Annotated in this window: 52 protein-coding genes (1 of these 52 running past the window's edge); 35 read left to right on the top strand and 17 right to left on the bottom strand. The window is 56.7% G+C overall.

Features of this window, described 5'->3' with window-relative positions; all coding sequences use genetic code 11:
• Window positions 1–351 precede the first annotated feature (351 nt).
• Entirely contained in the window at window positions 352–1200 is an 849-nt protein-coding gene (locus tag GAL01_RS10730; RefSeq protein ID WP_082790623.1) for an MOSC domain-containing protein, read from the top strand.
• Window positions 1201–1209: 9 nt separating this feature from the next.
• Window positions 1210–1512: a ferredoxin reductase domain-containing protein gene (locus tag GAL01_RS15485; RefSeq protein ID WP_145995622.1), complete on the top strand. Its 303-nt coding sequence runs from the start codon at window positions 1210–1212 to the stop codon at window positions 1510–1512.
• 294 nt (window positions 1513–1806) lie between these two features.
• Here GAL01_RS15485 and GAL01_RS10735 read toward each other — a convergent pair whose 3' ends face one another.
• Genes GAL01_RS10735 through folE form a run of 5 tightly spaced genes read right to left on the bottom strand, consistent with a single transcriptional unit; the run spans window position 1807 to window position 5934 of the window.
• Window positions 1807–2334: an LbetaH domain-containing protein gene (locus GAL01_RS10735; RefSeq protein ID WP_231865229.1), complete on the bottom strand. Its 528-nt coding sequence runs from the start codon at window positions 2332–2334 to the stop codon at window positions 1807–1809.
• 51 nt (window positions 2335–2385) lie between these two features.
• Window positions 2386–3549: an S-(hydroxymethyl)glutathione dehydrogenase/class III alcohol dehydrogenase gene (locus GAL01_RS10740; RefSeq protein WP_062027817.1), complete on the bottom strand. Its 1164-nt coding sequence runs from the start codon at window positions 3547–3549 to the stop codon at window positions 2386–2388.
• 36 nt (window positions 3550–3585) lie between these two features.
• Window positions 3586–4815: a zinc metallochaperone GTPase ZigA gene (gene zigA, locus GAL01_RS10745; RefSeq protein WP_062027815.1), complete on the bottom strand. Its 1230-nt coding sequence runs from the start codon at window positions 4813–4815 to the stop codon at window positions 3586–3588.
• Window positions 4816–4828: 13 nt separating this feature from the next.
• Complete coding sequence (gene hisI, locus GAL01_RS10750) at window positions 4829–5335, bottom strand: phosphoribosyl-AMP cyclohydrolase (RefSeq protein ID WP_099253251.1); 507 nt, start codon at window positions 5333–5335, stop codon at window positions 4829–4831.
• Window positions 5335–5934, bottom strand: coding sequence for a GTP cyclohydrolase I FolE (gene folE / locus GAL01_RS10755; RefSeq protein ID WP_231865228.1), 600 nt, complete (start codon window positions 5932–5934; stop codon window positions 5335–5337). The genes hisI and folE overlap by 1 nt, the downstream gene beginning before the upstream one ends.
• A 93-nt stretch (window positions 5935–6027) precedes the next feature.
• On the opposite strand from folE, the gene GAL01_RS10760 reads away from it, so the two are divergent.
• The 14 genes from GAL01_RS10760 to GAL01_RS10825 all read left to right on the top strand — a co-directional run bounded on the left by GAL01_RS10760 (window position 6028) and on the right by GAL01_RS10825 (window position 27911).
• Complete coding sequence (locus tag GAL01_RS10760; protein WP_082790622.1) at window positions 6028–6729, top strand: DUF1826 domain-containing protein; 702 nt, start codon at window positions 6028–6030, stop codon at window positions 6727–6729.
• 11 nt (window positions 6730–6740) lie between these two features.
• The gene (locus GAL01_RS10765) at window positions 6741–7223 is read left to right on the top strand and encodes a Fur family transcriptional regulator (protein WP_231865230.1); all 483 of its coding nucleotides are present in this window, start codon (window positions 6741–6743) and stop codon (window positions 7221–7223) included.
• Between the two features lie 91 nt (window positions 7224–7314).
• The gene (gene thrS, locus GAL01_RS10770; protein WP_231865227.1) at window positions 7315–9132 is read left to right on the top strand and encodes a threonine--tRNA ligase; all 1818 of its coding nucleotides are present in this window, start codon (window positions 7315–7317) and stop codon (window positions 9130–9132) included.
• A 362-nt stretch (window positions 9133–9494) separates the two neighbouring features.
• Window positions 9495–11594: a S46 family peptidase gene (locus tag GAL01_RS10775; protein ID WP_231865226.1), complete on the top strand. Its 2100-nt coding sequence runs from the start codon at window positions 9495–9497 to the stop codon at window positions 11592–11594.
• Window positions 11595–11612: 18 nt separating this feature from the next.
• Complete coding sequence (gene moaB, locus GAL01_RS10780) at window positions 11613–12116, top strand: molybdenum cofactor biosynthesis protein B (RefSeq protein ID WP_082790621.1); 504 nt, start codon at window positions 11613–11615, stop codon at window positions 12114–12116.
• Window positions 12117–12314: 198 nt separating this feature from the next.
• Complete coding sequence (locus GAL01_RS10785) at window positions 12315–13394, top strand: IS5 family transposase (RefSeq protein ID WP_062027803.1); 1080 nt, start codon at window positions 12315–12317, stop codon at window positions 13392–13394.
• Window positions 13395–13545: 151 nt separating this feature from the next.
• Window positions 13546–14298: a class I SAM-dependent methyltransferase gene (locus GAL01_RS10790; RefSeq protein ID WP_062027801.1), complete on the top strand. Its 753-nt coding sequence runs from the start codon at window positions 13546–13548 to the stop codon at window positions 14296–14298.
• A 283-nt stretch (window positions 14299–14581) separates the two neighbouring features.
• Window positions 14582–15634, top strand: a complete 1053-nt coding sequence (locus GAL01_RS10795; protein ID WP_062027799.1) for a hypothetical protein — start codon at window positions 14582–14584, stop codon at window positions 15632–15634.
• On the top strand, window positions 15634–15918 hold the full coding sequence (locus GAL01_RS10800; RefSeq protein WP_062027797.1) for a hypothetical protein: 285 nt from the start codon (window positions 15634–15636) through the stop codon (window positions 15916–15918). The genes GAL01_RS10795 and GAL01_RS10800 overlap by 1 nt, the downstream gene beginning before the upstream one ends.
• 473 nt (window positions 15919–16391) lie before the next feature.
• On the top strand, window positions 16392–18140 hold the full coding sequence (locus GAL01_RS10805) for an ATP-binding protein (protein ID WP_062027795.1): 1749 nt from the start codon (window positions 16392–16394) through the stop codon (window positions 18138–18140).
• Window positions 18134–18976: a hypothetical protein gene (locus GAL01_RS15490; protein WP_145995623.1), complete on the top strand. Its 843-nt coding sequence runs from the start codon at window positions 18134–18136 to the stop codon at window positions 18974–18976. The genes GAL01_RS10805 and GAL01_RS15490 overlap by 7 nt, the downstream gene beginning before the upstream one ends.
• A 283-nt stretch (window positions 18977–19259) precedes the next feature.
• Window positions 19260–21893 carry an AAA family ATPase gene (locus GAL01_RS15840; RefSeq protein WP_099253253.1) on the top strand — a complete coding sequence of 878 codons (2634 nt, stop codon included), beginning with the start codon at window positions 19260–19262 and terminating at the stop codon, window positions 21891–21893.
• Window positions 21894–21963: 70 nt separating this feature from the next.
• A complete protein-coding gene (locus GAL01_RS10820) occupies window positions 21964–23274 on the top strand; it encodes an McrC family protein (protein ID WP_099253255.1) in 1311 nt (436 codons plus the stop codon).
• 503 nt (window positions 23275–23777) lie between these two features.
• The gene (locus GAL01_RS10825) at window positions 23778–27911 is read left to right on the top strand and encodes a hypothetical protein (RefSeq protein ID WP_062027155.1); all 4134 of its coding nucleotides are present in this window, start codon (window positions 23778–23780) and stop codon (window positions 27909–27911) included.
• Window positions 27912–28016: 105 nt separating this feature from the next.
• Here the strand turns inward: GAL01_RS10825 and GAL01_RS10830 are convergent, their stop codons facing one another.
• The 4 genes from GAL01_RS10830 to GAL01_RS15705 all read right to left on the bottom strand — a co-directional run bounded on the left by GAL01_RS10830 (window position 28017) and on the right by GAL01_RS15705 (window position 35043).
• Window positions 28017–33125 (bottom strand): DEAD/DEAH box helicase family protein, encoded by a 5109-nt coding sequence (locus tag GAL01_RS10830; RefSeq protein ID WP_099253257.1) that lies wholly within the window; start codon window positions 33123–33125, stop codon window positions 28017–28019.
• A 114-nt stretch (window positions 33126–33239) separates the two neighbouring features.
• Window positions 33240–33500, bottom strand: coding sequence for a hypothetical protein (locus GAL01_RS10835; protein WP_062026935.1), 261 nt, complete (start codon window positions 33498–33500; stop codon window positions 33240–33242).
• Window positions 33501–33697: 197 nt separating this feature from the next.
• A complete protein-coding gene (locus GAL01_RS10840) occupies window positions 33698–34669 on the bottom strand; it encodes an adenine nucleotide alpha hydrolase family protein (RefSeq protein WP_174694483.1) in 972 nt (323 codons plus the stop codon).
• The gene (locus tag GAL01_RS15705) at window positions 34666–35043 is read right to left on the bottom strand and encodes a hypothetical protein (RefSeq protein WP_156476346.1); all 378 of its coding nucleotides are present in this window, start codon (window positions 35041–35043) and stop codon (window positions 34666–34668) included. Before GAL01_RS15705 ends, GAL01_RS10840 begins: the two co-directional genes overlap by 4 nt.
• Between GAL01_RS15705 and GAL01_RS15710 the strand changes: the two genes are divergently transcribed.
• From GAL01_RS15710 to GAL01_RS10880, 9 genes are all read left to right on the top strand, one after another.
• Window positions 35042–35461: a hypothetical protein gene (locus GAL01_RS15710; RefSeq protein WP_169926419.1), complete on the top strand. Its 420-nt coding sequence runs from the start codon at window positions 35042–35044 to the stop codon at window positions 35459–35461. The genes GAL01_RS15705 and GAL01_RS15710 overlap by 2 nt on opposite strands.
• Before the next feature lie 57 nt (window positions 35462–35518).
• A complete protein-coding gene (locus GAL01_RS10850; RefSeq protein WP_218017099.1) occupies window positions 35519–35689 on the top strand; it encodes a ParA family protein in 171 nt (56 codons plus the stop codon).
• On the top strand, window positions 35670–35957 hold the full coding sequence (locus tag GAL01_RS15495) for a hypothetical protein (RefSeq protein WP_145995624.1): 288 nt from the start codon (window positions 35670–35672) through the stop codon (window positions 35955–35957). Before GAL01_RS10850 ends, GAL01_RS15495 begins: the two co-directional genes overlap by 20 nt.
• A 57-nt stretch (window positions 35958–36014) precedes the next feature.
• A complete protein-coding gene (locus GAL01_RS10855) occupies window positions 36015–36677 on the top strand; it encodes a ParA family protein (RefSeq protein WP_061507245.1) in 663 nt (220 codons plus the stop codon).
• On the top strand, window positions 36674–36970 hold the full coding sequence (locus GAL01_RS10860; protein WP_082790563.1) for a chromosome partitioning protein ParB: 297 nt from the start codon (window positions 36674–36676) through the stop codon (window positions 36968–36970). Before GAL01_RS10855 ends, GAL01_RS10860 begins: the two co-directional genes overlap by 4 nt.
• A gap of 113 nt (window positions 36971–37083) precedes the next feature.
• Window positions 37084–37875, top strand: coding sequence for an ImuA family protein (locus GAL01_RS10865; protein ID WP_099253259.1), 792 nt, complete (start codon window positions 37084–37086; stop codon window positions 37873–37875).
• A complete protein-coding gene (locus GAL01_RS10870) occupies window positions 37760–39289 on the top strand; it encodes a Y-family DNA polymerase (protein ID WP_255308582.1) in 1530 nt (509 codons plus the stop codon). The genes GAL01_RS10865 and GAL01_RS10870 overlap by 116 nt, the downstream gene beginning before the upstream one ends.
• Window positions 39289–39522 (top strand): PDDEXK family nuclease, encoded by a 234-nt coding sequence (locus GAL01_RS10875; RefSeq protein WP_041240859.1) that lies wholly within the window; start codon window positions 39289–39291, stop codon window positions 39520–39522. The genes GAL01_RS10870 and GAL01_RS10875 overlap by 1 nt, the downstream gene beginning before the upstream one ends.
• 3 nt (window positions 39523–39525) lie before the next feature.
• Window positions 39526–42666 (top strand): error-prone DNA polymerase, encoded by a 3141-nt coding sequence (locus GAL01_RS10880; protein WP_062027058.1) that lies wholly within the window; start codon window positions 39526–39528, stop codon window positions 42664–42666.
• Window positions 42667–42855: 189 nt separating this feature from the next.
• Here the strand turns inward: GAL01_RS10880 and GAL01_RS10885 are convergent, their stop codons facing one another.
• On the bottom strand, window positions 42856–43260 hold the full coding sequence (locus GAL01_RS10885) for a hypothetical protein (protein WP_062026884.1): 405 nt from the start codon (window positions 43258–43260) through the stop codon (window positions 42856–42858).
• 219 nt (window positions 43261–43479) lie between these two features.
• On the opposite strand from GAL01_RS10885, the gene GAL01_RS10890 reads away from it, so the two are divergent.
• The 8 genes from GAL01_RS10890 (at window position 43480) to GAL01_RS10920 (ending at window position 49002) form a co-directional block, all read left to right on the top strand.
• Window positions 43480–44424 (top strand): TraB/GumN family protein, encoded by a 945-nt coding sequence (locus GAL01_RS10890; RefSeq protein WP_099213366.1) that lies wholly within the window; start codon window positions 43480–43482, stop codon window positions 44422–44424.
• 154 nt (window positions 44425–44578) lie between these two features.
• Window positions 44579–44932 carry an ArsR/SmtB family transcription factor gene (locus GAL01_RS10895; RefSeq protein WP_062028250.1) on the top strand — a complete coding sequence of 118 codons (354 nt, stop codon included), beginning with the start codon at window positions 44579–44581 and terminating at the stop codon, window positions 44930–44932.
• Window positions 44929–45351: an arsenate reductase (glutaredoxin) gene (gene arsC / locus GAL01_RS10900; protein WP_062028259.1), complete on the top strand. Its 423-nt coding sequence runs from the start codon at window positions 44929–44931 to the stop codon at window positions 45349–45351. The genes GAL01_RS10895 and arsC overlap by 4 nt, the downstream gene beginning before the upstream one ends.
• Entirely contained in the window at window positions 45351–46646 is a 1296-nt protein-coding gene (locus GAL01_RS10905; protein WP_062028261.1) for an arsenic transporter, read from the top strand. Before arsC ends, GAL01_RS10905 begins: the two co-directional genes overlap by 1 nt.
• Before the next feature lie 23 nt (window positions 46647–46669).
• Window positions 46670–46804, top strand: coding sequence for a hypothetical protein (locus GAL01_RS16015; protein ID WP_255308583.1), 135 nt, complete (start codon window positions 46670–46672; stop codon window positions 46802–46804).
• Window positions 46805–46822: 18 nt separating this feature from the next.
• Entirely contained in the window at window positions 46823–47362 is a 540-nt protein-coding gene (locus GAL01_RS10910; protein WP_062020797.1) for a GNAT family N-acetyltransferase, read from the top strand.
• Window positions 47359–48054 (top strand): arsenical resistance protein ArsH, encoded by a 696-nt coding sequence (arsH, locus tag GAL01_RS10915; RefSeq protein WP_062028264.1) that lies wholly within the window; start codon window positions 47359–47361, stop codon window positions 48052–48054. Before GAL01_RS10910 ends, arsH begins: the two co-directional genes overlap by 4 nt.
• Window positions 48055–48303: 249 nt before the next feature.
• Window positions 48304–49002, top strand: coding sequence for a recombinase family protein (locus GAL01_RS10920; RefSeq protein WP_456303481.1), 699 nt, complete (start codon window positions 48304–48306; stop codon window positions 49000–49002).
• A 168-nt stretch (window positions 49003–49170) separates the two neighbouring features.
• Here GAL01_RS10920 and GAL01_RS10925 read toward each other — a convergent pair whose 3' ends face one another.
• The gene (locus GAL01_RS10925; protein ID WP_061490889.1) at window positions 49171–49455 is read right to left on the bottom strand and encodes a DUF2312 domain-containing protein; all 285 of its coding nucleotides are present in this window, start codon (window positions 49453–49455) and stop codon (window positions 49171–49173) included.
• A gap of 52 nt (window positions 49456–49507) precedes the next feature.
• Window positions 49508–50752 (bottom strand): plasmid replication protein RepC, encoded by a 1245-nt coding sequence (gene repC / locus GAL01_RS10930; protein ID WP_062028266.1) that lies wholly within the window; start codon window positions 50750–50752, stop codon window positions 49508–49510.
• A gap of 571 nt (window positions 50753–51323) precedes the next feature.
• On the opposite strand from repC, the gene GAL01_RS15500 reads away from it, so the two are divergent.
• The gene (locus GAL01_RS15500) at window positions 51324–51647 is read left to right on the top strand and encodes a hypothetical protein (RefSeq protein ID WP_145995625.1); all 324 of its coding nucleotides are present in this window, start codon (window positions 51324–51326) and stop codon (window positions 51645–51647) included.
• A gap of 68 nt (window positions 51648–51715) precedes the next feature.
• The gene (locus GAL01_RS10940; RefSeq protein ID WP_062028270.1) at window positions 51716–52015 is read left to right on the top strand and encodes a hypothetical protein; all 300 of its coding nucleotides are present in this window, start codon (window positions 51716–51718) and stop codon (window positions 52013–52015) included.
• Between the two features lie 33 nt (window positions 52016–52048).
• Here the strand turns inward: GAL01_RS10940 and GAL01_RS10945 are convergent, their stop codons facing one another.
• The 5 genes in view from GAL01_RS10945 to GAL01_RS10965 are tightly spaced (at most 48 nt apart) and all read right to left on the bottom strand, a layout consistent with a single transcriptional unit that may run on beyond the window.
• Window positions 52049–52576 (bottom strand): hypothetical protein, encoded by a 528-nt coding sequence (locus GAL01_RS10945; RefSeq protein ID WP_062028272.1) that lies wholly within the window; start codon window positions 52574–52576, stop codon window positions 52049–52051.
• Window positions 52573–53586: a hypothetical protein gene (locus tag GAL01_RS10950; protein WP_062028274.1), complete on the bottom strand. Its 1014-nt coding sequence runs from the start codon at window positions 53584–53586 to the stop codon at window positions 52573–52575. Before GAL01_RS10950 ends, GAL01_RS10945 begins: the two co-directional genes overlap by 4 nt.
• A 48-nt stretch (window positions 53587–53634) precedes the next feature.
• Entirely contained in the window at window positions 53635–54057 is a 423-nt protein-coding gene (locus tag GAL01_RS10955; protein ID WP_062028277.1) for an HlyD family secretion protein, read from the bottom strand.
• A gap of 8 nt (window positions 54058–54065) precedes the next feature.
• Entirely contained in the window at window positions 54066–56402 is a 2337-nt protein-coding gene (locus GAL01_RS10960) for a DotA/TraY family protein (RefSeq protein ID WP_062028279.1), read from the bottom strand.
• Window positions 56403–56405: 3 nt separating this feature from the next.
• A protein-coding gene (locus tag GAL01_RS10965) for a hypothetical protein (RefSeq protein ID WP_062028281.1) crosses the window boundary here: on the bottom strand, window positions 56406–57671 show its 3' portion. It continues 282 nt past the right edge of the window; 1266 of the gene's 1548 nt are visible here — the last part of the coding sequence; its start codon lies beyond the right edge, outside the window — the gene reads right to left on this strand; it ends in the stop codon at window positions 56406–56408.

Consider the following 57671-nt stretch of genomic DNA (forward strand, 5'->3'; position numbering starts at 1 on the left):
CCCTTGATCGTATTCTGGCAACAGAAGCCTCTGCCATGGCCGGACTTGCACCAATGGCTCATGACAATGGCGTGATGCATAGAAAACGTGTCATTTCCAGAGGAGGAAGATTTCTCCGTCAGCCCCTGTTTCCGGCAGGATTGGCAACTGCGTACCATAAACCCTTCTGAAAGATGTTTCCAAACCCATGAAACAACCGGGTAAACCACACAAACTGGTGATCGTCGCTATCGTACGGCGTCTCATTGCAATCACCAATACAGTCCTCAAAACAAGGCTGCCATGACGTATTAGATCCGCCACTCCAACATAGTTTCTAACATCTGAAATTTCCTCGCGAGATTATGAAAAATGACCAGACCGGTTCCGTTTATCTCCCGCATTCTGATCTTTCCGATTAAATCATTGGATCCGGTGGGAGTCACAAATGCGCGGGTTCTTACTAGCGGGGCCTTGGCAGACGACCGGTGCTGGGCTCTATTTGACGCACAGGGGCGTGTGGTTAACGGCAAGAACCACGCAGAGATTCATCGCATCCGCGCTGGTTTCGATCTTGATAAACGGACCGTAAGCCTACGAGATGACTCTGGTCGAGGTCTGCCTACTGTTCTGTTCAATCTTGATGGCACTGCAAGACCAATAGAGGCATGGCTAAGTCGGTTTTTCGGTTTTCCAGTCCACCTTCGGGCGGATACCACTACGGGACATCCTGATGATACGGATTCGCCTGGTCCGACTATCATCAGCGTTGCGACGCTAGAGGCGATTGGAATATGGTTCGGGTTGCCAGTCGAGCAAGTTCGGGCCCGCTTTCGGACCAATATCGAGATCGGGGGCGTCCCGGCTTTTTGGGAAGATGCACTGTTCGGAGGACTTGGAGACGAAGTCGAGTTTCACCTTGGTGGCACAGAGTGGTTGGGAATAAACCCCTGTCAGCGTTGTGTCGTGCCGTCTCGCGATCCGCTAACTGGTCAGAGAGACAATGCTTTTGCCCGCCGCTTCGCAGAGTACAGGCGCCGGACGCAGCCGGCATGGTCTAATCCCGCGCGCTTTAATCATTTTTTTCGTGTAGCGATCAATACTCGGTCAGCACGCACCGGCGTTAACACAAGGATCGCACTGAACGATATCGTTACAACGTATAACAATGCAGCGGCATGCACGGCGTTGGAAGAAAACAAACGCCCCGCAGGATTCTGAGCGGGCACCATGTATATCATTCACGTGCGAGCCGAAACGCCAGATATCCGTTCGTTCAGACGACGCCCGCTGGTAGGTGAACGGCTTCCCTTCCGTTTTATCGCCGATCATCATATGCGTATTTGCGGCCCAGTTGCTATGGTCGCCGCGGCGCTTGTATTGTGTGATGAACTCGGGACTTCACCTGAACGGATCGCCTGTGAATCGTTCGGCGGCGTTCTGTCGCACGGAGATAGCCTGCCGGACACCAAGGAATATCCGATCAGCTTCTCGCTATCGGGCACAACCTACACTGCAAAGTCAAGCTCATAAAAGGCACCATCACAACCGGTTGCGAAGTCGGTCTATCGGCGGCAGACAAGAAGGCGGGCTACATCCTGGCGTGTCAGGCAAAACCTCGTGGGCCACTGCTCATGGTACGATAGTGTCCACTTAGCAGATGATCGCCAGATATGCGGTTCCAACTGGATTTTTTGGCACCCGTGGTGTTCACCGAACCGACAAACCGGAGGGCTCTAAAAACCCTCCGGTTTTTCTAGGAGAATAAGGTCCCCATTCCGCCAAAATTGGTTCGTACCTCTTTAATTGCGTCCCTTGACGGGAGTTTTAAAGTTGATTGGCGATACGTCGATAGGAGTGTGCCAGACTAACATTCATCTCCGCGACGCTCTCAGAAAATGCCGTCGCATCCTGAGTGACCTGCGTAATCGTCAATAGATCTGTATTCGAATGAATTGTTGTCGTGGACGGAATATAAAACTGCTCCGGCAAGACGCAGTCTTCGACAACGGAATTATGCCTCACAACGCAGCCACGCTCGACCGTGCAGTTGAAGATCACGGAATTGAAGCCAATGAATACCTCGTCTCCAACAGCGCAAGGACCGTGAATGATCGAGCGATGTGCAATGGACGTGCGCGACCCGATCGTCACGGCCGCGCCGTCTTTCGAGTGGATGACAACACCATCCTGAATGTTTGATCCACTCCCGATCAGGATAGGCTCGACATGGCCATTTTCATCGGCTTCATCGGCACGAATAACAGCATAAGGACCGATGAACACATTGTCCTCGACAATCACATGACCGCACAGGATCGCGGTCGGATCGACAAAGGCACTTTCAGAAACCACGGGAAAATCACCACGTGGATTAGGTCTCAGCATAGCCACGTTTCATCTTCCTTAAAGATCATTCAGAATGACGCCAGGCAGGTTATTCGACAGGGTTTCGCCCGGCTGATAGTGCATGACAGAGCGAATGGCCTCTCCCCGATGCAGAAGGTCAAATGCCGTATTGATCCGATCATGAGTCATGTTGTGGGTGATGTAAGGGTCAACGCTAAACTTCCCCGCCAGCCATTCATCGACCATACCGGGTAACTGCGAACGCCCTTTTACCCCCCCAAAGGCCGTGCCCCGCCAGACCCGTCCCGTGATCAGCTGGAAAGGCCGCGTCGAGATCTCCTCGCCAGCCCCAGCGACACCGATGACTGTGCATTCACCCCAGCCTTTATGGCAACACTCAAGGGCCGCTCGCATGACATCGACCCTACCGATCGCCTCAAAGGAATAATCCACGCCGCCACCCGTCATCTCCACGATAACTTTCTGGATTGGATCGGTATGATCGGTCGGATTGACGAGATCGGTCGCCCCCAGATTTCGGGCCAGCAGGAACTTCGCCGGATTGGTGTCGATGCCGATGACCCTTGCAGCACCGGCCATGACAGCCCCCTGAATGACGGCCATGCCGATCGCACCGAGACCAAAGACGGCAACAGTCGATCCCGCTTCCACTTTCGCAGCGTTCCGCACGGCTCCCATACCTGTCGGGACGGCGCAGCCCATGACGCTGGCTTTCGCAAGCGGCGCCTCTTTGGTGATCTTCGCCACGGCAATTTCGGGCAGCACGGTATATTCGCTGAACGTGCTGGTGCCCATGTAATGAAAGATCTGGCGGCCCTTGTATGAAAAACGGCTGGTGCCGTCTGGCATCAGACCGAGCGCCTGTGTCTCGCGGATAGTCGAGCAGAGATTGGTTTTGCCCGAACGGATCATCGGGCAGTTCGGGTCTTCGGGAATATAGAGCGGAATGACATGATCACCCGGAGCGACAGAGGTAACACCTTTACCCACATCCTCGACGATCCCCACCCCCTCGTGACCGAGAATACATGGAAAACGTCCTTCCGGATCATGCCCCGACAGGGTAAACATATCCGTATGACACAGGCTCGTGGTCACGATGCGGACCAGAACCTCGCCGTCTTTCGGGCCTTCGAGATCAACCAGATCGATCTCAAGCGGCATGTTAGGTTCCCACGCAATTGCAGCTCGGGTTTTCATGAAAATATTCCTCAATAATAGCGTGTGGGAATTCGTTCAGGCCGACTCAAGGCTTTCCGACTGGCGACGCCAAAGAGGAAAGGGATCAGGGAGGCGTGCATAGCGCGACGGCTCAAAAGGGGTGTCTCCGAGATCTGGAACAAGACAGGCATCAAGTTCCTGCCGAAGTCCGGATTCATCCATATCTCCATTGCCGATGAAGACGATTTCCTGACGACGGTCGCCGAAGACCGGATCCCAGTTTCCCAATACGAAGTCCCGCCACTGATCAGTATCCGGCCACTGATTTTTCGGGATCGCCGCCCACCACAGCCCCATCGCCTCGCTTCGCACCAGGGCTCCAGCCTGACTCATTTCACCTACCCAGTCCGGGCGCGTAGCTAACCAGAAATGGCCCTTGGCGCGTACGACGCCAGGCCAACTCCGATCAAGGAAGGCCTGGAATTCCGCTGGTTGGAACGGACGGCGCGCACGATAGACAAAATTACGGATGCCATATTCGTCTGTTTCAGGAACATGGCTGGAAAAGCCGTAAAGTTCCTTGAACCACAACGGATGCTGATGTGCCTTGTCGTAATCGAAACGGCCTGTATTCAGGATCCGCTCAACAGGAACAGACCCCATGTCGGTCTCGATGATATCAGCGTCCGAATTCAACGCACGAATGATCTGCCTCGCCGCATCAACCTGATCCGGTGTAGCGGTGGAGACTTTGTTGATCACCACGACATCCGCAAACTCGATCTGCTGGACGAGCAGATCGACCAGGGCACGCTCGTCGTCCTCCCCGGCCGTTTCACCCCGATCCTTCAGGAAATCGCTGGAAGAATAATCGCGCAGGAGATTGACCGCATCAACGACCGTCACCATCGTATCCAGTCGTGCGATATCGCTCAGGCTGACGCCACTCTCGTCACGAAACTCAAACGTTGCGGCTACGGGCAGCGGTTCCGCAATGCCTGTAGATTCAATGAGCAGATAATCGAATTTCCGCTCCTCTGCGAGCCTCCGTACTTCCTGCAACAAATCGTCGCGCAGCGTGCAGCAAATGCAGCCATTGGTCATTTCAACCAACTTTTCATCGGTACGCGACAGATTGCTGCCGCCCTCGCGCACCAGAGCGGCGTCAATGTTGACCTCGCTCATATCATTCACGATGACCGCGACCTTATAGCCCTGGCGGTTATTCAGTACGTGATTGAGCAAAGTCGTCTTTCCCGCGCCAAGAAAGCCGGACAGCACGGTAACGGGAAGTTGGTCATCCATGGGGATTTTTCCTCTAAAGCTTTGTCGGGTTTGGGGCGTCGCCATAGACGGCGAGCGGATCGAATATTTTGTGCGTTTCGCAAAAGAGGAGTGCTGCCGATGATGACGGAATGCCTTCCTCAGAAGTGAGATCAACACGCCGATAAAAACAGCTTCGATAACCCACATGGCAGTTCACTCCTGTGCCCGCAGTGTGAACGCGCAGCCAGATCGCGTCCTGATCGTCGTCGATCCGCATTTCGAGGACATGCTGGACCAGCCCGCTCGTGGCGCCCTTTCGCCAGAGACACTGACGGCTCCGGCTCCAGTAATGCGCCTCACGGGTTGCGATAGTGCGTGCGAGCGCCTCTGCGTTCATGACGCCAACCATCATGACATCACCGCTTTCTGCGTCCGTTGTGACCACGGTCAGCAGTCCGCTGGCGTCGAAACGTGGGGCGAGATCGCTCCCCTCCTCGACCTGCTCAATTGAGACGCGCGACCCAAATGCCGTGGACACAGAAGATACAGTTGTGCCCATCACACGCCCCCCATTCCCGTCATGGTGAAGAACTGGCGTCGCAGAGATTCCGACGTCTCGAACTCGCCCAGCAGGCGGCTGGTCACCATACTCACGCCTGGCTTATGTACTCCGCGTGTGGTCATGCACTGGTGAGCCGCGTCGATCACGACCGCGACGCCACGCGGTTGAAGCACGCCCTGGATTGTATCCGCGATCTGGGCCGTCAGTTTTTCCTGGATCTGTAGACGATGGGCGAAGACGTCCACGAGACGCGCCAGCTTGCTGATGCCAACTACCCGCTTGTCGGGCAGATACGCCACATGCGCCTTACCGATCAGCGGAATGATATGATGCTCGCAATGGGATTCCAGACGGATATCGCGTAACACCACCATCTCGTTGTAGTTACCGCTCTCTTCGAAGGTCCGCTCCAGAAGAGCGACCGGGTCGTCCTGATATCCCTCGAAAAACTCCTCATAGGCCCGCACCACGCGGTCAGGCGTACCGACAAGCCCCTCGCGATCAGGATCATCACCGGTCCAGGCGAGCAGGGTTCGCACCGCCTCTTCCGCCTGAGCCCGGGTCGGCCGGGTTCGCACTTGTCGTGGAATGTCCATCAGTGTGTCCATTGAGGTTTATCTGCTATTGACTATGTTATGTTATAACGTAACCATAGGGACGTTCGCCACTCATCGTCAAGCTCGGGAACCATGTCTCCTCCCTCACAGCAACATCCCGCCTCGACGGATATGACCGTACGCGCACCGCAAGAAAGCCTCGGCGCCGTGCTGTTCATGGAGAGCTGGCCCGCGCCAACGATCGACCCGCCGGAAAACAGTACTCTGGGCCGTCTTGCACCGCATGTGGTCGCCTGTGCTCACGCGACAGTCTTGATGGATCTGCAGCGACCGGATGTCGATATGGTCGTGTGGGGGCGCCGGATTCCGGCAACATGGGAAGGAGCTTTCACAAACTGCTCACAAGCCCCATCTGCTCTCACTCTCGCCGGCACACCTTCGGAAATCTCAGATTCCCTTGTAAACCCGGCTTTGCAGCAGGATTGGTCTCCGCTCATCCTGACTGATGTCAGGGACCTAGCCGCACTGTTCGGTGCGCTGACAGGAGGCGTCCGGCAGCACATCCAGCTAATAACGCCATCCCGTGAGGAGACTGCGTTCGAGTTGCCCCCCGATGCACTTCGGCTGATCTGCGCCTATGGGGGCGCTGGACCAGAGTGGTGCGGCAGCCAAAATCCAAAAAGTAGTATTGTCAGTTCCCTGACACCGTTCGCAGTAGCGTTCATTAAAGGGGCGGCTGAAGGCAAATCCGGATGCCTTCATCGTCTCCCGGCAAATATCGCAAACGGTGCAAGACCTGGGCCGGTCCTCGTGATGGATACAATTTCCCGATGAAGGAGCGTGTCATGCCGCCGTCTCGCGACGCACTTCAAGGTTGCGATGCATTCAAAAGGCGGGCCACGGCTTTACGGAATGATGTGCTCGACGTGCTGACGAAGGCAGATGTCCCACTCTCGGCTTACGATATCCTTCGGTGTGTCAGCTCTCCAGATTGCCGGCGAATCGCCCCGACTATGATTTATCGGGCTCTCGGAAAGCTGATTGCCAGCGGGTTAGTGGGACGGCTCGAAAGCCGCAATGCCTTCGTCCGGATCCGGACAAACGACCCCTCTCGCCTTGTCTACTGTATCTGCGACCAGTGTGGTGCCGCGCAAGCAGTGGAAAATACACTATCCTGTCAATTGATCGACGCTGCGGCCGAGACCCTTGGATTTCAGGTCCGGCATCGGATCATCGAAGTCCAGGGCGTCTGCGCACGATGCAGCGTCTGCCCGTCTTTCTTGCCGACACAACAAAAGCACAAGCTTCCGACCCGCGCGCCCAAATGAACCGCGGCCCCTCGCCGCTCTTCTCCGTTAAGGCTCTCTCATGTTATCGACCACCATCTCTTCCCGTCCTTCATCCCATCAACCAAAGGATATGCTTGCCTGCCGTGTGGACGGAATTATCAACGATCTCTCGTCCACAACTGGTGACCAACTGGCTGATCCTGTCTTCCGTTCAGACACTGAGGCGCTTTCCCTGATCCGCCATGACACAGCGCATGTCCTTGCGCAGGCCGTCAGTGAACTGTTTCCCAATACCGCGCTCGCGACAGGACCCGCCACGGAGCAGGGATTTTTCTACGATTTCGCGGCTGAGCACGCTTTTACTGATGACGACCTCATCCGGATCGAATCCCGCATGCACGAGATCATTGATCGTGATGAAACAATCGTCAGGGAAGAATGGGATCGCGAGAGAGCGCTGTCCTGGTGCAGGGAGAATGGACAGCCCTACAAGGCCGAGATCATCATGTCCCTGCCTGCTGATGCCACCCTGAGCTTTTATCGACAAGGCAACTTCGTCGATCTCTGCCGAGGGCCACATCTCGTCAGCACAGGACAGATCGGACACGCCTTTCGACTTCTCGGTACGGCTGGTGCCTACTGGAAAGGTGATCGCAGCAATCCAATGCTGCAGAGGATTCACGGAACGGCCTGTCGTGATGCCGACGAACTCGCCGCGTGGGAGCAGCGTCAGGAAGCAGCAGCACGGCGTGATCATCGTCGTCTCGGGCGCGAGATGGATCTGTTCCATTTCCAGGCCGAAGCTCCAGGCGCGGTGTTCTGGCATCCGAACGGCTGGACACTGTTCCAGACCCTGCTCGCTTATCTGCGCGAACGTCAGAAGGCCGAGAACTATGTGGAGATCAATACACCCGACATCATGGATCTGTCGCTCTGGCAGGCCTCCGGCCATTGGGAAAAATTCGGGGAGAACATGTTCACCACCGAAACCGAAGGGCGCATCTATGCCCTCAAACCCATGAACTGTCCTGGTGGCGTGCAGGTTTTCCGCCAAGGCCTGAAGAGCTATCGCGACCTGCCCCTGCGGATGGCCGAATTCGGCAAAGTCCATCGCTTTGAACCGTCAGGAGCGTTGCATGGCCTGATGCGCGTACGTGCATTCACGCAGGATGACGCACATATTTTCTGCACACCGGAACAGATGGAGGCCGAGACGCAGCGGATCTGCCATCTCGTGCTTTCGATCTATAAGGACTTCGGTTTTGAAGATGTCCGTATCAAATTTTCCGACCGGCCTGACAAACGTGTCGGATCGGACGAGATCTGGGATCGCTCGGAGGAAGCGTTACAGCGCGGGGTCGAAGCTTCAGGCCTCTCCTACACACGCAATCCAGGAGAAGGCGCTTTTTACGGTCCCAAGCTGGAGTTCGTACTGCGTGATGCAATCGGCCGGGACTGGCAGTGCGGTACCGTTCAGGTCGATCTCAATCTGCCTCAGCGTCTGGACGCGCATTATATTGGCGCGGATGGAGAAAAACATCCGCCCGTCATGCTGCATCGCGCCCTGTTCGGTTCGCTTGAACGTTTCATCGGCATTCTCCTTGAACACCATGCCGGCCACCTGCCTTTCTGGCTTGCACCCATTCAGGTCGTGGTGGCAACAATCACCGGCGCTGCGAACGATTACGCAGTCGATCTGATTAAAGCGCTCCGCCAACGTGGAGTCCGAGCAGAGCCCGATTTGCGCAATGAAAAAATCGCTTACAAAATCCGCGAACACAGCCTCGCGAAAGTACCCATGTTGCTGATCGTCGGGAAGAAGGAAGCACAGGCAGGCACCGTGTCTATCCGGGAATATGGAAGCTCAGAAACACCAATGTTGGATATGGACTCCGCTATCAATTTAATCTCCAAAGCATCGGAGTCTCGTTTGGCACAAGTCTTTTAGCTTGTAGATACGATTTCTTTGGTTGTGAGGCATCATCGGGATAAATTATTATACGAACAATATTTATAATAATTCCTGAATTTCTAACTACTTCCCGACGTCGATTTCGAAAGCCTAATCGATACACAGAAACGCTTGATTATTTCTACGCAACTTAAGTCTGGGATCGAATGCGTTAGTCTCATGCTTGACGAACATTGAGAGGTAGGGCTATTCGTTATGTTATAACGTATTTGTTGCCACCGAAAATAAAATTTTTCGACGCGAATCAACAAACTACAACTCGTTAAACAAGGAACGGGAATTATTACAATGTAAAACGTTAAGAAAATTTATATTAACGTATCTTTAAGGTCTTTTAGTTGGGTTTATTTATGAGAAAAAAATCAATTTTGTTTGCGGTTATTCCTGCGTTTATTGGATCCGCTCAGGCTGAAGAAGGCATGTGGACGTTTGATCATTTGCCTGTGCGTCAGATGAAGCAGCAATATGGGTTTGAACCCTCTGTAGAATGGATTAATCATGTCATTCAGTCTTCGGCACGCTTGGCGGAAGGCTGCTCTGCCTCGTTCGTATCAGGTGATGGTTTGGTGATGACAAATCATCATTGTGCCAATACGTGTCTCACGGATCTGTCTGATAAAAATCACGATTATTTCCATGATGGTTTCTCGGCTCCAGAGGTCTCAAAAGAGCCTAAGTGTCCGGGAATGGAACTGGATCGTCTGGATCAGGTGAAAGATGTAACGGGTCGTGTCGCAGAAATGACCGCAGGAAAACATGGCGCGGAATATGCCAAGGCTTTGCAGGTTGCCAATAGTGTCCTGACCAAGGAATGCGCGGTGGGTGATGCCTCACACTGGCGTTGCGATGTCGTGACACTCTATCATGGTGGACAGACGGCGCTTTATCGCTACCGCCGTTATCAGGATGTCCGTCTCGTGATGGCGCCCGATCAGGATATAGCATTCTTTGGTGGTGATCCCGATAACTTTACATTCCCGCGTTATGATATTGATCTATCGATGCTGCGGGTGTTTGAAGACGGAAAGCCGGTTCATACGCCGTTTTTTAAATTCGATCCAAAGGGCCCCAAGGCTGGTGATCTGGTCTTCACATCCGGAAACCCAGGACGCACACAACGCTCCCTTCCGGCCAGCGTCTTGACATTTCAACGAGATGTCAGCCTGCCAACCATTATTGCCGCTTATTCGACCCTTGAAGGAGCGCTGTGGCAGTATTCCAGAGAAAGCAAGACCCACCTAATTGACGCACAAAATACGCTTTTCGGTGTTCAGAACGCACTGAAATCTCTGTCTGGTACAGCAAAGGCTTTGCGCGAACCTGAAGTGATAGAAAAGCGCGAGGCGGAAGATCAAGCCCTACAGGCGTGGATTGACGCAGATGCAGAACGTCGCAAGACTTATGGTGATCCGTACAAAAAAGTGGAAGCCGCTCTTGCTGTGCAGCGTCAGTATTATGTGCATGATTTTGCCATAACACGCACAGTTCATGGTCTGCTGGGAGACGCTGTTATGCTGGTGTCAGCGGCGCATGAACGAAAGAAGCCAGATACAGAGCGTCGGGCCGGTTACCATGATGCGGAATTAGCCGCACTTGAAACCGAGATCGCTGCGAAAGTGCCGGTGCATACTGAATTGGAAACTACGACTTTGGCGTTAGGTATGACGACCATGCGCCAGATACTGGGGGAGGATGATGCAGCGGTCCATCTGATTCTGGGAACAAAAAGCCCGGATGAGCGCGCCGTAGAACTGATACAGGGCACGAAACTGGCGGATCCCGCAGAGCGTCTTGCGCTTTACAAAGGTGGCGTCAAGGCCATTGAAGCATCCAAAGATCCAATGATCGTTCTGGCACGTCACTTACAGCCGGTTCTGGACACGATCCGCAATCGCAGCCGTGACCAGATTGAAGCACCGATGCACGAAGCCCAGGGTACGATTGCACGGGCCCAGTTCGCGCGTGCTCAGGCAAAAGGAAAGGCTGATACACTTTATCCGGATGCCACCTTCTCGCCGCGACTGTCTTACGGCACGGTTAAAGGCTTCCAGGATGGCGCAAAGGCCATTGCACCCTTCACGGATTTTGCAGGGATGTACAAACATGCAACGGGCAGTGATCCGTTCCGTCTGCCGCAAGTCTGGTTGGATGCGAAGCCACATCTAAACCTCTCTACGAAGCTTGATTATGTGTCGACCAATGACATTGTCGGCGGCAATTCAGGCTCCCCTGTTATTAACCGTCAAGGCGATGTCGTTGGCCTGATTTTTGACGGTAACCTCGATAGCCTGGCGGGCGATCTTTATTACGACATCGAGCGCAATCGTGCTGTTTCCACGGATACAAGTGCCATCATGGCTGCGTTGAGGACAGTGTATCACGCTGATGCTCTTGCGGATGAACTTGAGTCGGGGAAGCTAAAGTCGCGTCCGGAATAAAAGTAGAAAGATAATAACTTGAACAACTCTATACCCGTTCGGATTGCAATTCTCACCATTTCGGATAGTCGGAATTTAGAAACCGATATTTCCGGTATGATATTGGCCGACAGAGTCACAGAAGCAGGGCATGTTCTTGTGGATAGGTCCATTGAAATAGATGACATCGATAAGATTACTGATGCTCTCAATGTCATGATCGATAATAAGGATGTTGATGTCATAATTACTACAGGAGGAACTGGATTAACCAAACGAGATGTCACTCCAGAAGCATTCAATCTCGTCATAGACAAATGCATTCCCGGTTTCGGAGAGTTGTTTCGAATGTTGTCTTATAAAAAGATAGGGACCTCTACAATACAATCGAGAGCAATGGCGGGAGTTTCCCGTGGGAAATTACTATTTGCTCTTCCCGGATCACCAGGTGCAGTGAAAGATGGGTGGGATGATATTTTAAAAAACCAGCTAAATAGCGATCATAAGCCGTGTAATTTTGTCGATATTATTTCAAGGATATGAGAAAAATTATGTGGGAGGATCGAAAAGCCGTTAATTGATGTCCATGGTTTTGATTTGGTGCCTTGGGCGTGCTGATTAACGGTTTTCGTGGGCGCTTTTGATCTGTATTTTGAGCAGATGGAGGGTTCGAAAACCCCTCTGGTTTTGAGGCTGCCTTTGTGATTCCATCTCTCCTGCGTTGATTGGGGATGATGGCAGATGAAGCAGCCGGGTTTCTTTGATGTTGAAGAGCGGTTGGCCCGCTTAAGCGGGCTGGGTGATCAACTCGAAGCGTTTTCCCGGACTGTGGATTTTGAAGTGTTCCGTCCTGATCTGGAGAAGGCTCTGGCCTATTCAGACGGGAGTAAAGGCGGACGACCGCCATTTGATCCGGTGCTAATGTTCAAAATTCTGGTGATCCAGACGCTCAACAATCTGTCTGATGAGCGGACAGAATATCTGATCAACGACCGCCTCTCCTTTATGCGTTTCCTTGGGCTGGCGCTTTCAGATCGGGTGCCTGATGCCAAAACGGTCTGGCTGTTTCGTGAACGCCTGACCCAGTCGGGAGCGATCGAGGGTCTGTTCAACCGCTTTGACGCGACCCTGCGCAACGCCGGGTATTTACCGATGTCAGGCCAGATCCTGGATGCCACACTGGTGGCTGCTCCAAAGCAGCGGAACACCAATGCAGAAAAAGCCGATCTCCGGGCAGGCCGTATTCCCGAAAACTGGCAGGACAAGCCGTCAAAGCTGTCGCACAAGGATTGTCATGCGCGCTGGACACTGAAGTTCACGAAGGCAAAACGGCAGGATGACGGAACAATCCCCGCAACGGATCTCGCTATCCCGTTCTTTGGCTATAAATCGCACATTTCTATCGATCGGAAATACCGGTTCATCCGAAAATGGAAGACAACGGATGCCGCTGCCAGTGATGGTGCGCGATTGAGAGAGGGGCTGCTGGATAAAACCAATACGGCCTCAAGCGTCTGGGCAGACACTGCTTATCGCTCCAAAGCCAACGAAGACTTCATGGAAAAGCAGGGCTTTGTCTCCAGGGTTCATCGCAAAAAGCCGCATCTCAAGCCCATGTCCCGCCATATTCAGCGGTCCAATGCAGGGAAATCAGTGATCCGCTCGCGCGTCGAGCATGTCTTTGCTGACCAGAAATCGCAGACCGGGTTGTTCGTCCGAACCGTGGGTATTACCCGGGCCACCATGCGGATCGGCCTGGCCAATATCGTCTACAACATGCGCCGCCTCCTCTTCCTGGAGCGGATAAACGTCGCCGCGTAGCCATCCAGAGGGTAACACCCACCGATCCGCTCAAAACGCAGACCGGATGCCATCGCAAAAACCGTCAATCAAAGCGTCAAAACCCAGAAATTACCGGCCAAGCACATCAATCAACGGTTCTTCGATCCCTCCAGATGATTGGATCATAATTATGCGCAAAGCAGTCTCAGCCGCCGTGATCACGCTTCTGGCGTCTTCTGTAGCTTATGCCGCCCCCTTAGAAAATTATATCTCGTCTGCAATGACTGCTCCAATTCGCCAGAGCGACAGAGCGGATGATACCCGTCGACACGGAGCTGAAATTGCTGCGCTGGCTGAGATCAAGCCAAGCGAGCATGTTGCTGATTTTCTGCCGGGAGGTGGTTATTGGACCCGTATTTTCTCTGGTATTGTTGGCCCTGAAGGTAAGGTGCTGGATATATGGCCAGCCGGTATGGTCGCTCCAGGATCAAAGGGCGAAACCCGCATGAAATCGCTTGTCGAGGCATCAGGGGCAAACAACGTAGTGGCTGTCCCTGATGACCTTGCTCATCTCACCTTGCCAGCCCCTGTGGACGTATTCTTCACGTCTCAGAACCTTCATGATCTACCAACTCCATTTCTGGGCAACGTAGATATCACCGCATTCAGCAAACAGGTTTTTGATCTCCTGAAACCTGGTGGCCGCTTTGTTGTCATTGATCATGTGGCCGCCCCAGGAACAGGCCTCAGTGAGACGAACACTTTGCACCGGATTGATCCGGAAGTCGCCAAAAAAGCCATTCTGAATGCGGGCTTTACCTTGAAATCTGAAAGTAAATTACTTTCAAATCCTGATGATGATCATCATCTCAAAGTTTTTGATCCTGCCATTCGAGGAAAGACCGATCAGTTCATCTTCGTATTTATCAAGCCGGAACGTTAATTTATCCGAATGAGTCTATTTTTTGTGCCAAAGAAATAGACTCATTCAAGTGTGAACGTCGGATTTTCCTCCTAAACTGCCTGTCTGCCCAATGATACAAAAGCAGACAGGCAGCTATCGCCTCATGTCGGACATGCCACATTATGAAGTGAATTCCGCATAGCGGACATAAAGCAGACCGACAGCTTCCGGTCTGCTTCCTCTTTGCTTCTCTAGGTCTGTCGGTTATCATGATCTTACGTTCTCTGTGAAAACCCACAGAGCGAATTAGGCAAGCAGCCAGGTGGCCGAGAAAGATATTGACCTTGAACTGAAATTCGACGGGGTTCCTGTGCAGAGATTGCACGGGGCTCCGGCAGAGGCCGTGATCGCGTCGCTCAACGCGCTCCAACGCATGGTCTATATCATCGGAATGAGTGCTGATGGGCGCGTCTTGAGCGAGCGGTTGAAGCCTACCGTCAAGGTAAAGCGCGAGTACGCCGTCGTGTGCCGCGCGCCTCGAAAGGGCAGCCATATTCAGCCTTTTACTGTTGCCTCACAGGCCGGTGAAATGAGCAGTTCCTCTTTCGCTGCTCGAGAGAAGCTGCTTGCAACTTTGCGCGCCTTCGATAGTGGCGAAGATACGCGGCTTAAATCTGTGATTCCAAATGCTCGGGAGCGTTGGTTCTTAGCCAAAGCGGCGACCGGCTTACTTCCTCCAGAAGATAGCGGGCTGGAAATAATGATCCGCGCCGGTACGCGCGGCCCCTTTGCATTCAAGGCTGATCGTGCGCGAAGTCTACTGAGGACGTATGACACTCCCCGACCACCTGCTATCGATGAGGAAACGGTGGTGGGAAAGCTACGGGCCATCGACTATCAACAAACAATTATGACGATCAAGCCGGGATCAAACCCTGCGCTTCGCATGGACTATCCACTCCAGCTGGAAAGCTGGCTCCAAACCAACGTCCGCAAGCGGCTCAAAATTAGCGGTCGTCCTAAGACCAATGCTCGTGGTGACATAAGTTCATTCGATGAAATTTATAACATCGTGGAACTTGAGCCGCATCTTCAATCCATTGATCACTTTACATCGGGCGGCACAGTATTCTGGACAAATCGTCCCATCAGCTTGCCTGTAACTGTCTACTGGGTCGATCGACTGTTCGGTTTCACGGATTCTCAGCTAGGCATTGATGTCGTCGTCGATAACCTGTCCGAGCTTCGCGTAGGCGTAATGTCAGAGCTTGACCTAGTTTGGCGGCAATACGCTCAGGCCGACGACGACGAACTCGATGACGAGGCAGTTGAAGTTAAGCGACACCTACTTTCTCGTTTTAGGTCCATTGACTAATGACAAGAGATCGGAAGGACATTGACGCTTCTTTGCAACGTAAGGGCTTCAAGCGTGATAACGGCGATCATCAATATTACATCTACCACAATCTCGCTGGTCGAAAGACGATCAAGAAGACCAAAATGAGTATGGGACAGTCGCACAAAACAATCGGTGATCCCCTGCTCGGACAAATGGCGCGACAGCTTGGCTTGAACAAGACGAGTTTTCTGAAGCTAGTTGACTGTACGCTCGACCAGGTTGGCTACGAGGCCTTGGCCTTTCCACAGAAGAAGAATTGAGCGCAAAGTTTAGATTCGCAACGAGGTCCGACTTCCGCGAACCAAGATGGGGCTCAACGAGCTTGCGTTACTGTCTCCCAAACACAATGAGCCAGCACGGCAAGAAACTTAGTCTGTGCGCTTCACATCAGACCCGCCGCACTGCCCTGTCAGACGGCCTGCTTGCCTCATCAAGAACAGAACTGACAGGCCGACATCGCCTTCATGGCTGGTGTGAGTGCCTAGATTTGTGGGTGCCAGAAGCAGACGTGAGCATAACCGATCTTTTCAGCGATTCACGCCATCGTAATCCGGCGAGACAGATTCTTATTTGCACGATCGAGAACCAGCCTTTCAGAGACGAACTTCAGGAGATAAGTTTTTTATAAAATTACTCATTTGAGCTTTTCTCGGCTAATAAGTCATTTAACAATGACCGCACATTTTTGACAAATACCCTACCGGTTAAAATTCCAGAATTATGAGATGAGCATATGAAAATCGTATATGCAGGCGCCCAACAAGATGTTCGAAAGAAATATTTAGCTTCGAAAGATGATTTCCTTCTCCTGCTTCACGACCGCTGGGACGACTACAATTACCAGACTCGCTTCCCAACCCTCTGTAGAGTCGGCGGCGAGTTAGTCGAACTCGGTGCGGTAAAAATTCTGTTTGCAGGAGAGAGGGCCTCGCATTCATTCCTGATCAAAAAACGTGAAAATGGCTGGAATGGCGAATTTCCGCTTAAGGATGCCGACTATATCTCGGTGACTGAAGCGACGACATTCTATGAGCAGTTGTTGGAAATTCTACCCGAGAAAGGGGCATTAAAAGTCGCTCAGAAACTGCGCGACGCCAGCTATCTGGCTCATATGGCACAAGACGACAAGGCACTGGCTCTAATCGATACGGAAGGCTTTCGGAACTCATTGCAGCGAGAACGTTCGCTGCAGAACAGTTTTGCAGAAGGCTGGCGGGTTTTAAACGGGCAGGCTTTGGACGTCGCTAATCTCAGCTTTACCTTTCGCAGTCCTACAGACGACCTTTCCACACTGCGTATGAACTTCGCGAGCAGATCGCTGCTTCCACATGATGTGAATGTGATCATTGGGCCGAACGGTGTGGGAAAGTCTTCTTTGCTACGTCAGATGGTTAAGGCGTGGATACAGCCGGGCGTAGGTCACGCCGCCTTGAAAGGAGCATTCTTCGAACCTAGACCAAATCTCAGTCAGTTGGTCGCCATCGCCTACAGTCCGTTCGAGCGCTTGCCGGTCGATACCGATGACGAGGAAAGCCTCGATAGGCCTCTTAAGGACAAGGATATCTATCGCTTCTTTGGCTTCCGCGGACGACTGCCATCGCAGAAGACCGGGCGGCCGACGCGTATCAGAAATAGCCTGACTGTACCGAAGGTCAATGCGGCTCGGTCGCTTATCCAGTGCCTGACAGATGATTTACGATACAGCAACCTAAAGGCGTGGGCGAATAAGCTGCGGACCTTACAGGAGGTGCTTGGTAGCGGAATCGATTTTGACGTGGCAGCCGTTCGACTTCTGCCCGATACGCCGTCCGAGGAACTTATCGCAGACGACACCTTAGATGCGATTGATCTGATCAAAATTGAGGATACGGATAGCAAGGGTAAAAAGGTTACGGTGTGCTATGTCCCGATCGCTCCTGAATCGAGTGGAATCAACGTGCCTAGCTTGCTTCGCCACGCCGATCTCGACCATGGCGTCAGTTTTTTTAAGGGCGATGCGCCGTTGCAGCTCAGTTCTGGGCAACGTTTGTTTTTCTACATTGTCGTCAACATTCTTGGCGTGATTCGTCGCAACAGTCTGGTGATCGTCGATGAACCGGAATTGTTCCTTCACCCAACGCTGGAACTGCAGTTCGTCTCGATGCTCAAGCAGATCCTGCGTACATATGGCTCAAAGGCATTACTTGCCACGCATTCGGTGGTAACAGTACGTGAAGTGCCGAGTAGTTGTGTCCATGTGCTAGAGGCGACTGAAGAAGGACTTGCGATCAAATCGCCGCCCTTCGAAACGTTCGGCGGCGACGTCCAGCGGATCACCAGTTATGTTTTTGGCGACCGCTCAGTTTCCAAGCCACACGAGGCTTGGTTGCGCAAGCTGCTCGCCAAGTACGACACAGCCGATGAGGTCATTGAAGCGCTTGGAACAGAGCTCAACGAAGAGATGATCATTCAGTTACATGCAATGGAAAATGGAAAATGGTGACTCACCTTCCGAAACCTAAAGCATGTAGCATAGCTCTTGTCGATGCGATCGTCGCTGAACGTGCGAGCGGGCGAAACGCCACGTTTTTTAATGGGCTTGCCGCAGAGTGGCGTAAACGTATCAAGTATTACATTGCTGAGCATGGCAATCCCGAAACTGTCCCCACCTGGTCAAAAGCAACCGATCGTAGAACGTCCTTTCTGACGCTTTACAACACGCCACGCAAAGACTCCTCGCAACTCCCCATACTTAACCAGCTGCGCGATCGAACGCTCCGGTTCTGTCCGTCGTGCGGAGAGGAGGGAACGCCTAATACGTTAGATCATTACCTACCAAAAGAACAGTTTCCGCACTTTGCGATCACTCCTCTCAACCTAACGCCGATGTGTGATATTTGTCAGGGTGCAAAAGGAACCAAGACTACCGACAAGAGCGGTCGCAGAATGTTTTTGCATCCCTATTACGATGAATTCCTTGCCTCGCAGGTTGTCCATCTTACCATTGGCCGTCCTTTCAGCGCGCCCAACGACTTCTTCCTAAAGCCTAGTCCTGACTTACCAAACGAACTCTTTGAATTGGTTGATCGTCATATTAATGGGCTTGAAATGGAATGTCGTTACAGCAAATTTTTTCGTGACGAATACATCCGTCTACTTCGCCTATCTCAAGAAGCGCGCGATGCCGGAGATGACGTTCGTAAAGACATTCAGAAGTTCAAACGCATGCACGAAATGCGCGCCGTGAACTTGTGGCCACACATTTTCTATGATGCTGTTGTGAAAAATCAAGAGTTGCTGGATTATCTCGCAAATGGCGATTTGCCAGCCATGCTTTGAGATATAGTATTGGAAAAGCTATCCGCTATCTGGTTTTTGGACCGAAACTGGACCTTCTGCTATCCACCCCTGATCAGCCGGGTGGATATGGGTGGACTAGCGAGAAACCGTGAAGTCATGACCCGCTGCCTCCCCGAAGGACGTGGTGCGCTGACTATCTTGCATCGCTTTGATTTATTGTGGTTGTGCGAGTATTCTAAACAGCCATTCGCTAGCAAGCAACCGGCACGTGACAAGGGAAAACCGGTTAGTCCCGGAGTTCCCAAAACAAAGAGAGGTGTCCATGCGCGAGGCTGAATTCCGTGCCGGCTTAGACAGGCGTCCTGGGCCGGGCGTGCCGTTGACCAAGCAGATCCCTAGTCTGACACGTGAGGCCGTGGAAACGGTCATGCGTGAATTTGATCAAAGCAGTAACACGTTTATGCGCCAACACGGGTTTGCGGCGAATTTCGATTACGTTGTTTTCCGTCCGGGCGAACAGCAACGTTATCCGGCCAAAGCGGTCTTTTTGGTTGCCTATAGTTCAATTCCCGGGAATCCCAATCTGACTGTTAGAGACCAGCGCGATACGTTCCGAGACACTGAAGGCGGAGCAATTCATACCGAATTTCGTCGCTTGGGCTACGAGGTCGAAAACCGGCAATTTGGTAGCAAGGAAGTTCTCGCTGAGCGTATCCGCCAACACTTGATCGCGCACTATATCGCCCCTGCTCGCCAGCGCGGCGACCACCTTGTCACAATCCGGGCGGGAGATGTTCACAAGGAACTTGACCTGACCAACCAGATGCCCAACGTGTGTCAGACGATCGCAGGCAAGAAGTTTCGTAACGCGGCGAACCTGGGTGAGCCTGAGATCCTTTCAGGCCCTGTCCGCGAGCGCGGCGGTAACATGGTTTACCGTTTCATTCTGCTCTCCAGTCAAGAACAAGGGGTATCGCCTGGTGACGAACAGATCCTTGCGCGGTTCGATGGTAATCCAGAATTTCGCGCCAGGCGCCCTGACTGGACCCGCGAACAGCAGGCTGCATTTTGCCGGATGGCGCGAGCCGTTCATGCGGTCGGGCTTGACTGGTACCAGACCGACATTCCGCAGACCCGGTTCGGACGAAAATCGTCTCAGCTTAGACCGGCCGAGGGTACGCTCGGTGCATTACTGTGCAGAATGACGGAACCATTCCTGCAGTTCACGCACCAGAGTAATTCGCTTGGTCTGGCGGGGGATTACCCCTTTGATGAGAATGGCGCTGAACGATTTGAACGAATTATTGCCGATGCTGAGCCAGTCATCCGCAGCTGGCAAGAAAATCGTCCGGAGCGTCAAGGTAAGTGGCCCGATGAATATAGCCAGCCTAACCAGGCAATCTCCGGAAGCACAGACATGACCATGCCAAACAATCTGATACTTTACGGTCCGCCTGGCACCGGAAAAACCTACAACACGGCACTGGAAGCGGTGAAGCTGTGTGATGGTACCGCCAGCGATCCGGAAAACAAAGAAGGTCGCTCTGCTCTGATGGCGCGGTACAATGAACTAGTCGCCGACAAGAGGATTGCCTTTGTTACTTTTCACCAAAACTATGGTTACGAAGACTTTGTTGAGGGTCTTCGCCCTGTACCCATTGGGAACAACGACGGGGAATCTGTGGGATTCCATCTGCAACCAGAACCGGGCATTTTCCGACTGATCGCAGAACGTGCAGAAACAGGGAGTCTTGTTGTAGGCAGCGAGCCTTTGAATGTCGTTGATCGAGCGGTTTACAAAATGTCGCTGGGAGAGGTCGCTGATTCAGCTGATGATTTTGTTTTTACGGAATCTATCAAGAATAATTACTGCCTTTTCGGCTTTTGCGATATCGATTGGACCAATCCGCGTTTTTCGGATCGGGAAGAAATATTCTCAGAGGTGAAAAAGCAATTTCCCGATGAGGACGTCACCCCGAACAAGGGTATCGTGCAATCGCCCGATGTATTCCGCAATCAGCTGCAAATCGGCGATATTCTCATTATCTCCAAGGGCAATTATCGGTTCAGGGCCATTGGGATTGTCGAGGGCGAATACGAATATGCGCCTCGTCCCGATGGCCGGTACTGCCATCGTAGGAAAGTGCGATGGCTATGGCACAACAAGGACGGTCTGGAGGTCAGCGAATTGTACCCTCCAAAGTTTATCCAAAAAACGCTTTACCGGCTTAAGGACGCGGAACTCAACCGGGCCCTGATTGCACGACTGATTTCAGAAAGCGATGGCCAGGGCAAGGAAGGCGATCCGTTACCGCACGTTCTCATTATCGACGAAATCAACCGTGCCAATGTGTCGAAGGTCTTTGGTGAACTCATCACGCTGCTGGAGCCTGACAAGCGGGCAGGTATGGAAAACGCGCTTTCGGTGTCTTTGCCCTATTCAAAACGGCAGTTTTCCGTTCCTGCCAACCTTCACATCATCGGAACAATGAACACGGCAGACCGCTCTATCGCACTTCTGGATACGGCATTGCGGCGGCGTTTCAATTTCCGGGAAATGGCTCCTGAACCCAGCTTGCTGGCGGCCACCAGTAAGCGGACAGGGATCAATCTTGCCCGCGTTTTGACTGCCATCAATGACCGCATTGAATATCTGCTCGACCGGGAACATCGCATCGGGCACGCCTTCTTCATTGGCTGTGAAACGGCTGAGCAGGTTCATGATACCATGCGCCACAAGGTCATCCCGTTATTGCAGGAGTATTTCTTCGAGGACTGGAGCCGCATTCACGCGGTGCTTGGCGACGGTTTCATCGGTAGCCGAATGCTCAAATGCCCTCTTGGAGAAGGTGAGGATAAACCTAGCTGGTTCGTTCGGCCTGAGTTCAGTCTCGATGCTTATACGCGCAAACTTGGCTTTACCGCGACCGACCTTTTGCAAGAGGCAGAGGCATGAATGTCCATACGCTTATTTTCCACAAAGGACTGACTAATCGCACTGATCGCGTTATCGCTCGTTCCCATCCATGACGCATCTGACGATCCATGAATGGGGACGGACGAGCGTTTATAATGGCACCGGCTCCGCACCGAAGGAGACCTTTACCCGCACTCAGGCCAATACTCTGCTGCGGGCGGCGCGATCACATGCGCTGGCCAACCAATTCGGGAGCAATATTCTTGTCGATCGTTACAGCGAGATAAGAGCCCAGCAGGTTGTCGGCGTTATTGCCGCCCCAGGATGCAGTCTTGAAATTCTGCCTAAAATCGACGCCGCATCAGATGAGAGCGATGAAACACTCCGCACCCGGCTTGTTACTATGCTCGATGTAGCGCTCGGGCTCAAACTCGGAGACGGACAGGCTCTGGCCATGGCGCGCCAGAAGGAAACCCTTCTCGACATCCTGATTCGATTGTTTGCTGATCGCTTTTTGGCCGAGGCGCGTCGTGGCCTGCCCCGCGGTTATGTCGCACAAAAGGAAGATCTCGCAACGCTGCGCGGGCGGCTTGATGTCATTCGCCAGTTCACTCACCATGCAGTGCGTCCCGACCGCTTAGCGTGCCAGTTTGACATTCTGATACCAGATACGCCTCTTCTGCGTGTGATGAAAGCTTGCGTCGTGACGCTGCGCCGCTACGCTCGTGTATTGGAAACGCAGAGACGACTTGATGAGCTGCGTTTTCTTCTTATGGATGTCGGGGATGTTCCAATTAATGCTTTGCCTTGGAGCCAAGTGCGCATCGACCGGACGAGCCGCCGTTGGGAAACACTCTACGTATTGGCAAAGCTGTTCCTGAAACGCGAATGGCAAGGGACCAACCACGACGCCAAGGCTGGTCAAGGAGTCACTCTGTTATTCGCCATGAACGATCTGTTCGAAACCTATATTGCCGCCCTAACTCGCAAGGCGTTGCAGGGTCGCGATCTAACCGTTCATTCGCAAGGCGGATTACGCTATTGCCTAATGGAAGAAGGCGAAGGCGGCAGACCACGTTTCCAGACGAAACCTGACATTCTCATAAAACGGGGTGAACAAACCCAAATGGTGATCGACACCAAGTGGAAGCTGATTAGCCGAAACCCCGAAGACAAGAAACGCGGCGTTTCGCAATCCGACGTCTATCAGATGATGGCGTATGCCCGCCTCTATCAATGCAGCGATCTGCTCTTGCTATACCCCCATCATGTCGGTCTTAGCGTCGACGCTCTTAATGCTAGTTATGCCATGATGGCGGGAGATGAACGTTTACGAATCGTCAGCGTCGATCTTTTGCACGGATCGGCTGCAGTTGCTCAGCGACTCAGAGAGCTCATTTCTGAAGAAAAATTACATTAGAATGTTTTGAAGGACTTGCCATGGTTTGGTTACGGCGGCTTCGTTGAGAAGTGTAGGTTGCCGAGAAGTATCAAGGATTATTGAGGCGAACAAAGCGACGTGAAACTTTGTGCGCTGGACATATATGTACATGTCCGGTTTCTTGATTGCCTTACAAAAAGCGGTCGTTCCGTTCCCCCCCCCCCCTGAACCGCCTGTCCGCTCAAGGAATATGAAGCAGACAGGCGGCAGACGCCTACACCTCAGACATCGAAGTGATGATGATGGTTGCCCGAAAGCCGACATTGTCAGGCGAACCACGATAGACCGCGTTTGGAACTTTGCAGTCATTCTCGGGCCGCCGTCGAAAGAGCGGCTTACAGTCGAACACCGTAAGTTTTCAAAGACAGCAAGGGGCTGCGGGGAGCGGAAAGGACGGGCCGGATACGGCAAGGTCGAATGACGTGACGCCGTTTTTCGTATAAACGAAACAATCTATTGAAGCTCACTACTGCGGCTGGCGAATGACCCCTGATATCGACTTTTCAAAAATTCGTGCGGAACGCGGCGGCCAGAGAGAGGGCTTCGAAGAGTTCTCTGTCCAGATTTTCCATCATTACAGTGTAGCTGCGGGCTCGCAGTACAAGCGGAATCACGGCGATGGCGGCGATGGCGGCGTCGAAGCGATCTGGCGATTACCCACAGGAAAAGTCGTCGGCCTTCAGGCGAAATACTTTCTGCCACTTAAGGCTGCACATCTCTCCCAGCTCGAAAAGTCGCTCGACACAGCCCTCGACAATCATCCTGACCTTCAAACCTATATCGTCACTCTGCCATTTGACCCGACTCCAACGGTCAAAGCGCGTAAAGGTGAAGGCCAGGCGGAAAAGCTGGAGACTTGGCGAAGAGGCCTAATTGATCGCGCTGCCAAGCGTGGCATCACGATTGAGGTCGTGTGGTGGCATGAAAGCGAGCTGAAGTCTCGACTCCTCGGCATGAACAACCCCGATGGGCGTATATTGTACTGGTTCGGCTCGCCGCATCTAAGCATGGCGACGCTTGAAAGTGCCGCCACCGTGGCTGAAGGCGTGGCCGGCCCGCGATATTCACCTCGCCTTCGGGTCGGAAACGACGCCGGCGATACGATCAAGGCCTTTGGCCTCGATCCGAGTTGGCCAGCGGTCCATCAGGGCTGGGTAGAGCGGTTGGACGAAGCAGTGCGTGTTTGGAGCGACATGGCCCCAAAAGCGCATCCTGCTTGGTGCGAGCAGATATTGGCGGCCCTAAACGATGCGAAACTTCATTTTGCCGCGGTCGAGAAGCTCTGCTTCACGGAAGTCGACCGCTTAGCACTGCATAGCCTCGCCAGTAATACGCTTCCCATCGCCCAGTCTCTGGAAGCCGAAGTTAAAAGTGAATTTGACAGTACGCATGGTGCACAAAACGATAACATTCTCTGGCGGCAACACCAGGCTGCCTATCAGTGTGTATTCCCCGCCGCAGATCTCGATCACGCTCGCGAGGCGTGTGCACTCCTGCGCGACATCCTCACGTTCGCCGAAAGCTCAGCTGCGATCGCCGCCGGAGCGGACATTTTGCTCATGCGGGGGGCTGCCGGCATCGGCAAGACACACACCACGATCGATGCAACCAAGGAACGGATATCTGCCGGGCGGGGGGCATTGGCCATACTCGGACAGGAAATAACACACGGCCAGAATCTGTGGAGCGTGGTGGCAAGCAAGCTAGCCATCGGTCCGTCGGCGAGTAAGTCCGAGATCTTGGGCGTGTTGGCCGCGTTCACCGAGGGCACAAATGCGCCGTTCCTGATTTGCGTAGATGCGATTAATGAAACCCCCGATCGGCGGCAATGGCGATCCTGGCTTCCTCAACTCAAGGTGGACCTCGTAGGGCAGCCGATCAAACTGCTTCTCACCTGCCGGGACATCTTCATAGAGGATGCGCTCGAGGCCGCAGCCGACGACCTTCCCTTCTTTACGCATGCGGGCTTTATCGGCCGTGAATATGACGCTGCATACGCCTTTGCAGCATTTTACAAGGTTGGCCCGCCCGCAGAAGTGGTCGCGCAACCCGAGTTCGCCAATCCACTGTTCCTTCACCTAGTCTGCCGAGCAGCAGTGAACCTGAAATGGGATCGCATTCCGAGCGGTCAGATTAGCCTCACTACGCTGATCACTGCAATCCTCGACGGCGCGAACGGGAAGGCAGCCGAACTGCTTGATTTTGACGTCCGCATCGATAATCCGGTGCGAGACGGGGCTCTGGCCCTTGCTCAAGCCATGGGGCAAATAGGTGCTCGCCAGTTGCCACTGGTCGATGCCAAGACAATCCTCACGGGCGTTTGGCCAGCACAGGGCGCCTCGAGATCCTTGCTGAGGGCGATGGAAGAGGCCGACTTGGTCTCGGTCGCTTCCGACAGCGGCGCCTCGTTCCTCCGGTTCGCCTTTGAGCGTTTGGGTGATGTGCTGATTGCACAAGCGAGCATCGCGGATCAGGACAAAGCGACCGTATGCACACGGTTCCTTTCGGGAGACCTGGCGGCGCTTGTTGCGACGCCAGACGCCGTGTCTGAGAATGCCGGCCTGATCCAGGCCTATTCGATCCTCTTGCCTGAACTGCACGAAATCGAAATCGCCGACCTGCTCAGAAGCACTACGACCAACCTGGAAGTGACGATGCTAGCACTCGGCGTGCTTGCTTGGCGGGATATTACCAGTTTCACTAGCACGGCCTGGGTGCTGCATCACAGTAGGTTCGTCGATCTCATCGCCGTTCTCGAGCGTGTTCTCGCGGTCGCTGCGGTGCCTGGGCATCCGGTGAATGCAGACTGGTTGAATTGGTGGTTAGGGAGCTGTCCGCAACTTAACAGAGACGCAATTTGGACGGAGGCACTGAAACAGGCTTGGGAACAAAGGGGAGCAGCCCACCAGCTCGTCGTTATCGCGCGGGGTCAGGACCTCACGCACCTGTCGACGAAATCAGCACTTCTTCTCGGCATCGCCTTGGCCTGGTTTACTGGCAGTGCCGACCTGCTTATTCGCGATGAAGCGTCCGATGCCTTGACTCGTCTTTTGGTCGCACAGTCGATATCCGGCGAACTGCTCCGCTACTTTATCCTGTGCGACGATGATTTCGTGCGCGAGCGCGTACTGAATTCGGCATATGGCGCGGGCCTGCTGAAGCATAATCCTGCCTATTGGGGCAAGATCGCCGACATCGTGTTCGACAGCTTCTTCGCGTCAGGCGTGCCGCCTGAAAATGTGTTGCTGCGGGATTTGGGGCGACTTATCGTCGAGGAGGGTATAGCGGCAGGTACTATGGCGAAGACGCCGCCTCCCGCATTAGTGCAGCCACCCTATAAAAGCACGTGGCCGCTCCAATTCATGTTTCCGGATTGGTCGGCGCTTGATGTTGCGCATCCCGACCTACCGACGAACCTTAAATTGGGGGCACAGTTGCAACCCGACTTCGCGCGCTACGTCGTCGAGCCCGCCGCGAGGGATTTCAACATTGCCGCCACCGGACTGACGCTTGCGAACCTGAACCAATGGATCGTCGAGCAAATCCTGACGCTTGGCTATGATGGCTCAAGAAAATTAGCGCTTGCCTATGACTGGAAGCTCATCGAGGAACATGGTCAGGAACGCGGCGTACCCAATCGCCATCGGCGCGTTAGCAAGAAGCATCAGTGGATATTCCTAGCGCGGCTACTGGGTCTGCTCCACGATCACGTCTCCCACAATCCGCCTTCATGGAAAACGCCTCGAAAACCAACAGATTTGCAGGCAGTCGAACTTCGCACGCTCGATCCGACGGACTTGTCGGGCGATCTAGTGGCACCGCTTCCGGAGAGTAAGGTCTCAGATTTTTTCATCGTGTCCTCCACCCCGCCTGAGGCGCGCGATTCCAAGGATTGGGTTGCCGAGCTTTTTGTCAGCCAAGATATCAAACTGGTTGGAGAGAACTGGCTACTACTGGCGGGTCATCAGAGTTGGCAATATGGCGACAAGGCTAATAGGCGCGATTTGTTCGCCTCCCGGCACGTGGCAGCGATGCTCGTTCCAGAGAGCAAGATGGTAGCGCTGAAGGAATCCTTCGCCTCGTTCATTCCAGACTTAGATATTCCTGAACTCAGCAAGTTGTACCAAGGTGAGTTTCCAGGAAGCGCTGCCCTGCGTGCACATTCTAGCCAATGGTCACTCAAAACCGAGTTCGGCATTCCGGCATCTGTGATCGTCAGTCAATTCGACCGCCCAGAGACTCCGGTGCATTTGCTCTGGGCACCAGCTTCGGACCTTATAACTCATAATATGGCTACTTGGGACGGTGCGCGTAAATGGATGGATGCATCAGGCGAGGTAATAGCCGCACAGATCGGCAGCGGCGACGACGTCGCTTTAGTCTTCGATAAGGCGAAACTGCTTGCATATCTGACGGTGACCAAATCCCAGATCGTATGGGTCTTGGACGAGAGCCGGAACGCTTCGATCGCATACAAGCCGGTGGCTTCTAGTGATCTTCGTCACGCTTGGTGCTGGAATGGCACAAAGCTGAGCAAGCTTGCCGAGACACAGAATAGTTACGTCGATGAAGATAAGGCCAAGGAGACTGGCAAATTGCCGGATGACGACAGTTAGTTGGCAGGCCTATGAGCAAAAGCGCAGGGAATGGTTGCTTTCGGCTATCGCTTCTCGATAACCGACATTCCGCTGTCCCCCCCCTTCTAACTATTTTCCCGAGTTTCACGCAGCTTCGAGCGCGGCCTTTGCTTCAGCTTTTTCCGCTTTCTCGCGGCGCTGCGTATCGGCAGCCAGATCCGCCTCAAGGGCCGCCATGGCCTCGTGCTTCTCCTGCAACAAAGCCGCCTCCGGGAACGCCAGACCCACACGGGCGCGGTAGCCGGGCAGCTTGCGCTCGGCTTCCTCCACCTGACGGCGCGCGTCCGCCAGTTCCGCCTCGAACCGCAACAATGCGTTCTCGATGCGGCTGACCAGCCCGACCGGGCTTGTCTCGCGGTCGAAGTCCATGCCGAGGATCCGCCCGTCCAGCACAAGACCGAGGGTCGCGTCCCACGTCTCCTCGCCGTCAAAGCGGGTGCGCCAGGTCTCGCACAGGATCTTAAAACCGCCGATCGCACCTAAGGTCCACTTGCCTTTCTCCCCGGACTTCGCCGCGAGACGGGCCTGCGAAAGAAGCCACTGACCGGCTTTCTCACGCTCGGTCATCTCCCGGTCCTTGCGCACCAGCCGGAACGCTTCACCGCGTGTCGGCTCACGCTTTGCGATGTCGTTCTGAAGACGCGGGATCACGGCCTGCGCTGTGTCACGGTCACGCTCGGCGCGGTCGATGGCGCGACGGACGTTATACTGATCGTCGTGATGGGCGGCCTGCAACCGCTCCAGACGGGCCAGCTCGGCCTCCAGTCCGGCCTTCTGCATCAGGCGTTCGTCTCCCGACGCAAGGGCCTTCGCCATGGCGAACTGGTTGGCTTCTGCGCCCACGTCTTCCAGACGGCGGATGGTCCGGTCTCCGGACATGGCGAGGCAGATGAACTTCTGCTTGCGCTCCAGCATCTGCCAGTTGGACGCGTCCACCGAGCCTTTCAGGGCATAGGCATAGAGCTGGATCACCGGGTTCTGGTTGCCCTGCCGCTCGATGCGGCCTTCACGCTGGATGATGTCCGAGACCAGCCAGGGCACATCGAGGTGATGCAGGGCAATCAGCCGCTGCTGCGCGTTCACTCCGGTTCCCATGGTGGCAGAAGACCCGATCAGGATCCGCTTGCGTCCGGAGTTCATGTCACGAAAGAGCGCCTGCTTGGCGGTGCTCTTCTTGTAGTGCTGCATGAAAGCGATTTCGTCGCGCGGCACGCCCATGCGGATCAACTCATCGCGGATCCAGCGATAGGCCGAGAAACCGCGTGTCTCCAGCACGGATTCCGTGCCCAGATCCGAAAAGATCATCTGCGTGGCACCGGGCAGGTCGTACTCCCGTCCCGTCTCCGGGTCGGTGTAGCGATTGGCCGACGTGTCCTGCCAGATCTGGAAGACCTTGCGGATCATGACATTCAGCTTGTTGCTGTTGTCATTATCCGTCCAGTTCCGCACGAAACGCAGGTCGATGGCGGCGTGCCGGGCATCGGTGATGACGGACAGCAGGATGTCGTCACCCTTCTGGGGCTTGCCCGTGCGCTCTTCAATCGTCTTGATCCGCTCCGCGAGCGTCTTCTGATACTCGCGGAAGGCCTCCCCACTATCGGCCACGACGATCTCACGCCTGCCGCCCGCCACCTCTGGCAGTTTGACGTAGCGTCGCAGGTCGTCCTGCTGCACGACGTCGGCAAAGTCGCGATACATCGCCATCAGGTCGGCGACATTCACGAACTCGGAGAACCGCGTGACCGGCTTGTAAAGCCCGCTCGGCTGAAGCTCCAGTTCCGTGCGGGTCTCGCCAAAACTTGCGGCCCAGGCGTCGAACTCGTGCAGACCGCGCTCGACAAGCGCTGGCAGATCCATGAAACGCTGGATCGAGAACATCTCGCCCAGGGTGTTGGTAATCGGCGAGCCTGACGCCATCACCAGCACGCGCTCGGGATTGCGCTTTGCGAGGTAGCGCGTTTTCACGAACAGATCCCAGGCACGCTGGCTGCCGTTCGGGTCGATCCCCTTCAGATCGGACTGGTTCGTGCCGAAAGACAGTTTGCGGAACTGCTGCGCCTCGTCCACGAGGATCTGGTCCACCCCGATCTCGCCGAGATGCACCATGTCATCCTTGCGGCTGGACAGGGCTTTCAGCTTGGCTTCCATCCCCTCCTTAAGGCGCTCGATGCGCTTGCGCGACAGACGGTCGTCCCGGTTCACGTTCTCCAGAAGGCTTTCGTAGGACGCGATCTGGTCCTCGACCATCTCCTGCTCAAAGGCGCTCTCGACCGGCACGAACTTGAAGGCGTCATGCGTGATGACAATGGCGTCCCAGTTCCCCGTGGCCGCCCGGGCCAGGAACCGCTGGCGCTTGTCCTTCACGAAGTTGGTCTCGTCCGCCACGAGGATCTGGGCGTTCGGGTAGAGCATCATGAACTCACGCGCCATCTGCGCAAGGCAGTGTCCCGGCACCACGATCATGCCCTTGGAAATCAAACCGAGGCGCTTTTGCTCCATCACGGCCGCGCACATCGAGAACGTCTTTCCGGACCCCACCGCATGGGCCATGTAGGTGCTGCCCTTGGCGATGATCCGCCAGATCACCCGCTTCTGATGGTCGCGCAGGCTGATGGCCGTGCTCGCTCCCGGCAGTTTCAGGTGCGCGCCATCGAACGTGCGCGGGACAAGGTTGTTGAACGCATCGTTATACAGCCGCACCAGACGCTCGGCGCGTTCAGTGTCCTGCCACACCCACGTCTCGAACGCGGTCTTGATCGCGGCCAGCTTTTCCTTGGCGGCCTCGGTCTCCTTCGTATTCAGTTCACGGTGTTCGCCATTCACATCGCGCCAGGTGTCCCAGATTTTCGGGCTGGCCTGATTGAGCGCATCGTCCAGCAGATCCCCGGCATGGCGGCGCTGTGTTCCCCAGACCGAGGTGGCCTCCGCCTTGCCAGAAAACCCGCTCTTGTCCACGCTCCAGGTCGCCACCTCCATCGTGTGGTGAATGGTCGTGCGGACCCCCATGACCTCTGCCACGAAAGCCTCGACATCCGGCACAGGGATCCACGGGGCTCCGAGACGGGCCGTAATGTCAGACGGGCGCAGGTCTTCGGGCTGGACCTCTTCAAGGGCCGCGACATTGCGCAGGTAGCGTCGGTCGCGCTCGGCAGCCTCCCGGGCCTGCGCCAGCTTGGTGCGGACCGCCCCTGACAGGGCCTCGTCGGCCGTCACCCAGACCTCACGGCCACCTGTGCTGCGGATCGGATCGAGATAGACCGAGGATCCGAGTTCGGCGAGCACCTCCTCACCCGGGCGGCCAAGAAGCTCCGCCATGCGCTCGACGTCCACGCCGCCTGTGTCGTGCAGAGAGACCGCCAGCGCATCATGAGCGCCGTGAACCTCGGGCTCGGACGGCGCCTGAATCACGCGCTCGCTGAAGATCGGACCTGGACGGCCGGTCTGGCTCTTCTCGTCATACTCTTCGATCGAGCTGACCAGCCACACATCCGGGTCGTCATAGAACGGCTGAAGGTTCGGACGCCGCTGTGTGGACTTCTCCTCACCCGTCTCTTCATCCACCCGCGTTGTGGTGTTGGTGAGGTTGATCGGCCCGAACTGACGGGCAAAGGCCTGATACGCGCGTTTGAGATCGGCCTGATGGGCGCTGTAGGGCAGGTTTTCCACCTGTGCCCGAAGCACGAGCCGGGCCGCATCCCTGACAGGAATCAGGCCCTTGATGATCGCGGCGTGCTTCTGGAAGATCCCTTCCTTCTGCTCGCCTTTCTTCACCTTCACCAGCACGGTTTCGCCGTCAATGATCTGGTGCAGCACGCCCTTGTGCAGCAGGTAGCTCCCCTCTTTCAAAAGGGCAACGTCTGCGGCCGTTCCGACGTCGGCGGCGTGGTTATCCTGCACAGTCGCAACATCGAGCGTCTGCGGGTCCGGGAAGCGGGCCAGAGAAGAGAGACGGCCAAGGGCCAGTGGCAGGGCCTCGTCCAGCATCTCGAGCGGATTGGCCTTGCAGGTGTATTCGGGTCCGAACTGACCGCTCGTCCAGTCGTGCCGGCCGAGAACCTGCTGGCCGTTTTCCGCGAAATAGCGGTTGATCCGCAGCGGGCCTTCGCCCTGATCGGTGTCAGCCAGCGCGGCCACGTCCAGCCAGGTGGCATCGCCCGCGTCCTCGCCCGGTGCGCGGCGGCGGAACACCAGAACGTCCACCACGACATCGGTTCCGGCATCGTCGCGCATGGCACCCGCTGGCAGGCGTGCGCCGCCCACGAAATCGGCTGTCTCGAACATTGTGCGCCGTGCGCCGGCATCGGACTTGTCCATCGTCCACCGCGACGTGACGAACATCGCCAGCGCTCCGGGACGCAGACGGGAGATGGACCGGGCGATGAAGTAGTCATGCAGGGACAGGCCAAGGCGGCCCAGCTCGTCCGTGCCTCGAACCGTGCGGTTGCTGAAGGGCGGGTTGCCGATCACCAGATCGTAGCGCTCCGCGAGCTTGGCCGTCGTGAAGTCCTCGGACCGGACCCACTGGTTCGGAAACAGCTTGCGCGTGATCCGGGCCGTCAGCGGGTCGTTCTCGATCGCGGTCCAGGCGGTTTTCGGGGCCAGCTTCGGGGGCACGCTCGCCATGAACAGCCCGGTTCCGCAGCCCGGTTCCAGCGCGCGTCCGCCCCGGAAGCCCATCTGTGCGGCCAGATCCCACAGCGCATGGACGATCAGCTCGGGCGTGTAATGGGCGTACTGCGTGGCCCGTGCCAGACCCGCCCGCTCCTGCTGGCTGGTCAGTTCCTCAAGCTGGCTGCCAATCTCTTCCCAGCCTGCCCGGAAGGTTTCGCCAGCACGCGGGAACAGGCTGTTGGCCAGCTCCCCTGCCCCGAACCCGGTGAAGCGGGCGAGGACAGCCTGCTCGTCGGGGCTGGCGTTGCGGTCCTCGGCTTCAAGCGTGGCCAGAAGGCGGATCGCCGCAAGATTGTCCCGCGCACGCTCTTTCCAGCCCTGGGCGAGGCCACGCGTTCCGGTCAGGGCGAAGTCCACCTTCGGCAGGACAGCGGGGATCGGGGCCGGGGCTTTTGCCGCCTGTTGGGCCGCAGCGGCGGCTTCCTCAAGGGCGCGGTCTCCCGGAAGCTCGCCCCAGTACAGATTGGACTGGCTGCCGCCGAGTGCTGAGGTGTCGAAGAAGCTCAGTTGAGACGTGGACATGGAAAAACTCCGGACAAGCGGCAGCGCCCGGTGCTGCGCGGAGGCAGACCGGGGGGCCGGAAAACAGGATCAGTGCGGGGAGAGAGGCGTCAGGCCTCCCGGATCAGTTCGGGGTCAGAAGGGACCAAAGCGCAGGCGGATTTGCTCACGCTCGCATTCGGACAGGCGGGCCAGCGCGTCACAGTGGTAAGCCGACCCTTCCCGTGCCTTCGTCGCCACGCGCCACCAGGCTTGCGGATCGCTGCAATGCAAACCCACCAGATGCGTCTCGTCGTTCTCGGGTCCGCATCCTTCGAGGAGCGTCCAGCCTTCCTTGTGGGCCTGTCTGGGATCAAAGGCCTTGGCCTGTGCGGAGCGTTCGAGGGTCTCTGACATCGTCTTTATTTCCTTTCCTGACCCTCTCCGGCGAGCGCAGGACAGCGCGACCTGCCAGAGCGGCGCGCAGCGTCGGGACCGCCCGGCCCGCAGCGTAGCGAGGACACGGACGGACCCACCTCTTGCGGGGCGGGCTGGCCTGTGCTGCCCCCCTCCCCTCTTTTTCCTTTTTTAACCTTCTGTTTTTTTTGCTTTTTTCAGGTCGGCCCCGCCCCCTGCCCGAACGCTCCGGCCGGTAGCTCCCAGGCTGGTGTGAGGACGGTCGGGATCGGACGCGGCGACAGGCACGCGCGGGCCAGTTCGGGCGCTGCCAGAGCGGCGGCATACGGCCTGCCCTGCTCTGCGAGCTGCTCCAGCGAGACGGTGCGCTTGATCGTGCAGCCGAACTGTTGCTCGTACTGCACCAGGCGTTCGAAGCGGGCAGGATCAAGCCAGCGGATCGTTGCAAACTGCCGCGCATCGCCAAAGATACAGGTGGCACAGGACAGCCTGGAGAAGCCGATCCGGTATGGGAGCGCCGGCAACACCTTCCAGCGTTTCAGACTGTCCCAGACCTGCGCCTCGCTCCACTGGTGGACCGACCGCCAGTGATCGACATGCCGGCGACGGCGCGTGCCATGTCGCGTATCCGTGCGGTGCGGCTCAAAGGCGGCATAGCGGGCACGGTTGGGACTTTCTTCGGCCCGCTCGCCCGTTACGAACAGCGTGCGCCGGTTCAGAAAGCGCTCCTGCCCGCGCAAGGCGCGATCGGCGACGTCGATCTTGGTGACGGCTGAGCACCAGCGCGTCGTCAGACTGGCCGAGACCTGGGGAAAGCGCAGGCGCGTCCCGTTCGGCCCCTCCCCGCCTGTACGGATCAGCCCGTCAGGGCTTTCGAAGAGAACAGGCGCCGTCGGGGCAGCGTTGCGCAGCATCTCCCGCTCGAAGCCGCCCTCTCGCCAGGAGCGATAGAGCGGCAGCCCGAAATCCTGCGCCAGCGCGCTCACATAGGGCGAGGTGGAGGGCCAGTCCATGAAGGATGGCCCCTGCCCGTCCACTTCGTGGTGCCACAGTTCCAGACGGTCCTTCGGAGCCCCGGCTTCAAGGAGGGCAAGGAGGCAGGCGGTGCCGTATTTCCCGCCTGACACGGCCACGATGATGCTGTCATAGGAGGTCAGATCCCGCGTCATGGCACAAACCTGCTGACAGGGGCACCTGTCCGGACAGAGCGGCACATCAGGGCGGTGGGGACAGGAGCGGCCCGGAGCAGGAGTGGCTTTACATGCCTGTTGTCCCAGCTCAGGCCTTCGCAGCGTGAGAGGAGTCCAAGCTGGGTCGCCGCCTCATCCCGGCACGCACACACCCGCTCATTGCCGCCCGCACTGCGACGGCAGGGCTCATGGGCTGGCGCGTTGCAGCCCGTGCAGGCAATCGTCAGCGCCGGATCGCCACTTTCCCAGTGCTCGTTGCACTTGCGGCAGGACACAGGCTCCTGGGTGTCGGTCCAGCGCATGGGCGGCCGACCGCGTGGAGTTGGAACATAAGGAAGGTAATGACGACGCATGATGCTCGATCCATTTCTGGTTTTTGAACATCGTCGCGTCCGGCTGGGGGCTGTTCAGACTGCAACAGTGCCGCGTAGCGGCAGGATCAACGCGGCCCGCAGTCACGCGCAGGCGGCGCAGCCGGCGAGCATGGCGAGGACGCGCGTTGACCCAACTGTTGCAGGCTGGGCAGCTCCCAGCCAGCCCTTCCCTTTTTTATCGGGTTTTTCTTTTTACCCGGTTTTTCTTTTTATCTGGTTTTTTCTCTTACCGGGTTCCTGCTCTTATCCGGTTTTTTGCCCTGATCCCGCTTCAGAAGCCGCCAATGGAAGGGTGAGTTGGAACACTCCTGTTGAAGTCATGGGAAGATATTACCCGGTTATATTTATTACCAGATATATATTTTTATCTGGTTTTAACACTTATCCGGTTTACTAAAACAGGAGGCGGCACTACGAACTTAGGTCAGCACGGCTTCTTTGAGCGGAGAACACAATGCCTGTCATCGCTATCGCGTCCCCCAAAGGAGGCGCTGGAAAATCGACTACTGCTGTCATCTTGGGAACCCAGCTTGCACACTATGGAGCAGAGGTAACTCTGTTAGACTGCGGCCCGCAGCCACGCGCAGGCGGCGCAGCCGGCGAGCATGGCGAGGACGCGCGTTGACCCAACTGTTGCGGGCTGGGCAGCTCCCAGCCAGCCTTTCCCTTTTTTATCGGGTTTTTCTTTTTACCCGGTTTTTCTTTTTATCTGGTTTTTTCTCTTACCGGGTTCCTGCTCTTATCCGGTTTTTTGCCCTGATCCCGCTTCAGAAGCCGCCAATGGAAGGGTGAGTTGGAACTCTCCTGTTGAAGTCATGGGAAGATATTACCCGGTTATATTTATTACCGGATATATGTTTTTATCTGGTTTTAACACTTATCCGGTTTACTAAAACGGGAGGCGGCACTACGAACTTAGGTCAGCACGGCTTCTTTGAGCGGAGAACACAATGCCTGTCATCGCTATCGCGTCCCCCAAAGGAGGCGCTGGAAAATCGACTACTGCTGTCATCTTGGGAACCCAGCTTGCACACTATGGAGCAGAGGTAACTCTGTTAGACTGCGACCCGAACGAAGCGCTGACTTTATGGGCTGACCGCGCGCCGAAGCCGCCTAGAATCAGCCTGATAACGAAGGTCTCTGAAAGCGACATCATAAAGACGATCAAAAGGCACGATGCTGATGGAAAAATCGTCATTGTTGATTTGGAAGGCGTCGCATCGAGATTGGTTTCGCGCGCGATTTCTCAAGCAGATTTGGTCTTGACGCCCATGCGAGGAACCACGTTGGACGCGACCATCGGAGCGAGAGCCCTTGCTCTAGTAGCAGAGGAAGAAGAGTCTTTAGGGCGCAAAATTCCTCACTCAGTTGTTTTCACAATGACGCGGGCAATTCGCTCCAAACAGCATTCAGGCATTGAAGCTTCACTCAGGGAATCAGGCGTGGACGTGATAACGCCCCCTCTAATGGAGCGTGCTGCATTTTCCGCTCTTTTCGAGTTTGGTGGAGATCTTCACTCGATCCCACCACAAGGTAACATGGTGGCAGCGATCGAAAACGCCGATGGCTTTGCACAAGCTGTGTACCGACGCCTTACAGGAGCGGCAGAATGACAGAGAAAAAGCCTTTTGCGATTGATGTTGGAAAGCTCAGGTCGCGAGAAAAAGTCGCATCTGCCTCCGCTGTTGAACGAGTTGATCGTGTCGCTGCGAATCATGGTTTCATAGCTAGAGAACCTGCGAAACGTAGAGGACGCCTACCCAGCCCTCGAACAGGACAACTGCACGCTAAGGTATTTCCCAACGTCTCCGACGAAATCGCTAAGGAGGCAACCAGGCGAGGCGTTACCCAAGGCGTTGTCATAGAAGAAGCTTGGAAGTTGTATAAAGAAAATAATCCGGTTTGATAGTTTATCAGGTTTTATAATAAACCCGGTAATTGTAGTTACCGGGTTTATTATAAAAAACTTGCAATCGCGTCAGGTTTGTTCTCTTTATGTTCTCGTTAAGGAGAAGAAAGATGACAACGGACGCCGTGGCGCGACTGCGCGAGCAGGTCCGACGCCTGGAGCGTCGAAGCCTTCCTCATTCCCATGCTGACACCCTGCCTACCGGGCATTCTGCCGTCGATGACCATCTTGGCGGCGGCCTCAAAACGGGTAGCCTGCATGACTTTCTGATCTCCGATCCTCTGGAGACGGGGGCCAGCCTCGCCATGCTGCTGCCCATCCTGAAAGAGGGCAGGGGGCCGGTCTTCTGGATCAGCGACACACCTGCCGAATTGAACGCCTGCGGGCTGCATCAGTCCGGTGTTTCACTGGACCATCTGGTCTGCATTGAAACGGACCCGGCCAGCCTGCTGTCGGCCGCCGAGGACATCTTGCGCGGGCCAGAACACGCACTGGCCGTGATCGCAGGACGTCACGCCCCAACGCTCAAGGAAATCCGCCGCCTCAATCTGGCTGTGGAGGCGAGCGGGAACACAGGCTTTTTCCTGCGCTCTGCGCCCCTCGCACAAGCTCCTGGGAAAGACCCCTGTGCGTGCGCCACGCGGTGGCGGCTCCTCTCCCATCCTTCATCGCCTCAAACGCTTCCGGGACTGGCCATGCCGCGTCCCGGTTCCCGACGCCTTTCTGCCGCGCTGTTGCGGGTGAGGGGAGGCCGCCCTGCTCACTGGATCCTCGACTGCACCGATCATGCGCCGCTTTCTCGCTCTCTGGATGCCCTTCTGGCGCACCGAGCGCCTCCAGCTCTCCCGCCCGGGAGACTTCCCGACCGACAGGCCGCTCGTTGTGCACGCGCTGGCACATAACCGTCACACCGTCACCGGTGTCAGTCCGGCTGCGCTCGCGGCTGGACTGACACCGGGACTGCCGCTGGCACAGGCCCGCTCCCTGGTGCCGGATCTTCTGACGGCAGAGGAAGACGCAGAAGCACAGAGGGCAGCGCTGACCGATCTGTGCTCCTGGCTGATCTGGCTGTCGCCGCTGCCCGCGTTCGATGCTCCGGACGGTCTCTACAGCGACACCACCGGATGCGCCCATCTTTACGGGGGTGAGGCGGCCATGCTGAATCTCGTCAGGGAACGCCTGAGGGCAAGGGGGCATTCCTGCTCTGTGGCGCTAAGCGATACGGCCGCTGCCTCACGCGCCCTGGCCCGCTCGGGGATCGACCGGATCTGTCTCGTGCCTCCAGGTCAGCAGAAACAGGCTCTGCATCCTTTGCCCTGTACAGCGCTTCCGCTACCCGAAAAGACACTCTCCAGCCTTACCCGGCTCGGCCTGACCACTATTGGCGACCTTGCAGACCTCCCTCGCGCGCCTCTGGCCAAGCGATTTGGGGCGCAGCTTCTCACCTGCCTCGATGAGGCTCTGGGACGGCAGGCTAGCCCGCTCAGCGTGTTTCAACCTGCGGACCGGATTTCCCTGACCCGGTCTCTGGTCGAGCCCATCAGCACACCGGACGCTATTGCCACGGTGATTGCCGCACTCGTGCCGGTTGTCTGCGAAAAGCTGACGGCGCGCGGGGAGGGGGCGCGGCAGCTCGACTTTCTCTGCGTGCGCGTGGACGGATCCATTCAGGCCATCCGCGTGGGGACATCCGATCCGTCGGCTGACGTGACACGTCTGATGCGCCTGCTGGGAGACCAGATCCCGCAGATCGCGCCCGAGTTTGGAATTGAAACCGTCATCCTGACCGTCAGCGCGAACGAACCGCTCGAAGCCGGACCTGAGCGGTCTGTCCTGCCGGACGTCGGGGCATCCTCGGAGCGCGCTCTCCCAGCCACTCTGATCGACCGGCTGTTGAACCGTCCGGGGGTTGTTTCTGTCCACCAGCTCGCGCCCCGGTTTTCCGCCTGGCCAGAGGACGGGCAGTCTCGCGTTTCCCCAGACGACATGGCAAAACCGCCTCTCGCGCGCCAGATGCTCTGGGCGCGGCCGAACATTCTGTTCGATCTGCCCGTCCGGGTGCAGGTGACTGCCCTGCTTCCGGACGGTGCGCCACGCCAGTTCGTCCTCAAACGCCAGACACATCGCATTGCGGCGGCCGATGGCCCCGAACGTCTGCTGGGTGAGTGGTGGCAGGCGGCCGAACGCTACGGCGCGATCCGCGACTACTGGCAGGTCGAGACCACGACCGGCCTGCGCCTGTGGCTGTTTCGCAAAGGCGACGGAACCCACGACTGGTCCGGGTCAGGCGCGTGGTTTCTTCAGGGGGTGTTCTGATGGAGCCCCGTGATGACCTGATCCCGGCCAGCACCTCGGACGTGGCCGAAGTGCTGATGCACGCGCTGTGCTATGACGGACGCAGGCGGACGCATGACGCCGCTGAACTGATGGCCCGTCTCGTGGCCGAGCGTCTGGTCGCCTATCTGGAACGCTCGGGCTTCGTGGTCATGCGCGCGCCGACCAGCAACGCTCCAGACAGCAGCCGGCACCCGCATCCGCACAGGCGCTAGGCCGTGACTATGCCTTACGTCGAATTGCAGGTGACGTCTTCGTTTTCGTTCCTGCGCTCGGGCAGCCAGCCGGATGAACTGATGTTCCAGGCAAAGGCCCTGGGCTATGACACCATCGGTCTGACCGACTGGAACACTGTGGCCGGGGTGATCCGCGCCCATCTGGCGGCGCGTGAAGCCGGTCTGCGTCTCCTGCCCGGATGCCGTCTCACTCTGCGCGATGGGAGTGCGCTCCTGGCCTATCCCCGCAATCGCGCGGGCTGGGCAGGTCTGTGCCAGCTCCTGAATCTTGGCCATCACCGGGGCGAGCGGGATGTGTTCCTTCTGGGGTGGGAGGATCTCGCCGCCGCGGCCCCGGACCTCCTCCTGATCCTGTTGCTGCCCGAGGACCTGGCAGAAGTTTCTGGTCAGGTTCAGAGCCTGCTGGATCTGCCCGGACAAAGGGCGGGCGAAGAAGAGAGCCGGTTTCTCGCGCTGACGATGCTCCGGCAGCCGGGAGATCTGGCGCGGCTTCACGCGCTCGCGGCGTTCAGTGCGGCACAAGGTCTGGCCTGCGTCGCGACGGGAGATATTCTTTACCACGATGCGCGCCGGCACGTTCTTCAGGACGTCGTCACGGCGATCCGGGAAGGCTGCACGGTCGATGCTCTCGGCAACCGCCGTCACGTTCACGCCGATCGCCATCTGAAAGCCCCTGAAGAGCAGGCACGCCTGTTTGCTGCCTTTCCGGAGGCTCTGGCCAACACGCGGCGGATTGCCGAGGCCTGCGCCTTCAGTCTCGATGATCTCACTTATCAGTATCCGACCGAAACCGAGCGCACAGGCGAAAGCGCGCAGGAGACCCTGGCACGCCTGGTCCAGGCCGCACTGCCGCGTCGCTACCCGGCCGGGGCACCGCCTGACGTCGAGACACAGATAGCCCACGAGCTGAGGCTGATCGGCTCTCTGGCCTACGCGCCGTATTTCCTGACCGTGAATACGATCGTGCGTCATGCCCGCTCACTTGGCATTGTCTGTCAGGGGCGGGGATCTGCCGCGAACTCGGCCGTCTGCTATGTTCTGGGCATCACGAGTATTGATCCGGTCCGCTCGGGCCTGCTGTTCGAGCGGTTCATCTCGGCCGAACGGCAGGAACCGCCCGACATCGACGTGGATTTCGAGAGTGACCGCCGAGAAGAGGTCATCCAGTGGATCTACCGACACTACGGCCGCCACCGCGCGGCCCTGTGCGCGACCGTGCAGCGCTATCAGCCCAAAGGCGCGTTGCGGGAAGTGGGTAAGGTTCTGGGGCTCCCGGAAGATCTGACCGGCCAGCTTTCAAAACACATCGCTTCATCGTTAGCCGATCCCGATCTGTGCAAGGCGCGTGCGGCCGATCTTGGCCTGAACCTGAAGGATCGCCGACTCAGTCTGACGTTCCATCTTGCCCGCCAGCTTCTCGGCTTTCCGCGCCAGCTTGGCACCCATCCGGGCGGATTTGTGCTGACCGAGGATCGCCTGGATGAACTCGTCCCCCTGATGCCGACCGCCATGGACGGGCGGCAGATCATCGTCTGGGACAAGGATGACATCGACGTCCTGCGCTTCATGAAGGTGGATGTTCTGGGTCTCGGGATGCTCGGCTGTCTGCGGCGCGGATTTGAGCTGCTGCACACCGTGTATCAGACCCGCATGGATCTCGCTTCGATCCCGGCCGAGGATCCGCAGACCTATCGCATGGTCCAGAAGGCAGACACGCTCGGGACGTTCCAGATCGAAAGCCGGGCGCAGATGTCGATGCTGCCGCGCATGAAGCCTGCGACCTTTTATGATCTGGTGATTCAGGTGGCGATCGTGCGGCCGGGGCCGATCCAGGGGGACATGGTCCATCCTTATCTGAGGCGGCGGGAGAAATTGGAGCCTGTCACCTATCCGTCCAAGACCCTGCGCGGGATCCTCGGGAAGACCTTGGGCGTGCCACTCTTCCAGGAGCAGGCCATGCAGGTGGCGATCCACTGCGCGGGCTTCACGCCAGGCGAAGCCGACCAGCTCCGCCGCGCGATGGCGACGTTCAAAATGACAGGTGGGGTGTCGCCGTTCCGGAACAAGCTGGTGAACGGGATGCTGGCCAATGGCTATGAGCAGGACTTTGCCGAGCAGACCTTCGCGCAGCTTGAAGGCTTTGGCAGCTACGGCTTCCCCGAAAGCCATGCCGCCTCGTTCGCCCTGATCGCCTATGCCTCGGCGTGGATGAAATGCCATTACCCGGACGTGTTCTGTGCCGCCCTGCTGAACAGCCAACCGATGGGGTTTTATGCGCCCTCGCAGATTGTTCAGGACGCACAGCGCCATGGGGTCGAGGTCCGGCCGATCTGCATCAACGCCTCACGATGGGATTGCACACTGGAGCGCGGCCGGAACGGACGGCACGCGGCGGTCCGGCTGGGGTTCAGGATGGTGCGCGGGTTGGCGAACGGCCATGGGGCCGCCCTGATCGCGGCCCGGATGCCGGACTATGAGAGTATTGACGATGTCTGGCGCCGTGCGGATGTGCCGGTCTCGGCCCTGGAATGTCTTGCGGAAGCAGATGCCTTCCGGGTGTTCGGGCAGATGCGCCGTGCTGCCCTGTGGTCGATCAAGGGTCTCGCCGATACCGCCCTGCCGCTGTTTGAGGCGGCGGATCGGGGCCGGAACTTTCCGCTACCGGAAGTGATCGAGCCGGAGATTACCTTACCACTGATGTCAGAGCGGGCCTCAGTGCATGAGGATTACCGGGCGACGGGACTCAGCCTGAACGGGCATCCCGTCGCGTTTCTACGGGAGGGCTTACGGGAAGAAGGGATCGTTCGTTGCGGGGATCTCCCTTATCTGCGGGATGGACGCCGGATCCAGCTCACCGGACTGGTGTTGATGCGGCAAAGGCCAGGGACGGCCAACGGTACCATGTTCGTCACCATTGAGGACGAAACCGGCACGGCCAATCTGATTGTCTGGAAGGATGTGCAGGAGAAATACCGCCGTCCTCTTCTCGCGTCCCGTCTTCTGGCCTGTAAGGGCCGGCTTCAGAAGGAAGGCGATGTGATCCATGTCGTTGTGCTCAGTCTGGAAGACAGAACGCCGTTGCTTCAGGGATCTGAACTCCTGAAGGCACGGGATTTCCGTTAGGCAAGAACGGCGGTTCGGCCAATCTTCTTATCATAATATGAAGCTTATGTTGGTGTTGAACCTGTGGGGTTGTGGGCAGAGCCGCGCCTGTGGTCAGCCTGCAGGGCTGTCCATCAGGACGAGAGCGACCGTAAAACGGCTGTCCATAAATCCACAGGCTTTACGCACGTCGAAAGTTAAATCCGTACATTATTCGTGCGGCTGTGACGGTGCCGCAACCTTCACGACTGAAACCCGGGCGTTTGAGTAGGGTGTAGCGGACGGATCAGGATGTGTGATGATGTCTGAACCGGCAGCGGCGGCAAGTAATGTGCCAAAATATGGATCATTTTCATCTGCGATCGCGAGCACCTCGTCCGCGCTGACGGGCGCGCCAAACTCTTTCCCGAGCTTGCTCAGGATATAATTGTCCAGCACCGCATGAATCATGAACGGCTGATTCCGGAGAGACAGCAGAGCTAACAGATTCTCTGGCATGTCTTCGTCAGGCTCCGCCTCCATCACAGCATCCACATTATCGAGCAGAACGTGGAGCACGACGCCATATATCGTAATCTCCAGCACACGCTGCTCACCGGTCTCTGTATCAGTCATTCCTGGCTCTCCTGTTTGGTGACAGGAGGATAGTTGGGCTGCGTTGTGCGACTGAGAAGTGACCTATCAATGATAGGACGAGGATTCTATCTCGGAAGAGGCACTGTGCTCCAGCGGCGAATTGTCTCAGCAGGGCGCTACTATTACTTTTCTCCGGATAGCCTTTTAACTCGCACGAAAAGAGCGGAACTCCAGCGTGTAATTTGGGGATGACTGAATATGACTGACAAGCATACGACCATAAGGAAAATTTGCGTTCTGATCACTCTCGGCGCGATCATGGTGCTTCGTTGTTCTGTGGCGTTAGCAGGCGTCGAAGCTATTCAGATCGAAAAATCAGGTATCAAACCAAGTATTATCGTACCAGGCGTTCATGCTCCTGTCTTCGGTATCGAGGCGCCAAGTGCAGCCGTTTTCGTAGGAAAATCAGTCCTTCTTTCTGAAGGGACGGAAGCCAACCAAGACGCAAAGACCCAACCTGAGAAACTCGAACATTCCGTACCTGAAATCGTACTTAATCCTACCGTGGTCGCCTCGTGGGTCAACGGCATAGATATCGAGAAACTTAAGTCCAGACTGCAACTACATCTCGCATGTTATACTGGACAGGAAATGCTTCGAGCACGTAATACAGATATGTACTCGCGTGTACTGTTGAACATGAAGACAGCACAAGCAGCAGAATTTATTCTCGAAATGCCATGCCCGCAGCCAGCAGGTCTATCCCGTGACGACCTCGTGCGCACTGAAGCGCAAGAATCAGGCGTCACGATCAAGCGGCTTGAACATCTCAACGAGTGGGAGGCGGTCCAAAAGGAAATTCCGGATGACTACTATCGTGACTCAATCGTTGAGATGCTCAAACGACCTGAGGAGAACCTTTCGTCGCCCCCATTCGTGTCCTTCGTCCAAAACGGACAGTACGATGAATTCGACGCCTGGATCAGAAATCGTAACGTCACGGTAAGCCAGAAGAAAATGTATGAGTACGATGTCACCAAACGAACCAGCCAGATGTATCGAGCTATGACCCCATATGTACGATCTGGCGGTGCAGTCATTTTAATCGGAGCTGCTCATCTTGGCGGCCCAGATGGATTGGCGGCTCTACTGCGACGCGATGGGTATTATTTGCGTCCGATCACACTGCCCGAGCATAAATAGACTATTCACGCTAAATGGCCGCCTTCGAGCCGATTAGGGGGGTAAACGGAATGTCTGGTCTGAGCGGAAAAATTGAGGAAGCCGACAGTCGTGATCTCCGTTTCCTCACATAGGATAGCTTGACTTACGACGATATATCCACAATTCTGGATATATGGACACAGAATCTACCCTCGCAGCCCTGAGCGCCCTGTCGCAGTCTACACGGCTGGAGATTTTTCGCCTGCTGGTGCGCTACGAGCCGGACGGATTACCCGCCGGAGATGTCGCGCGGCATCTCAATGTCCCGCAGAACACCATCTCGGCCCATCTCGCCACCCTGGCCCGTTCCGGGCTGCTGACCTCGGAGCGCCATAGCCGGCTGATCGTCTATCGCGCTTGTCTTCCGCGCCTGCGAGACCTGATGCTCTTCCTCGTCAGGGACTGCTGCGCGGGCAGTCCCGAACTCTGCGCGCCCCTGGTCGCAACCCTGTCCTCCTGCTGTCCCTCCCCGGAAGCCCGATCATGACCATCACGATCTACCACAACCCGGCCTGCGGCACGTCGCGCAATGTGCTGGCACTGATCCGCAACAGCGGCGAGGAGCCTCGGATCATCGAATATCTGAAAACCCCGCCCAGCCGTGCGGAACTGGTCAGTCTGATCGCCCGTATGGGCGTTCCGGTGCGCTCGATCCTGCGGGAAAAGGGTACGCCCTTTCACGAACTCGGCCTCAATAATCCGGCCCGGAGCGATGATGCGCTGATCGACGCCATGATCGCGCATCCGATCCTGATGAACCGGCCCATCGTCGTCACCCCGCTGGGTGGGGCACTCTGCCGTCCGTCTGAGGCGGTTCTGGACATCCTGCCCAACCCGCAGAGAGGCGCTTTCGTCAAAGAGGACGGGGAGAAGATCGTCGATGAATCTGGCAAGCGGATCATCTGATGCTGGCGCTTCTGATTTTCGTTGTCACGCTGGTTTTTGTCATATGGCAGCCTCGGGGGCTGGGTATCGGCTGGAGCGCAATGGCCGGTGCCGCCGTGGCCCTGGCGGCTGGTGTGATCCACTGGCACGACATTCCTGTCGTCTGGCACATCGTCTGGGACGCGACTTTCACCTTCATCGCGCTGATCGTCATCTCGCTGTTGCTGGATGAGGCCGGATTCTTCCATTGGGCCGCGCTGCACGTCGTGCGCTGGGGCAAAGGGCGAGGCCGGACGCTATTCCCGCTGATCGTGGTGCTGGGAGCGGCCATTGCGGCGGTTTTCGCCAATGATGGTGCGGCCCTGCTGCTCACGCCCATTGTCATCGCCATCCTCACTCAACTTCGCCTGAGCCATACCGCAGCCCTGGCCTTCATCATTGCGACCGGCTTCGTCGCAGACACCACAAGCCTGCCGCTGGTCATCTCCAATCTGGTGAACATCGTCAGCGCCAATTTCTTTGGCATTGCGTTCGATCGCTATGCCGCGATCATGGTCCCTGTCGATCTGGTAGCACTTGGCGCAACGCTTGCCGTTCTGTGGTTGTGGTATCGGCGGCAGGTGCCTGCGACCTATCCCGTCGCCGAACTGCCAGCACCCGCCACGGCCATTCGTGACCACCATGTATTCCGGGCGGCCTTTCCGCTGTTGGCCCTGGTTCTGGCGGCCTATTTCCTGACCGCACAGTTTCATATCCCGGTCTGTGTCGTAGCCTGCCTGGCCGCCGGAATCCTCTTACTCGTCGCCGGATATGGTCGGGTCATCCCTGTTCTCAAGGTGCTGCGGGGCGCACCGTGGCAGATCGTGATCTTCTCGCTGGGTATGTATCTGGTGGTGTATGGCCTGCGCAATGCCGGGCTGACCGACTACCTTGCAACCGCACTGATCTGGCTCGGCCATCAGGGACCGTTCACCGCTACGATCGGCACCGGCTTTCTGGCGGCTGTTTTGTCGTCCATCATGAACAATATGCCGAGTGTGCTGGTCGGGGCGCTGGCGATCCAGCAGGCTCACGACATCACGCCGCTGACCCGTGAACTGATGGTCTATGCCAATGTCATCGGTTGTGACCTCGGCCCCAAATTCACCCCGATCGGCAGTCTCGCCACGTTGCTGTGGTTGCATGTGCTGGCATCCAAGAAGCATCGGGTCACATGGGGGCAGTATATGAAAGTGGGGCTGGCGATCACCCCGCCTGTCCTGCTGGTCACGCTCGCAGTGCTGGCCCTGTGGTTGCCTGCCATCAGCCGCCCGTAATGTGCAAAGGAAGCAAGACCGCGATGACCGAACCTGACGACACGCTCCGCCCGCACCCGGATTATCGCCACGGGATCAATGGCGCACGGCAGCCCAAAGTAGCGCTGCCAGCGATCGTCATCGTCGAGACTGGTCTCCCGCAGGTTCGGGCCACATAGAACAAGAGGCAACGAGACATGTCCGTTCCGAGTATCCGCCAGGTACGTGCTGCTGACGCCCCCGCCATCGCAGCGATTTATGCCCATCACGTCGAACATGGCACAGCAAGTTTTGATTACGAACCACGCTCACTTACCGAGACTGAGGAGAAGATCGAAAGTGTGCGGGCACGAAATTGGCCCTTTCTCGTCGCAGTGCAAGACGAACAGGTGGTGGGCTATGCCTATGCCACGCAATTCAGGGACAGGCCCGCCTACAGCTTCACATGCGAGAATTCGATTTACGTCCACCCCGACCACATCAGGCAAGGTGTCGGTTCAGCCCTATTATCCGATCTGTTAGGTCACGCCGAAGCATCGGGCTTTCGCCAGATGATTGCGGTGATCGGTGGCGGTGAACCCGGATCGATTGCACTGCATGCGCGCCATGGATTTGCCCATGCTGGGCAGATGCGTTCGGTGGGCCGCAAATTCGGCCGCTGGCTCGACACGTTCTACATGCAGGCCTCGTTGGGCGCGGGCGATGGTGACGACCCGCTGAAGGAACCACAAACATGACTGACACGCTCTCGCCCCTAAACTCGGAGTCTCTTGATCCACTCGATCTTGCAAAGCTCGAACCAGCACAGCGCACCACGCACGCACCGCGTATCCTTCTGCTCTATGGCTCTTTGCGACCCCGATCCTTCAGCCGCCTATTGGTGCTTGAGGCGGAACGCATCCTGAAAGTGCTGGGGGCCGAAACACGGGTGTTCGACCCGACCGGCCTGCCGGTAGCGGATTCTGTGCCCGCGACCCATCCGAAAGTGCAGGAACTGCGGGAACTCTCGATCTGGTCGGAAGGTCAGGTCTGGTGCAGCCCTGAACGGCACGGCAACATGACGGCAGTATTCAAAAACCAGATCGACTGGCTACCTCTGACCGAAGGCTCAATCCGCCCGACGCAGGGCCGCACGCTGGCGGTCATGCAGGTTTCGGGTGGGTCGCAGAGCTTCAATTCCGTCAATGCCCTGCGGGTGCTGGGTCGGTGGATGCGGATGTTCACCATCCCCAACCAGTCCAGCGTACCAATGGCCTATACGCAGTTCGGTGACGATGACCGCATGAAGCCGTCCCCCCTTTATGACCGGATGGTAGATGTCATGGAGGAACTGATGAAATTCACATGGCTGCTGCGCGACCGGGCCGACTATCTAGTGAACCGCTATAGTGAACGCAACTCGGAACACCGCTTGCCTGAAAAGCTATGAGCCGGGCTGGCGCGTATTTCTGGCACACGACGTCTGCTTACCAAAACCCTAAGCGACCCACCTTACGACCGAGATGAGGCGTAAGCCGACATGCGGCTAGTCCTTTCTGTTGGGGACAGCATAAGTTCCATATCCCTGTCGTAAAACAGATGATTCCCGACAGGGGGGAACGCCAGTCTGGCGCACTAGCATGTTTCCTGGACAAAATTTCCATGAGGTGTGGCGACAAACCCTGTCGGATTGGTATAAGTGACGGAAACGGCAAAATTAGGGTTTTCCGACATGCTTATCGGCTATATGCGCGTTTCTTCTGTCGATGAGCGCCAGTCAGTGGATTTGCAGCGCGATGCTCTGGTGCAGGCGGGCGTCGATGAGCGACACATCTTCCAGGACAAGGCCTCTGGAGCACGCGATGACAGACCCGGTCTTAAAAAATGCCTCTCTTATATAAAGAGTGGTGACACACTCGTTGTCTGGAAGCTGGATCGGCTGGGTCGATCTCTTCCGCATCTCCTGACGATCATAGAAGATCTTAAGGCGAGATCCGTATCTTTCCGTTCCTTAACCGAACAGATGGACACAACAACGTCTCATGGCGAGCTGATGTTCTCCTTGTTTGGCGCCTTGGCTCAATACGAACGCGCTCTGATTCATGAGCGTGTCATGGCAGGGCTTGCGGCCGCAAAACGTCGAGGCCGAATAGGCGGACGGCCTCCGTCAATCAGTCAGGAGCGTTTGGACATGGCGCTCGACTACCTCAACAAGGGTGAGAGTAAGCTCTCCGTTGCGCGACGTCTCACAATTCCACGCACAACCCTCTTGAACACTCTTGAGCGGATAGGCTGGCAACCACGCTCAGAGAGTGAGGAAGGCGACGGTGATGTTGACGAGCGTACCGCAGAAAACAATGAGAAGAAGCCGCTCAACCGCCGCAGACGACAGGCCTGATGAGGATGGGTTAGACCGCAGATACTTCACCCGCGCATACCCGGCCAAGATCAGACTGATCCCAACAATCCCGGATACCATGGCCACACGGTAGGACAATGCCGTCATTGCTGGCGTAGAAATCTGGCTTCTCCTTCAAGGTGTGTCCGCAATGGACACACCAGTAAGTCACATTCCCAAAGCACGACGATAGATGTCCAGAAGGGTTTCCTGTTCCTCAACCTGGGCAGGCTCCATTTTCCGAAGCTTCAGGATCTGCTTAATGATCTTAACGTCGAACCCGGCCGACTTGGCTTCGCTGAAGATGTCCTTGATGTCTCCGGCCAACGCCTTTCGTTCTTCTTCCAGGCGTTCAACCCGCTCAATGATGGATCTCAGGCGATCCGCTGCAATTCCTCCGGTCTGAACGGTGGTCTCAGCAGATGCTGTGTCCTGTTCTTCATGTGCCAACATACAGTTCTCCTTTCACTCGCCCAATCTGCCACCTCAGTCTGCGACTGAGGCGTCAATGGTAGGTTCGGTCGGTCGAAAGATCCGAGGCCAGCCCATAGAGGGTCCGGTCCAGAGCCAGCGTTCCGTCAAGGTGACGTTCGATCATGGCCCGAAGCAGGCCACCAGCCGACCGCACTTTCCCTTTGCGGGACTTCGCGGAAATCACACAGACGGCGACGGCGGCCTCGTATCGGCCCATGACGCTGCACGCCTGGCGCCAGGCATGAGAGGAAATTCCCAGAGAACCTGTGAGCATCTCGACGGCCTCGATCAGCTCGGCCTCATGTGGGCGACTGCTGGTGCACAGGTCTCGCAAGTCAGGAACAAGCTGAAGAAGGAAATTCGGTCCGGCCTTGAAGCCCCGAAGCGGTGAGGCCTTGGAACGGGAGACACTGTCAGACCCAACTACTCCTTCCTCTATGCCAACGCCGGCGTAGCCGGCTCCGCTTACAGTAACTTTAGTTATAGTATTTGGGTTTGTATCAGTATTGTGGGGTCCATCAGTGCGCCCCATGGGGTCCATTTCCACAGGGTCAGCCCCTGCAATCATGGCCTCCAGACGCTCGACCAAACCCTCCATCTGCTCAACCAGCGGCGACAGGATGTCCAGGTCGTGGTCATTGCCACGCAGTGCCAGGAGCTGATGCCCGTTCTGCTGGATGCTCATGACCGTCGGCCTGTCAGCCGTCGTCTCCAGGGCCGTGGCACAAAGGGCCGCAATGCGGCGACCTAAGACCATGGCTCTCTTATGCAGACGCTTTCCTTCGCGTTCCCGCTCTCTGAAGGCCTCAACGCGTTGGAGCATTTCGTCGTAGCGCCGAGACAGCGGCGACAGATCGAACCCGTATCCCTCCAGGATCGCACCATTGCGGCCGTCGCGTCTCAACCAGCGCTGCTGATTCGGACTGTCGCGCATGATGATCCAGCCTAATTCGCTGAGGCCGCGAAGCCAGCGTTTGACCGTGGATCTCTCGATCCCGAACCGCTCGCAGATGTCGCGATTGCGCACAGAGCAGATGGTGAGATTGTCGTCTTCCCAGTCCACTGGCTTCGTGCGGCTGATCAGAAAGCCAAGCAGATCGGACTGGCGCGGCTGAAGGCCAAGCGCCCGGGGCTCCGTATGCAAAGCGCTGAGGATCTGGGCCTTGGTAGCACCGCTGCGGGGCAGGGCCTCACACTGCATTTCGGCCAGGATCATGGCCGGAGTAATGCGTCTCACCCCGGCCTGATGGGGGTCATGCGAAAGCGAATAGGTCATGGAAAACTTCTCAGGATTTCGGGATTTCCGAAGCCCTGCTCTCCAACCCTTCAAACAAGCCCCTCCCGTTTGCAAAAACTCTTGCATTCGAAGCTGAAATGTAGGATTGAAAATTCAGCAGATGAATTTCAATCCAGTTCAATCGGTTTGGCGACCGATGGGACTACGTTCTTAGGGCCTCGTGAAAGCGGGGCCTTAAACGTATCTGGGCTCTGGCTAACTCACTCAAACAATTCCTTCTTCAAGCCCAAATAGGCGATTTGCCTTTATGCTTCTCCTGTAGCGAGAAAGAAAGGCCCTTTTCAGAGTCTCCCGGCCGCTGAAACATCGCCACAAGGATCTGCGACTTTCATCTGTAACATGAGTCTGTTCCACGCCCGCAAGGGAGCGATGAGAACAAAAGCGGCCTTCCGTAATTTTTTTTCACAATTCGTTAAGGAAACCTTTTTTCTTTGCGGCCGCCCGTGCTACGAGCGAACAAGAGTAATGATAAAGGCAAAGTTAAACTTGACGATGCTGTACCGGTTTTGCCTTTATCTCTCGAAGAGTTTTGTAGTTGTAAAGGTGCCAGATGGGTTCGACAGTTCCTTCAGCCAATAGTCCTACAAGTTTTAGTGATTATACTTCACGAGAGATATTGAAAGACTTCCACAGTAGCTTAATGCTGATTAAAGAACAGTCACACGAACTTTCTTGTTCCTTCGCCATTACGGCTACAGATATTCAAAAAATTTTTCAATGCTTCGAGGCTGCTCGTCGTCTCTCAACCCGAGTTGCGACACTTTCGTTCGAGAACCCTGAGAGCGAAAACCTGAAACGAGAGTGTCTGAACTGTCTTGCTATTCTCGAAGCGGGTCTTTGCTTCGAAGAAGAACCGGGCTCTCTGCCAGACTGAGATAGAAGTTTCCCGTTAAGTCGCAGAAGCTTGCGCAATTCTCTGATCTCCACTCAGGAGATTCACATATGATGACGCGTCTTTTGCCAGTCTTCGGACTTCTTATTCTGACCGCCTGCTCAGGCAACGTTTCCGCCTATCATGGCCATGGCCCCAAGCCGCCTCCACTCAAACATGCTCGCTATGAGCCGGGTGCGGCCTACGGGTCATCCAGAGCCGTCTGGGCACCACCTGTCTATGATCGGCAAGGTCATATCGTGAAGGTGGAAGATCCCCGCAATTCTGGGGGCCGTGAAGACTACGAGCACGCGGCCTGGGCCGTTGGTGGCCCCAACAACAACTCCACGCACCCACCCGGAACCTTCTAAAAGAAAAGCGGCCCTCTGGGGCCGCTTCCTGTTTCAGGACCGTCGAGGAAAAAGGGTGTCGGCCTCTCTGATATAGGCCAGCATCCCGGCCTTCCTTCGCTGACGAAACTGCCAGTTCATCCACCCATTCTGCAGAATATAGAGCCCCAGAGCGAACCAGAACGGCATCATCTCGATCGCGGTCACAAGCGTCTGGCTCCGCCACGACCCGCTAAGGCCGACAATGATCCACGCAGCGAGAAGGCACGCCCCTATGAGGGCAGCGGCCCAGGCGCGCTGATACGTCCTGGCCTGCTGGTTCTGGAGATAGATCTCTACCGCGGCCGGACTGACGTCATACACGTCAGCCGTCGCAACAATGTCGATGCGACCCAATTCATCAACCTGAAACCCGTCGTCCGCTTCAGGTTTTCTCCGGACGATGCCCCATAGTGTCCGAAGCAGACTGTAGCCGTCACGAATACTCGTGGCCCCGACTGCGACAGATGGAGAGCCTACAACGAAACGGGCTGCCCGGCCTGTTTTGGCGAGAACCCCTTTCTTTTCGTCCGCCCCACTCACTGGCTGACATCCATCAGGAACTTGTTCAGGTCGGGAGGCACCCCGTCGAGACGCCCCAGAGACCCATCATGATGCTTCCAGAAAAAGGTCGGTGTGCCTGTCAGCGATACCGCTTTAGCGGCTGCCATGTTTGCATCAAGTCGCGACTGCGCTTCAGGAGACGGTTGATCCAGCACATTCGAGAGGCCGCCAGACGTCCAAGCCTGAACCATACTGGCATCCGCAGGCAGCGAAGTCATGGCCTTGGCGTAGCGCGTACTTGCGCCGCCATCCTCATAATCCAGGAGCGAAAGCGGTACGACCCTTAGACGCAGCTTGCCGCTATCAACGGCGGGCTGAAGGAGCTGCATAGCCCGGATCGAGAACGTGCAGCGCGGATCAATGAACATGATCACTTCCGGCGCACCCTTCTGGCCGATCACACCAGCATAGATCTGCTCGGACAACGAACCGGCCGAGGCCTTTCCGCCTCCCTGGACGTCAATCCGAACCGTGGGGACGGCCCCTGGAATATAGCGGATCTGCTGCCTTGTGACGTTTTTACCTGCGGTATCCCATATTGTGCCCGCAATCGCGGCCTGACCGTCTGGCGTCGCATAGACAACCTGGAAACGGTCGCCATTGCGCACAAACATGCCTCTGGTGTTGCGCCAGACCTCAAGATCTGTAGCCCGCTTGCCCATCAGCTCGTGAAGGCGATCATAGGGGACGGGAATGAGCGTCCCGCCAATAATGAAGCTGTGATTTTCCGGTGTGAAGAAAACAAGAAGCTGGTTATCGCCGTGCGCAACGCCAGTCTGGAGGCCGTGCTGTGGCTCTGCCCACAGGATCTCGCTGCCTGCCTGGACCAGTCGCTGGATCGCGTCAGTCGGCTGAGGCCCGAGCGAAGCGGCCTTTTGAGGTGGTGATGTTTGGGCAGGCGGGGAAGGAACAGCACATTGGGTCTGCGCCATTGCCGGCGCAGCCAGGAACAGCGATCCGGCGAGATAAAGAGAAGTACGAGAACGCATAAAGGGTCTCCTGAAGAATTAAGGAGACCCTATCGAGCTAAGATGCGACTAAGAGCTGCTTTTTGGAGCGTCTGGCAGAGGACCGTAAAGGGAGCGATATTGTTTGAGCGAAGCCTCGGCTTTATCTGCCCAAGCCTTCAACTCGTCGTAGTTAGCTTCCGACTTATCGCCAAAATCTTTCCACTGGTTTGTTAAAGACTGCTGACGCTCCAAATCAGAGCGCGCCTGGACCAGATCTGCCTCAAGAGCCGCAATCTGGTCCTTGCGCTCCTTCATAATCCCTTCTTGCCACTTGATATGGTCGAGGAACTCCTGCGCTTTGGCTACCAGAACTGCGTACTTGTCCTGCCAGCTCTCAGAAGGACGACGCAGTAGATTGTCCACCACCTCACGTCGGCGACGCGTGGAATCGGCAGACATTTGGCCAAGCATGTACCCGGCCCATCCACTCATTCCATCATTGCCAAACATTTCAGACCTCATGTGGTACGGCTTAACGTTGTATCTACCAAGTTAGAGCCTTGTTTTGTCAATGCGCCACCGTTTTTCGAGTTACCTGCCGTCTCACCTTTTTTAGAAGGTGCAAGCGAACTTTCAATTCCTTTCAAAGTACCGGCCATACCGATTACCGCAGCATCCTTAGAAAACTGATCCAGATCGACGCGGTTCCCTTCATGAAAGCCGATCATGGCAGGAACACGCTCTGGCAGGATAGCAATCAGCCTGAAGCACATCAGCGCCAGCGTGATATGGACCGTGACGTACATTCCGAGCATGACGACAACGCCAATAAGATTGGTCACGATCCAGCCATGCGACAGCACGAACCCTGCTGCCACACCAAATGTCTGGTGGATCAGCCAGGACATGGCATCAAACACGAAGTAGCCGAGGAAAAGCCCGAACAGCATCAGGGTCGGTCGAAAAAGGACGTTGAAGATAAGAGCATACCCTGCTTTCGCGTGCCCATGCAGACCTTCTCCGGACATCGTCATGTGGGCCAGCATCCAGAGCGGAACAGCGATTACGCCTTCGCACACCAGAATGAGCCAGCCAGCAACGCCCGCCATCCACATCACCCAGGGGATCATCGGCAGCACGAACGCGAGTGTAAGGCCCGGAAGCAGAAGCGCCATTGCGCCTGTGAGGATTGGCGTGCTGAGGAACTGCACGACGACATGCCCCACACCAATGCCAGCAGCCCCCGCGAAATTGCCGGTTAGAGCCGCACCCGCCGCCGTCACCGCAGATCCAGCGTCCGAGCTGAGAAGTGCTGCGGACGCCATGACCAAAAGGGCCGTGGTGATCATCCAGTTTCCGAGGCCCATGAGGTTTCCGAACGGATCCGTCCAGTAGCCTTCAGCGCCAGATGGCTCGATGAACGCCATGACCGTCTGAAGCGTGTAGTCGCTCAGATGCAAAGACCGCGCGACCTGAGACAGCACCCCTGCGCCATCACCGCTCGGCGTGACACCGGCATAGAGATCACTGCTTCCGCCTGGAGCATTCATGCCGTCCTGCGTGGCGACCATATTGGAGATATTGGCCAGGAGTGCGCCAATCGACTGCATCATCGGCGCAATATCTCCGTGCACGTCCTCGCCCAGTCCAACATAGGTCGGAGCGCTGACAGTCGGAGTGGATGCCATCAGGGACATTGTTTCCCCGTTGAGACGGGCAAACTCAAGGTAGTAGGCGCCCGCACCTGTCCAGCCGAGACTATCCAGACGGCCCTTGGTGTTGGCCGCGTCTCCGTTGGTCCCGCTGTTCCACGCCTGGAAGCTGGTACTGCGCTGTGTGACGGCTGCCTGAACCTGCTGGCGGATACTGGCAGCTTTGGCCGTCAGCTTGCTGGTGTAGTCATTGGTCGCCTGCGTCATAAGGGTCACGAGAGGTGCCAGACTGGAGGACTTCTTGGTCTGCCAGAACTGGGTTGCAACCTGCTGGACCTGCGGCCGGATCTCGCCCACCAGGACACTATCCAGAATCTGCTGCTGCATGGCGGCCGTATCGACCGTGATCCCCAGGATCTTCGTCGCTGCGCGCGGAGCCTGGATCGTGACAGAACCGCAGACCGGCTGCCCGTCTCCCGTGGTCATCTGATAGGGATAGGTAATCATACCCAGATCGGAGCCGGATACGGCCTTCACGGTTCTCCCGGTCGGGGCTGGCACAAGGCTCGAATTTGATGAGGCCAGGTTGACCAGATCCCGGCACATTTCATTGGCGATCAGGCCAGCCACAATGGTTTTCGTACCCGGTACCATGGGCTGTGCGATGGTTTTTCCGTCCGGACCAATCGCCTGCACGGCGGAGGAATAGACCGTCTTCGCCATGCCGACACCCCAGAGCGAACCCTGAACGAACGCGGCCTGACCCGCACTGAAGCCGCCTGCAACCGGAAGCATCATGATGGCGCCAAAGGCCATACGCACGATACTCATGGACGTCTGATTGGATCCAAGCACCTTCGACGTTTCGGCCGAGCGGTGCATGTTCATCATCATGACGTAAGAAACAAAGGCCATGGCCAACGCCATGACGAAGCCGGACAGATCGCCCAGCATGGTTCCGATAACCGTGGCCTCGGTGCCGGTGGTTGTCGAGGACGACCCGAACACCGGAAAGACCGACTTGATCATGGTCGCGGCCCAATCATCACCAGGATCGAGCATGTTCCACGTCACGCCATAAGTGGAGTTTCCCGACGTCGAATTGCCTGTGACCGACTGTGCGTGAGCTATTCCTGTCGTGAGGAAGATGGGCAGGACGCTGAGCGCCCTACCCGTGTTTCTGAAGCGTCTGAGAGAAGTCATCACTTATAATCCCGGGCTTGCGCTGGCTGACGCAGAAGGGGACGGCCGGAAAACAGAGGCGACGGCCTCAACCGCCTTTTTCACCAGCTCACGGGCCTTCTCTGAGAGCTCTTCGACCATGCTGGTCCCGGCTTCCTTTCCCGGCACCCCCTTGGCGAGTTCGCCAATCTTGCTGTCCAGGCCGTTGAAGCGCTGCTCGACCTGAGCCTCTGTTCCTCGCTGCACCCCAATATCGGCAGCTTTCTCACGATGAGCGCCGTAGGCCGCGACCGCCTCACCCGCTTCCTTCAACTGCGCTGCGAACGCCTGGTTGGTGCTCCGCTCGGTTTGAAATCGCGATTGCAGGCCTTCATGCCGACCTCCCGGCCGCATTTCGCTCAACACACCATCCATGCCGTTTGGCTCTGATTTCGCGGCCTCAGCGATCTCCCGCATGACCGAAGACGCCGGAGTATTCTGCACGGCTTCCAGAGCACTTTGCGCCTTCAGGCCCAGGGCCTCGGTCTGATCCAGATGGTTGGCGTCGGCCTGCTGCCCATGGGCAGCATTCATCGTCTGCGCCTTGGCCATCCAGTTAGACCCGGGCGTGACGGCCTGCTGCACGGCCTCAGGACGAATGGCCTGTGCGAGACGGGTAAAGAGACCCGGGCCGCGCACCTGATAAACGACCTTCTCATCGGCTTCCTGTTCAGGGGGTTTCGCCTCCTCCTTCGCCGGTCCAGGTCTATTCTGCGCTTTAGCTCCGGTATCAGCTTTGCTCGATGCCTCTGGTGCTGCCTTCTTGTTCTCGGTTGCGCCAGCGTTTGCCGGTCGCTCAGGGCGGTGGGCCTGTGGCTGGTCTGCTCCCGGCTCCCCGCCTCCAGGAGAGGCGTGCATCCGTGGATCGGCCTTTTCTTCCGAAGAGGGACGAGTTGAGGTGTCACCCTCTTGCAGACGTGGATCCTCACTGTCCTCTGGCTCAGGGGCGTCCGGAATATCATCGAAAGGTGGTGGCTCAGGACTTCCATCAAACTCGGAGGCCGGTTCCACAGGTCTGACGTCTGCCTGTTCGTCCTGTGTAACGGTCTGCGCGTCAGGGTCGTGTGTCGAGAACCGTGCGGCAGTGGCAACCCGCTCGGACAGGGATTGAAGAACCTCGTCAATCTCCGGATTACCCTGCTGATCGGCCCCCATGGAGGCGACGCGCTCCGACACAGAGCGCACCGTGTCCACCAGTCGCTGATCCATCAGATCGGCGGTCTGCCCCATAAAGCCCTTGAGGGTCTCGGA

Source organism: Gluconobacter albidus (assembly GCF_002723915.1).
In the GTDB taxonomy this organism is placed as follows: Bacteria; Pseudomonadota; Alphaproteobacteria; order Acetobacterales; family Acetobacteraceae; genus Gluconobacter; species Gluconobacter albidus.

Bases quoted from the DNA above. Each gene is read 5' to 3' on its own strand.
- GAL01_RS10730 (WP_082790623.1), top strand. From the start codon at position 352: ATGACCAGACCGGTTCCGTTTATCTCCCGCATTCTGATCTTTCCGATT.
- GAL01_RS15485 (WP_145995622.1), top strand. From the start codon at position 1,210: ATGTATATCATTCACGTGCGAGCCGAAACGCCAGATATCCGTTCGTTC.
- GAL01_RS10740 (WP_062027817.1), bottom strand. From the start codon at position 3,549: ATGAAAACCCGAGCTGCAATTGCGTGGGAACCTAACATGCCGCTTGAG.
- zigA (WP_062027815.1), bottom strand. From the start codon at position 4,815: ATGGATGACCAACTTCCCGTTACCGTGCTGTCCGGCTTTCTTGGCGCG.
- hisI (WP_099253251.1), bottom strand. From the start codon at position 5,335: ATGGGCACAACTGTATCTTCTGTGTCCACGGCATTTGGGTCGCGCGTC.
- folE (WP_231865228.1), bottom strand. From the start codon at position 5,934: ATGGACATTCCACGACAAGTGCGAACCCGGCCGACCCGGGCTCAGGCG.
- GAL01_RS10760 (WP_082790622.1), top strand. From the start codon at position 6,028: ATGTCTCCTCCCTCACAGCAACATCCCGCCTCGACGGATATGACCGTA.
- GAL01_RS10765 (WP_231865230.1), top strand. From the start codon at position 6,741: ATGCCGCCGTCTCGCGACGCACTTCAAGGTTGCGATGCATTCAAAAGG.
- thrS (WP_231865227.1), top strand. From the start codon at position 7,315: ATGCTTGCCTGCCGTGTGGACGGAATTATCAACGATCTCTCGTCCACA.
- GAL01_RS10785 (WP_062027803.1), top strand. From the start codon at position 12,315: ATGAAGCAGCCGGGTTTCTTTGATGTTGAAGAGCGGTTGGCCCGCTTA.
- GAL01_RS10790 (WP_062027801.1), top strand. From the start codon at position 13,546: ATGCGCAAAGCAGTCTCAGCCGCCGTGATCACGCTTCTGGCGTCTTCT.
- GAL01_RS10800 (WP_062027797.1), top strand. From the start codon at position 15,634: ATGACAAGAGATCGGAAGGACATTGACGCTTCTTTGCAACGTAAGGGC.
- GAL01_RS10805 (WP_062027795.1), top strand. From the start codon at position 16,392: ATGAAAATCGTATATGCAGGCGCCCAACAAGATGTTCGAAAGAAATAT.
- GAL01_RS15490 (WP_145995623.1), top strand. From the start codon at position 18,134: ATGGTGACTCACCTTCCGAAACCTAAAGCATGTAGCATAGCTCTTGTC.
- GAL01_RS15840 (WP_099253253.1), top strand. From the start codon at position 19,260: ATGCGCGAGGCTGAATTCCGTGCCGGCTTAGACAGGCGTCCTGGGCCG.
- GAL01_RS10820 (WP_099253255.1), top strand. From the start codon at position 21,964: ATGACGCATCTGACGATCCATGAATGGGGACGGACGAGCGTTTATAAT.
- GAL01_RS10825 (WP_062027155.1), top strand. From the start codon at position 23,778: ATGACCCCTGATATCGACTTTTCAAAAATTCGTGCGGAACGCGGCGGC.
- GAL01_RS10830 (WP_099253257.1), bottom strand. From the start codon at position 33,125: ATGTCCACGTCTCAACTGAGCTTCTTCGACACCTCAGCACTCGGCGGC.
- GAL01_RS10835 (WP_062026935.1), bottom strand. From the start codon at position 33,500: ATGTCAGAGACCCTCGAACGCTCCGCACAGGCCAAGGCCTTTGATCCC.
- GAL01_RS10840 (WP_174694483.1), bottom strand. From the start codon at position 34,669: ATGACGCGGGATCTGACCTCCTATGACAGCATCATCGTGGCCGTGTCA.
- GAL01_RS15710 (WP_169926419.1), top strand. From the start codon at position 35,042: ATGATGCTCGATCCATTTCTGGTTTTTGAACATCGTCGCGTCCGGCTG.
- GAL01_RS15705 (WP_156476346.1), bottom strand. From the start codon at position 35,043: ATGCGTCGTCATTACCTTCCTTATGTTCCAACTCCACGCGGTCGGCCG.
- GAL01_RS10850 (WP_218017099.1), top strand. From the start codon at position 35,519: ATGCCTGTCATCGCTATCGCGTCCCCCAAAGGAGGCGCTGGAAAATCG.
- GAL01_RS15495 (WP_145995624.1), top strand. From the start codon at position 35,670: ATGGCGAGGACGCGCGTTGACCCAACTGTTGCGGGCTGGGCAGCTCCC.
- GAL01_RS10855 (WP_061507245.1), top strand. From the start codon at position 36,015: ATGCCTGTCATCGCTATCGCGTCCCCCAAAGGAGGCGCTGGAAAATCG.
- GAL01_RS10860 (WP_082790563.1), top strand. From the start codon at position 36,674: ATGACAGAGAAAAAGCCTTTTGCGATTGATGTTGGAAAGCTCAGGTCG.
- GAL01_RS10865 (WP_099253259.1), top strand. From the start codon at position 37,084: ATGACAACGGACGCCGTGGCGCGACTGCGCGAGCAGGTCCGACGCCTG.
- GAL01_RS10870 (WP_255308582.1), top strand. From the start codon at position 37,760: ATGCGCCGCTTTCTCGCTCTCTGGATGCCCTTCTGGCGCACCGAGCGC.
- GAL01_RS10875 (WP_041240859.1), top strand. From the start codon at position 39,289: ATGGAGCCCCGTGATGACCTGATCCCGGCCAGCACCTCGGACGTGGCC.
- GAL01_RS10885 (WP_062026884.1), bottom strand. From the start codon at position 43,260: ATGACTGATACAGAGACCGGTGAGCAGCGTGTGCTGGAGATTACGATA.
- GAL01_RS10890 (WP_099213366.1), top strand. From the start codon at position 43,480: ATGACTGACAAGCATACGACCATAAGGAAAATTTGCGTTCTGATCACT.
- GAL01_RS10895 (WP_062028250.1), top strand. From the start codon at position 44,579: ATGGACACAGAATCTACCCTCGCAGCCCTGAGCGCCCTGTCGCAGTCT.
- arsC (WP_062028259.1), top strand. From the start codon at position 44,929: ATGACCATCACGATCTACCACAACCCGGCCTGCGGCACGTCGCGCAAT.
- GAL01_RS10905 (WP_062028261.1), top strand. From the start codon at position 45,351: ATGCTGGCGCTTCTGATTTTCGTTGTCACGCTGGTTTTTGTCATATGG.
- GAL01_RS16015 (WP_255308583.1), top strand. From the start codon at position 46,670: ATGACCGAACCTGACGACACGCTCCGCCCGCACCCGGATTATCGCCAC.
- GAL01_RS10910 (WP_062020797.1), top strand. From the start codon at position 46,823: ATGTCCGTTCCGAGTATCCGCCAGGTACGTGCTGCTGACGCCCCCGCC.
- arsH (WP_062028264.1), top strand. From the start codon at position 47,359: ATGACTGACACGCTCTCGCCCCTAAACTCGGAGTCTCTTGATCCACTC.
- GAL01_RS10925 (WP_061490889.1), bottom strand. From the start codon at position 49,455: ATGTTGGCACATGAAGAACAGGACACAGCATCTGCTGAGACCACCGTT.
- repC (WP_062028266.1), bottom strand. From the start codon at position 50,752: ATGACCTATTCGCTTTCGCATGACCCCCATCAGGCCGGGGTGAGACGC.
- GAL01_RS15500 (WP_145995625.1), top strand. From the start codon at position 51,324: ATGGGTTCGACAGTTCCTTCAGCCAATAGTCCTACAAGTTTTAGTGAT.
- GAL01_RS10940 (WP_062028270.1), top strand. From the start codon at position 51,716: ATGATGACGCGTCTTTTGCCAGTCTTCGGACTTCTTATTCTGACCGCC.
- GAL01_RS10950 (WP_062028274.1), bottom strand. From the start codon at position 53,586: ATGCGTTCTCGTACTTCTCTTTATCTCGCCGGATCGCTGTTCCTGGCT.
- GAL01_RS10955 (WP_062028277.1), bottom strand. From the start codon at position 54,057: ATGTTTGGCAATGATGGAATGAGTGGATGGGCCGGGTACATGCTTGGC.
- GAL01_RS10960 (WP_062028279.1), bottom strand. From the start codon at position 56,402: ATGACTTCTCTCAGACGCTTCAGAAACACGGGTAGGGCGCTCAGCGTC.